Here is a 54,244-nt window from a genome sequence, read left to right as displayed (position 1 = left end):
GGGCGTGACGCCGCTGGAGCTGAGGGTGACGGTCAAGGGTTCGTGGGTAGTAATAGTCACTGTTGCTGCCTACTTCTCGTTCATGGGGATGCGGACGCCGCGTTCGTTGGCGACGTCGATGGCGCGGTCGTAGCCGGCGTCGACGTGGCGGATGACGCCCATACCGGGGTCGTTGGTCAGGAGCCGTTCCAGTTTCTGGGCTGCCAGTTCCGTGCCGTCAGCGACGGAAACCTGGCCAGTGTGGATGGACCGGCCAATACCAACCCCACCACCGTGGTGGATGGACACCCAGGTAGCGCCCGAGGATGCAGCAGTCAGTGCGTTCAGCAACGGCCAGTCCGCGACCGCGTCCGAGCCATCCTTCATCGACTCGGTTTCCCGGTAAGGGGACGCCACGGAACCCGAATCCAGGTGGTCACGGCCGATCACGATCGGAGCCTTGACCTTGCCCTCGGCGACGAGCTGGTTGAAGAGCAGACCAGCCTTATGGCGTTCACCGTACCCAAGCCAGCAAATACGGGCCGGCAGGCCTTCGAATTCAACCCGTTCGGCCGCAGCGTCAATCCACTTGTGGAGGTGCTTGTTCTCCGGGAACAACTCCTTGATGGCCTTGTCCGTCACCGCAATGTCTTCCGGATCGCCCGAGAGCGCAACCCAGCGGAACGGGCCCAAGCCCTCGCAGAACAACGGACGAATGTACGCCGGGACGAAGCCAGGGAATTCAAACGCACGGTCATACCCACCCTTGCGGGCCTCGTCACGGATCGAGTTGCCGTAATCAAAGACCTCAGCTCCGGCGTCCTGGAACTCCACCATCGCCTGGACCTGGCGGGCCATCGACGCCTGGGCCTTCTTGGTGAACCCTTCCGGATCAGCCTCAGCCTCGGTGTGCCACTCGGCCACCGTGATGCCCTCCGGCAGGTAGGACAACGGGTCATGAGCGGAGGTCTGGTCCGTGACCACATCGAACGTGACTTCGCCGGCCTTGTGGCGGCGCAGCAATTCGGGGAAGACTTCCGCGGCGTTGCCCACGTAACCGACGGACCAGCCGCGGCGCTCGTCCTTTGCGGTCTGGACTTTGGCGATCGCAGCATCCAAATCGGTTTCGACCTCGTCCAGGTACCGCTTACCCACACGCCGACGCAGGCGGGACTCGTCCACATCAACAATCAAGCACGCACCATCATTGAGCGTCACCGCCAACGGCTGCGCCCCGCCCATGCCACCACAACCACCAGTCAACGTCAGGGTCCCTGCCAGCGGCCCTTCCGTGGAACCTTCCGCCGCCGGTGCCGGGTGGCGGCCCTCCGCGGCGAGCTTATTTCCGACAGCAGCGAACGTTTCGTACGTGCCCTGCAGGATGCCCTGGGTGCCGATGTAAATCCATGACCCAGCAGTCATCTGCCCATACATCATCAAACCCTCAGCCTCGAGCCGGCGGAACTCAGGCCACGTCGCCCAATCCCCCACCAGGTTCGAGTTCGCCAACAACACCCGCGGCGCCCACTCATTCGTGCGGAAAACACCCACCGGCTTCCCCGACTGCACCAGCAGCGTCTCGTCCTTCTCCATGGTCTCCAGCGTCCGGGTAATCGCATCAAACGCAGCCCAGGAACGCGCTGCACGGCCCGTGCCACCGTAAACCACCAAATCATCAGGACGCTCAGCGACCTCAGGATCCAGATTGTTCATCAACATGCGCAGCGGCGCCTCGGTCTGCCAGGACTTGGCAGTCAACTCCGTACCCCGGGCAGCCTTGACCGGGCGGGCTCCAGTAGTGAAATCGGCGGGTGCCATGGTGGCTCCTTCGTCTTGGAAAGTGTGTGCTGGAAAGATCTTCTGCTTCTACTAAAGCCCCTTTATCAAGCGGCGGGAACGGCTTTTGAAGGGGTGCTGTCCGGGATTACAGACCGTTAACCCCCTCGCATTCCGGCGGCAATGAGCGCATGCTGGACCCATGGCAACGTTCCGCGTTTCGACCCTTGTCGCAGCACCACCCGAACGCGTTTTCGCGACGTGGACGGATCTTGACCGGTACCCTGAGTGGATTGGCGGAGTCACCCGGGCGGGCGATCTGGTTGGTTCGATCGATGTGCCCGGCAGCCGCTACACCCTGTGGTTCGGGCGGATGGCCAGCCCCACCGAAATCCTTGAGGTTGAGCGGCCTTGGCACATCCGCACCCGCTTCGGCAATGCCATCCTGAAGGGCGAGTCAGATGTAACGTTCACTGCCGAGGGCCACGGTACGCGCATCAACCAGGTGTTCGTCACCCGGGGATTTATCGCCGGAATCTTCGGGCGGCTGTTCGCTTTGGGCTCCTACCGCGGCAGCTTCCAGGGTGAACTGGATACTTTCCGAAAACTCGTCGAGCGCGATGCCATGGGGCCGGGCTAGCCCGCAGGGCGGCCGTGGATCCGGACCGACAGTTCGTCTGCCGCCTTCCGGATACGTGAAGCCAACACCGGCCATTGCTCAGCCGGCACTTTGTCCTCCAAGAAGGTAACGGCGACTGCCGCCGTCGGCCAGCCCACGTGGTCCGTCACTGCGGCGGCGATGGAGCCGAATCCCGGCGTAATTTCGCCGTTTTCCGTGGCGTAGCCACGCTGCCGCACTTGATCGAGGTGAGACGACAACGCGGAGTATTTCATGATGGGGAACTCCACCTCGTGCCGCGAAGTGAAGGCGGCGGCGTTTGGATACAGCGCGCGGACCTGCGACTTTGGCAGTGCGGCCAGGATGGCGCGGCCTGACGCAGTGAGGTGGCTGGGCAGGCGGACCCCGACGTCGGTCACCAGGCTGGGGCGGTTCTTGGCGCGTTCCTCCACGATGTAGAGGACGTCGCGGCCATGAAGCACCGCGAGGTGCGCGCTTTCGCCGATCACATCAACCAGTGACGCGAGCATGGGCCGGCCAAGCCGGGACAAAGGCTCCTGGCGTGAGTATGCCGAGCTGAGTTCGAAGGCGCTAATGCCGAGCCCGTATCGCTGCTCTTCGTGGAGGTGCAGGACGAAGCCGTTGGCCTCCATCACACCCAACAGGTGGTAGACACTGGATCGTGGCAAGCCCAGTGCCGTGGCGATGTTTGACGCCGCCATCGGGCCTCGTCGCGAGGCCAGCAGCTTCAGGATCCGCAGGGTATTCTCGGCGGCAGGGACTTTGGAAGTGGCCTTGCCTGGTGCCACTGGCGACGTTGTCATGGTTCCTCACTGCTCAGGGTTCGGGACCAGCGGAACATGCGACTGTCCGGTATCCCGTACTCAAGCGTGCACCCTGGGGGGCTAAGCAGCCAACCCGTCAGGCTTGCCCGGTGTCTGGAGTACCAGACAGTTCCTGCTAGCCCCAGCCATTGGCCGGGGCTAGGGCAGGACCCGGGCTACGGCTTCGGGGCCGGGGCAGTTGCCGTCGCCGGCACTGGACCTTTCCTGCGGAGCAGGAAGGTGATGGCACCGGCAGCAGCGAGGACCAGCGCCGCAATCAGGCCGATCGTCCAACCGCCCAGCCCGGCAGATGAAGCTGCCAAGGGAGCCGCCGCCTCTTGCGACAACGACTCCTCCGACGCCGACTCGCTGGGCCACGTCGCAGCCGGCGGAACATCGACATCTGTGATGTCCGGACGTTCAGCATCAACAGGCTCGCCGTCCGGCGCCTCGCCTGTGACGGGAAGCGCGACGGCGGGAACTGGCGCCTGCGGCCATGGCACCACGGTGGGAGCTGCTCCGAACAGTTCGGAAGAATCAGCCCTTGGTACGTTCAACGGAAGCTTCCCGCGCGCCTGCTCTGCCGCCGCGGCGGTCCTGGCTGCCTCAGCGGCCCTGGCTGCCTCTGCCGCACGGGCTGCTTCGGCGGCTTTCGCTGCCTCTGCTTGGCGAGCCGCTTCGGCGGCCTTCTCAGCGGCGGCCGCTGTACCGGCGTCGAGCGCTGCCCTATCCGCCAACCCGGCGAGTTCGGCAATCATGGCGTCGATCGAGGCAACGTGGGCGGCGGTGGCTTCGTCGCGCTTGGCAGCAGCAAACTGCCCGGCGGCGGCGAACGCCCGAAGGTCAGCCCGGTTGCCCTCCAGCGCCACAGTGGCAGCCGCCCGCCGTTCCGCCCCCTTGTCCAGGGTGGCGTAGGCAAGGATGCGGTTGTCCAGGTCTTGCGCAGCAGCGAAACCATACTCAAGGAAATAGCGGACATCTGCGTGGTTGGCAGAGCCCAAGGCAATATCCGCGGCTTTGTTGACGTGGCTGCCGCCCTGGGCCAGTAGTTGATAGACCCGCTGACGGTCCGCGCCGAACGCAGATACACCGCTTGAGTCCAACCTGACAGCCTCACCGTAGCCCGTGGTGACGAAGTCCTTGATGGCCGAATCCCCGCCCAACAAGGCAGTCGCGGCGGACTTCTTCACTTCAGGCGTGCCGACCAGTGCGAGATCCAGGGTGACCTGCCGGGCCTCCTTGATCAGTGCGTCAAGGTTGGCACCGGGAGCGGTGAGGGTCACCAGAAGTCCGGGCAATTCCTTGGCGGCTTTTGCAAAGGCTTCCTTGAACGGCTTCTCGGAAGCCACGCTTGCGCTGTCCAGGACATTTCGCGGAACAGCCTGGGCACTGAGGAGATCACGATCAACACTCAGACGTGTCGTGTCTGCTTTCCGTGCAGCCGCAGCGGCGCTCCTGGCCTGTTCGACGGCGGTCTTCGCTCGGTCAGCTACTGCTGCGGCCCCGACGGGGTTGGCCTTGATGTCGTCCTTGACCTGCTGGAGCAGCGCAGTCACGGCGGCCGCCTCAGCGTGATGGTCGCCTGCAACGAACTGCCCATAGCGCAGGAAATCAGCCACGATCTCAGAGTCGTCGGTTTCCAGCGCTGCCTTGGCAGCAACAGAAACGGCAGGATTCCCGGAAGCAATGAGGCCATATGCCGATTGGCGGTCTGCCATCTTTGCCTTGTCCCTCCACCCGGTCAGGACGAACTGCTCCACGGCTTTTGCGCCTTCGTCGAGGCTTTTGGACGCTTCCCGTTGAACGTGGACGTTGCCGTAGTGAAGGAAGTAGGTGGCCACGGTCCGGAGTTCACCCCGCCAAGTTCCGGCCCAGCCTTCTGCGAGGAAGGCATCGATCTTGCCCGGATCACCGGTAGCAAGGATCTTCTGAGCGACGGAGCGAACATGCCCGCTCCCCCGCTCCGTCAGCTCGGTGACCAACTGCTTGCGGTCCGCTGCCAGCGGGGCGTCCTGTCCGCCGTCGACGAATGCCTGGACCGCACCTGCGCCGCCCACCAGGGCCGACGCCGCTGCTGCCCGGGCGGCCGGGCCACCCGTCCTCCACAGCTCAAGGACGCCCGCCGTGTCAGTGGCCCGCTGGACATACGGCAAAGGAGCCTGCGATGCGCTGGGAACCTCAAAATCGGGATTGTCGTACGCCTGCGCTGGGGATGCAAAGAGCAAAGACGCGCCAGTCACAACGGCAACAACGGCAGCGGCCCAACGGCGTCGAGTGTGACGAAGTACAGAAATCAAGAGTCCCCCATAAGGATGCGGTGGCAGCGCTGAATTCAAGGGGGCGAGGCTGAAAGCGAGGGATGCCTGACCGTATTGATGAGCTGTCCGCGGTCATCATATCCGAACGGAGACTATGACTTTGACCACCCTCCCAAAACCGCCCCGTCAGTTAAAACCGCCCCGTCAGTTAAAGCAGCCCCGTCCGTTACAGCGGCCCTGTCCGCCAAAGCAGTGTCTGCGATCAAAGACACCAAACCCCCGTGAGTCCGATCACAAGAGGCCCAAAAGTGATCTGCTGGATAGCGATCCCCTCCCAAAGACGAGAAGGTTTTACTATGCAACAAACCAAGCTGGCCGCGGAGAACTCTGTCCTCCAGGCCGCGGGTACGGCGCTCAGCCGAGGCCTGAACGTCCGCCATATCCGCTTCATGGCCCTCGGATCCGCAATCGGCACGGGCCTCTTCTACGGCTCTGCTTCTGCGATTCAGAAAGCCGGCCCGGCCGTCCTGCTGGCCTACATCATTGGCGGCGCGGCCGTGTTCATGGTGATGCGCGCCCTCGGCGAAATGGCCGTCCGACACCCCGTGTCCGGGTCCTTCGGCCAGTACGCGTCGAAGTATCTGGGACCGTTCGCGGGATTCGTGACCGGGTGGACGTACGTGTTCGAGATGGCGATTGTGGCCATCGCCGACGTCACTGCCTTCAGCATCTATATGGGGTTCTGGTTCCCCCGGGTGGACAGATGGATCTGGGTGCTCGCGATCATTCTGTTCCTTGGCGCCATGAACCTGCTCAGCGTGAAGGTGTTCGGCGAACTTGAGTTCTGGTTCTCGCTCATCAAGGTGGTGGCGATCATCGCCATGATCGCCGGCGGTGCAGCGATTGTGGTGTTCGGCTTCCAAACGGGCGACGGCGGCGGTGTGGCACCGGGACTGGGGAACCTTGTGAACCACGGTGGTTTCTTCCCGAACGGCTTCGAGGGGCTCCTGGCCGCGTTCGCCGTGGTGATGTTTGCCTTTGGCGGGATCGAAACCATCGGCATTACCGCGGGCGAAGCCACCAACCCCAAGAAAGTCATCCCGCAGGCCGTTAATACCGTGCCGGTCCGCGTGCTGCTCTTCTACGTGCTGACGTTGGGTGTGCTGATGAGTATCTTCCCGTGGAACGAGATCGGCAGCAGCGGCAGCCCGTTCGTGCAGATTTTCGACGGCCTGGGCATCCCGGCCGCACCGCACATTCTCAACGCCGTAGTCATTACCGCCGCACTCTCCGCTATCAACAGCGACATCTTCGGAGCCGGCCGCATCCTGTTCGGCCTCGCTCAACAGGGTCACGCACCGAAGAGCTTCAGCAAGATCTCGCGGCACGGCGTTCCGTGGATGACCGTGGTGATGATGGGCTGCATCCTGCTGGTTGGCGTGGTGCTGAACGCCGTGATTCCTGAAGACGTCTTTGTGCTCATCGCATCGATCGCCACCTTTGCCACTGTGTGGGTCTGGGTGATGATCCTGGCGTCGCACGTGGCCATGAAGCGGGAAATCAAGCGCAAGGGGCTGCCGGCGTCGGAATTCGGTTCTCCGCTGTGGCCTGCTGCGTCCATCCTGACCATGGCCTTCATGGCGATGGTCATCATCATCCTCGGCGTTTTCGAGGACACCCGGGTAGCCCTGTATGTCGGCGGTACCTGGTTGGTCCTGCTGTTCGTGGCTTACAAACTGTGGGTCCGCGGTGGCGGCCTGCGCCGGGCAGAACTGGTGGACGAAACCGCCTGATTCACTGCGCCCAAACGACAGTTAATGCCAATGTTCGCGCGGAACATTGGCATTAACTGTCGCCCCGCGAGGGGGTCAAGCTCAGATGGCAGCAGCTGCGGAGCGCACGGCCTCGGACAAGGCAGTTGCCGGGCGCCCGATCAGTTTCCGGAGATCACCGGTGGTCACCAAAAGATCGCCACGGCCAATGCCCAGATCGGTATCCGCCAGGATCTGCGCGAAGCCTTCGGGTACCCCTGCGCCCGTCAGGAGATCGGCGTACTGGTCTGCCGGGAGGTCCCGGTATTCGATTGATTTGCCTGATGCAGCGCTGATTTCCGCGGCCAACTCGTCCAAGGTAAAGGCCTCGTCCCCGCCCAATTCGTAGATCTTCCCGGCTTGGTGCTCCGCGACCAGGACCGCGGCTGCGGCCTGCGCATAGTCTGCGCGGGAAGCACCGCTGACCTTGCCGTTTCCGGCGCTGCCGGCAAGCGCTCCCTGGGCAAGCGTTCCCGGCAACTGGTCGGTGTAGTTCTCGATGTACCAGCTGTTGCGAAGGAGGGCGAAGGGGACGCCTGATTCCTTCAGGATGGATTCCGTGGCCTGGTGCTCTGCGGCCAGCTTCATGCGGGTGGTGTCTGCGTTGGCAATGCTGGTGTAGGCCAGAAGTTCCACGCCCTCGGCCTTTGCTGCCTCGATGACCGTGCGGTGCTGCTCTACCCTTTGACCGACGGCGCTTCCCGAAATAAGAAGGACCTTGGTGGCTCCCTTAAGCGCTTGGGCCACCGAAGCGGGGTCGTCGTAGTCCATTGCAGCCGCGCGAACGCCGCGGGCAACAAAGCCGGACAGCTTTTCGATGGAGCGCCCTGTGGCAACAATGCTGTCAGCGGGGACATTGTGCTCAAGGAGGGCCTCTATGACGTGGCGGCCCAGCTGGCCTGTTGCTCCGGTAATGACGATGCTCATGACTGGTTCCTTTCAAGGAAGTTAATGGGTCGGTCATCGATCACAACCACCCCTCCCGCAGATAACTTCCCGAAAGAGAGTACGCACTTTAAGGTAAGGTACTGACATGAAAGTAGGTACCCTCTTGACTCCCCTCCCGGCCGGCGTCGCGGACGGTGTCTTCCCTGCCGGCTGCCCCAGCCGAACGGTGCTGGACCACATCACCAGCAAATGGGGAGTGCTGGTCCTGCTTTCGCTGTCCGAGGGAGATCAGCGATGGAGCGAACTGCGCCGACGCGCTGAAGGCATCAGCGAAAAAATGCTGGCCCAAACCCTGAAAACGCTCGAACGGGACGGACTTGTACGCCGCGATGCACAACCCGTCATCCCGCCGCGCGTGGATTACAGCCTGACTGAACGCGGCCGCGAGCTCACGGCACTGCTTATCCCCCTGGTGACCTGGGCATACGACAATGCCGAGGAAATCATCGGCGGCCAAAGTTAGCCCGGCTGACCAGCGGACGCGGCCTACCGGGCCGACCAGCCGCCGTCCATGGTGTAGCTCGCCCCGGTGACCATGCCGGCGTCGTCGGAGGCCATCCACGCGGCCAGCGACGCAACTTCTTCCACCTCCACCAGGCGCTTCACCGCGGACTCCGTCAGCATCACCTTTGCCAGGACTTCGGCCTCGGGGATGCCGTGGAGACGGGCCTGATCGGCGATCTGTTTCTCCACCAGCGGCGTTCGGACGTACCCGGGGTTGATGCAGTTGGACGTGACACCGCGCTCGCCACCCTCCAAAGCCGTGACCTTGCTGAGTCCCTCCAGGCCGTGCTTGGCGGAGACGTACGCACTCTTGTAGGCCGAGGCCCGGAGCCCATGGACCGACGAAATGTTGATGATCCGCCCGAACCCGTTGGCGTACATGTGCGGGAGTGCGGCCCTGATGAGGAGGAACGGAGCCTCCAGCATCAGGGCCAGGATCCGCCGGAACTCCGCGGGTTCGAACTCCTCGATCGGCGCAACTTTCTGGATTCCGGCGTTGTTGACCAAGATGTCGCAGTCCAGGCTCAAAGCGGCCAGCGCGTCGACGTCCAAGAGATCCACAGTCCAGGCTGTGCCGCCCAGCTCGTCGGCGAGCGCCGCAGCTCCGGAGGCATCGACGTCGGCCACTACTACTTTCGCACCGCGGGCGGCGAGCGCCCGGGCGCAGGCTGCCCCGATTCCGCTCGCGCCACCGGTCACCAGGGCTTTGCGTCCGTTCAAGGAGTTGTCCATCGAATCAGCCTTTCGAGGCGGTAGTGAGTCCGTGGCGGATGGCGTCGGCCTCGTCCACTTCCTGGAGCGCGATGCCCTTGGTCTCCTTCAGTGAAACAACGGCGACGACCGTTACGGCGCAGGCGACCACGAGGTAGATGGCTGTGGGAACCCAGGATCCGGTGTCCTTGAGCCACTGGGTTGCCAGCAGCGGCGCGAGTGAGCCGGCAAAAATCGAGGTGACCTGCGAGCCCAGGGATACACCCGAGTAGCGCATGCGGGTGGGGAAAAGCTCGGACATGATGGCAGGCTGCCCCGCGTACATGAAGGCGTGCAGGCAAAGGCCGATGGTCACGGCGAGGACAATGATCACGGCGTTTTTGGTATCGAACATGGGGAAGGCGAAGAACGGCCAGGTCGCGCCGGCGATCGCGCCCACCAGATACACGGGCTTGCGCCCCCACGAGTCCACCAGGCGTCCCACCTGCGGGATGACCAGGAAGTGGATGACGTGGGCGATCAGGAGTGCCAGCAGGAGCGAGGAAGTGTCGTACTTGTGGACGCTCTTGAGGTAGACGATCGCGAAGCTCACCACCAGGTAGTACATGATGTTCTCTGCGAAGCGGAGGCCCATGGCCTGAAGGATGCCCTTGGGGTACTTGCGGATGACTTCGCCAACACCGTAGCTGATGGCCTTGGACTCCTCCACCTGCGCCTTGGCTTCCAGGAAAATGGGGGCTTCGGTGACGTGGGTGCGGATGTAGTAGCCAACGAACACGATCACGGCGGAGAGCCAGAACGCTACGCGCCAGCCCCAGCCGAGGAAGGCTTCGCTGCTGAGGACCGTGGACATGGTGAACAGGACGGCCGTAGCCAGGAGGTTACCTACCGGGACTGCCGCCTGTGGCCACGATGACCAGAAACCACGCGACTTGTTGGGGCTGTGCTCAGCCACCAGGAGAACAGCACCGCCCCATTCGCCGCCGAGCGCGAAGCCCTGGATGAAGCGGAGTGCCACCAGCATGGCCGGTGCCCAGTAGCCGATTTCCATGAAGCCCGGGAGGCAGCCCATCAGGAACGTGGAGACGCCCACGATCACGATGGTCAGCTGCAGCGTGGGTTTGCGGCCGAGCTTGTCGCCGATCTGGCCGAACACGATGCCACCGAGAGGGCGGGCAACGAATCCGACTGCGTAGGTGATGAACGCCTGGATGATGCCGTCCAGTTCATTGCCGGTGCTCGGGAAGAAGTACTTGCCGAAGACCAGCGTGGCGGCCGTGGCGTACAGGAAGAACTCGTACCACTCCACCACCGTGCCCACCATTGAGGCCGCGACGATCTTCTTGAGTCCGGAGCCTTCGCCGGCGCCCTTCCCTGCTTTTGATGCGGAGCGCTGCTCTACGCTCATATCCATCTCCTCAGTGTCCTCTTTGACCCTTTTGAACGTGATGTGATCCACAACACGAAATGCTCCACTGAGTATTGCCGCAGATTTGTTGTGTCTCAATGACCAAAGCAGCACCATGTGTGTGCAAAATTGCAGATATGAAGCCGAACCCCGATGACCTGCTCATTTTCCTGACCGTCTCACGTTCAGGAAAATTTACGACGGCGGCCCAAGCCTTGGGGCTCAACCACACCACCGTTTCGCGCAGGATAGCGGCGTTGGAGAAAGCGCTGGGAGGCAGGATTCTGGCGCGTGCCGCGGGCGGTTGGGAAGTAACGGAGCTGGGCGCGGAAGCCGTGCTGGTCGCAGAACGGATTGAAGCTGCCGTGGGCGCGCTGGGACCCAGCGACCACGCACCCGACCCCATTACCGGCGTCGTACGCATGACCGCGACCGATGGCTTCAGCGCCTATATCGCAGCCCCTGCGGTCTCGCGCTTGCGGCGGGAGCACCCTGGGCTGAGCGTGGAGATCGTGACGGTGACGCGAAGGGCGTTGCAGCAGCGCTCCGGCCTGGATATCGAAGTGGTGGTGGGGACGCCGCAAGTGCACCGGGCCGAAGCCATCAGGCTGGGCGAATACCGGCTGGGGATGTACGCGTCGCGCGCCTACTTGGAGGACAACGGCACCCCTTCAAGTATTGAGGAGCTCACGCAGCACCAACTGGTCTACTTTGTGGATTCCATGCTCCAAGTCGATGATCTGGATGCTCCGCGCAGGTTGGTTCCGACCATGCGGGACGGCCTCAGTTCCACCAACGTGTTCGTCCATGTGGAGGCCACCCGGGCCGGAGCAGGCGTTGGTTTCCTGCCGTGTTTCATGGCCGACCGGCACACGGATTTGGTGCGTCTCCTGCCGGCGGACTTCGCCGAGCTGCTCCCCTACTGGATGGTCCTCCGCCCGGACTCCATGCGACGCCCCGCCGTAGCCGCCGTCGTGCAGGCTTTGCGCGAGGAGACTGAACGGCGGCGGGAAGAGTTGCTGGGGGCTGAATAGCCCGCCTAGGTGGCATCAGGACCCCAGCGGGATCACCAGCCGGGTTTGCTGGGCCAGGACCATGGCAACCCAGACGCGTTGCCGCTGCCCACCGGAGAGCTGCACCGCCACCCCTGCCGTCGCCTGTGGCACGATCTGTCCGGATTGCTGGCCTTCTTGAAATTAGGAGAGCCTTACTATGGTAATCATGCCCTCCAGTTCCGCCATTCCGCCCTGCCCACCCGGGCGTAACACGCCAGCACCGTGGACGGCTTCCCGTCTTTTCAAGTTCACCCTGATGGCCAATGGCCGCTGGAAGTTGCTGCTGGTGGGTTGCGCCGGCTTTATTCTGCATCAAGTCAGCGAGGCCCTGGTTCCGGCCACCATCGGCGCCGCCGTTGACAAGGCAATTGCACCGCACGACGCCGGCGCCCTCCTCTGGTGGCTTGGCGCCCTGGCCGTCGTCTTCGTGGTGCTCGCCCTTTCCTGGCGCATCGGCACCCTGGCCACCAACCGCTCCTTCCTCTACGGTTCGCATGACCTCCGGCAGTTGGCTGTGGAACGCACCCTTCACCCACGCGGCATGGCAGCCCGGCGTGCACCTGGCGAAATCGTGGCGATCGCTTCCTCGGACGCCGACAGGGTTGCCGGCCTGTCCTGGCTCATCGGTGGAGGCCTCGCTGCCGCGGCCGGTGTCGCGACCTCCGCAGTAACACTGCTGCTCATTTCGGTCCCCTTGGGTATCGCAGTCCTGGTGGCTACGCCCGTCATGCTGGTGGTGATGCAGCGCCTCACCAAGCCGTTGGAGGACCGCAGTGATGTGGAACAGTCCTCAGCGGCCCGCGCCGGCGCGCTGGCCACGGACTTCGTGACCGGATCACGCCCCCTCAAGGGTCTCGGCGCAGAGGAAGCAGCCGTCACCCGATACCAGGATGCCAGCCGGACATCACTGCTGGCCGGGCTGCGGGCTGTCCGGGCCAGGTCCGCCTATAACGGCGCCAGCACCGCCCTTTCCGCTGCGTTCCTGGCCGGGATCGCCTTCTTTGCAGCGTGGTTCGCCGTCCAAGGCAGCATCTCGATAGGCCAGCTGGTGGCGGTTGTCGGCGTGGCCCAGTATGTCCAGGGACCCATGGCCGCACTGGGCTTCCTCAGTGTGGAACTCGCCCGGAAACGGGCCTCAGCGGCACGCATCGCGGTACTGCTCGAGGAACCGGATGCAGTGCCCGCACCTGGTGACGGGGACCGCCTTGCCGCTGCAGAACGCACGACGGCGGCAGCCGGGTCAGCAGCACGGCCCACCCCTGCGCGGGAACCGGCACCGCTCCTCGAGCTACGCGACAGCCCGGACAACAGCGCCTTCCCGCCCTTCACGGCGTCCGCCGGGGAGATCGTGGGTGTGGTGCTGCCGGACGGCTCGCAAGCCAGGCGATTGGTGGACACGCTTGGTTTCCGCACCCCCGCTCCCCGCGGCGCAGTCTCCATCGACGGCCACGACGCCGCCGACCTGGACCCCGTGGATGTCCGGTCCAAAGTCTTCGCCGACAGTCATGAAGGCGTCCTTTTCCGCGGCACTGTCCGCGACAATGTGGCAGCAGCCGATGCCCCGCTGCAAGAACGGGCCCTGGCGGCTGCCGCCGTCGAGGACTTCATTTCCCAACTGCCGGAAGGCACCGAAACCGTTCTTACCGGGCAGGGCCAGAGCCTGTCCGGTGGGCAGCGGCAGCGGTTGGTTCTTGGCCGCTCGCTGCACCAGCACCAGCCGGTGCTGGTCCTGCACGACCCCACCACCGCCGTCGACACCGCTACCGAAGCTGTGATCGCGGAGGGACTCCGCAACTTCCCGGACAAGGCGTTGGTATTGGTCACCACCAGCCCCACGCTGTTGGCCGTCTGTCACCGGGTGGTGGTGGGAGGTGCCGATGGCGCATCGGAAACCGGGACCCACCGGGAACTCCTCGCGACGTCGGCCGGCTACCGCGAGGTGGTGGGTTCATGAGCACCGACATCCTGCCCATCGCCACACCCCGCGAGACCCGGCGGGCCATGTGGCGCCTGTTGGCACAGCGTCCCGGCCGGCTCGCCCTGACCGTGTTCGTTCTGCTGGCGGCGGCCGGCTGTGGACTGGCAGCGCCGGCGATCCTGGGCATCATGGTCAACATCGCGGCCGGCGGCGGAGACGTCATGAACCTGCTGTGGCTGGCCATCGGCTTGCTGGTTGCGGGCGGATGCGGCGCCCTGCTGGGCATCCTCGGCCAGAACCTGCTGGCCCGGATCTGCGAGGAAGCCCTCGCCGGACTCCGTGAGGAGGTCTTTGCGGCGGCTGTCCGGAAGCCCTTGGCACAGCTCGAAAAGGCGGGCATCGGCGATGTGGTGGCCCGCGTGTCCGGCGATGTCGAGGCTGTCAGCGAGGCCATTTCCGGAGTGCTGCCCGCGTTCACCAGCGCAGCCTTCACTATCGCCGTCACGTTGCTTGGCCTGGGGGTCATCGACTGGCGCTTTGCAGTGGCGGTCCTCATCGCCGCACCCCTGCAGGTCCTCACGCTGCGGTGGTTCCTCAAACGGACCGCACCCATCTACCGGACCGTCCGCATCACTGAGGCCAATCGGACCGAGCAGATCATCGAGACCGTCCATGGCTCGCCGTCGGTCCTGGCGTTGGGCCTCGGGTCGCGCCATGCGGAGCTGGTGGCAGCTGCTTCCCAGGAGAACATCGGCCACGCGCTCAAGGGAGTCAGCTACCTGACCCGGTTCTACAACCGCCTCAACCTTGCGGAACTCGTAGGCCTGTCCGCGGTGCTGGTGGTGGGCTTCTGGCTTCACGCCGAGGGCATCGTGACTATCGGCGCGGCGACCGCGGCGGCACTCTACTTCTACCGGCTGTTCGATCCGATCGGGCTGGTCCTGGGGCAGTTTGATGAACTCCAGAAAGCGGCTGCCGGCCTGGGGCGCATGTTCGGGCTGACCATGTCCACGGCCAAGACCCTCCCAACCGCCCTTTCCCGCGGCACTGATTCCAGCATCGTCCTGGACAACGTCACCTTCGCCTACCCGGGCCAGCGGCCCGCACTCCGCGGCGTCTCGCTCACAGTACGACCAGGCGAGCGGGTTGCGGTCGTTGGCACCTCAGGAGCCGGAAAAACCACCCTGGCCAAGGTCATCATGGGCCTGGAACACCCGGACAGCGGGACCGCCTGGGTGGGTGGGCTCAACTCAGCCGCCGCAGCCCCCGCGGACCTGCACTCGAGGATCGCGATGGTCAGCCAGGAAGTTCACGTCTTCTCTGGAACGCTGGCCGGAGACCTCAGGCTTGCCAAACCGGATGCTTCCCCCGCGGATCTCTCCCGCGTCCTCGCCGCCGTGGGGGCTACGTGGATGAAAACGCTCGACGACGGACTGGAAACATCCGTAGGCGCCGGCGGCCACCAACTCACCCCGGAGCAAGCACAGCAACTGGCGCTTGCCCGGCTCATGCTCAAGGATCCGCCCATCGCGGTCCTCGATGAAGCAACTGCTGAGGCGGGAACCGGCTCGGCCACCATGCTGGACCAGGCTGCCGAAGCCGTGTTGGCGGGCCGGACGTCCGTGGTGATCGCACACCGTTTATCACAAGCAGCGTCGGCGGACACCGTTGTGGTGATGGAGCAGGGACGGATTATCGAATCTGGCCCACATCAGGAACTGCTGGCCGGCGGGGGCCGTTACGCCACATTGTGGGAGGCGTGGAACAGCTCACTCAGCCGCAACTGAGGGTTCGTTCGCAGGCACCTCTGCAGGGTCATGCCGCACAGGGGTTCCCGCCGCGAAGGACCGCACTTTCGCATCATCCCAGATGTGCGCCGGGACGCCTCCGCCCAGGAGTTTGCGGGCCAGCGTGGGGTCATCTCCGAAGGGTGCGTGGCTGCCGGCCATGATCATGTTGCCGTATCGGCGCCCTTTGAGCATGGCCGGGTCCGCGATGATCATGGTGTGCTCGAACGTATTCGCGATGGTCGCAGCATCAGCCCGGGCATTCTTGAGGTCAGGAGCGTCCCCGGAGTTGACCACGTACAGGCCGTCGGGGGCCAGGACCGCATCGGCATGCGCCGTGAATTCGCGGGTGGTCAACGCCCGGGGCGTGAAGGCACCGGCGAAGACGTCCCGGATGATGAGGTCCCGGGTGTCCGGGGTGAGTGATTCAGTAACCGCCCGGGCTTCGCCAACCCGGAGCCTCAACAAGGGCGCCTTGGGAAGGTCGAACCAGCCGCGCACATAGTCGGCCAGCTTGCCGTCCAGTTCCACCACCACCTGCCGGGCTTCCGGGTAGGCGGCATGGAAATAACGAGCCATGGAGCAGGCTCCCCCACCGAGGTGCAGGGCCCGCAGCTTCGGTTTCTGCTCCGGCGGCCAACGCGATTCCACCAAGGCAGCGATCCAGCGCATGTACTCAAAATCCAGGAACAGAGGATCCGCGAGGTCAATGTGCGAGCTCATCACACCGTTGATCTTCAGCAGCCACCCATTGGAGTTGTCCTGGTCCGGGATGAGCTCGCAGTCGCCGGTATCGATGTAATAAACGCCCGCGACCGGACCATCAGGTCGGGTGCCGGAAGGCACCTCGACGACTCCCGTCGTCGACCTCTGGGACCTGTTTGGTTTACCGCGTTTCGTCACTACTTCAGCCCTGCTTGAGTCATGCTCCAAGCCTAGTGGAGCGCCACATTACTCCGAACGGTCACATCGAAGGTAAGGCTACTTACCTTTATGGCCTCCGGGGCCATATGATCTCTACATGGAACTCGGAGCATCGGTGTGGGCGGAGGTGTTGACCGTGGCCGTCGCGTGGTTGACGGTGGTCTGCCTGCTGCTGGCCCGCGTGCCCAAACCGCCGGGCCTCCTCGACTCGCCGCTGGACATGGATCCGCCCGACGATTCGGAACCGCGCTAGGCCCGGCAGTTGATGGCTGCGGTCCGCACGGTCAGTTTATGCGGATGGAAAGGGTTTCATAGACGATGACCGAGCCCCCCGCCGGCGCCCGGCAGGTCAGCTGCCTCTGCGGTGCGCGGCTGGCCCGCAATTCCACCTCGATTTTCGCCGGATGGGGCGGCCGGCCAGTAACCCGGATGCGCCAGTGCTCGCCCTCCCGCAAGGTCTCAGTGACCACAAAATCCTGCCGGCCGGCAGGACCGAACTGCCCCAGCACTGCCACCACCGCGGCTTGCTGGGGCGGCAAGAGATCCGTATAGCCGCGCAGATGCTCTGCGTGGATACGGGCGGCCAAGTGCTCCTCAACGGTGGCCACGGCGGACCCGGCGTCGAGTCCTCCGTAATATACGCCGTCCGGGGCGATGACCACGTTGGCCGCAAACCTGTCACCGCCAACATGGGAGCACTCCCACACCAACTCTGGCCAGCGCTCGCTGAGTGCACGTCCCACGGGGCGGCCCCATACAGCGCAGCAGGGGTCGTGCTGGCCGTGGGCGCAAACCATGATGACCGGCGGGAAACCGTGCTCTCCGGGAGATGCCAGGGCTGAGGCTATCCCCGCGAGGTCCTCATCCCGCTCCCACGTTCCCCAGTGCTGTCGATAGGCGCCGGAGCTTTCATGGCGAAGAACGGCCCATCTGCCCGGACCGGGGCGGCGGCGAGGGCCGGGCCGCCGCACCAGGAGAATCCGCGCATTCGCCGTCCGCGCCGCGGAGACGACGAGCGCCTTGGTCCCCGCCTCGAGATCCAGGGCGTCAAAGCCGTCGGGCGGCCACGCGCCCCGGTACTCCACGAGGACCCAGACGAGGCCGGGTGACGCAGTGCCTGCCATCGAGTCCCCGCGCGCCTGGGCAGTTTCCGCGCAGAAGAAGCGTCCCGTTGCGGCTGCCGGGGACGTCATTGTGCGACGGGGACAAGAACTCCTGCGCGCAACAACCTCTCGGCGAGTGCCAGGCCGATGTCCGCCGCGAGGTAATCCCCGCCCTCCAGCAGGCGCCGCACGGACGGCAGATCTTCCTCGGGGAAGTCGAGCCAACCGACGCGGGTGGTGAGGCGTGAGCCATCAAACCGTGCTTCCAGGGCCCCCCGAAGACGAACCAGCGACTCTGGCCTGAGGCCGTCAATGGCCGCGAGTTGGGCCACCGGACCAAGGGGAGCCGGGCGCCCTTGCCCCCGTCGGGCACGGTGGAAGAGGGACGTGGTATCGGCTTCAAGGACAGCGGCCGCGAGACGTTCACGGACTGCAGCCATCTCCTCTTCAGGTCCGTCGACGCCCAATGGCAAGGACCGGCGCATCCCTGGATCGTCACAGAGCGCGGCAAGTGCGGCCTGTGCCAGATGTTCGGCCAACGCATGGCGGGTCCAGGTGTGGATTCCCAAGGTCAGATGGATGGAGACTTTCCCCTGTGCCTGGGCGGCGTGCAGCCAGCCTCGTGGCAGGTACAGGACATCGCCCGGCTCGAGGACCGTGTCGATGTACGCTGCGCCTTGAGCGGCCTCTTCGACCGCGGAGCGGCGATCAGTCCAAGGCTGGCTTCGCAGCGGGTCCACGTGGACCGGCTTATGGATGATCCAGCGTTTGGTTCCCTCGATCTGCAGCACGAAGACGTCGTGGACGTCGTAGTGATCATCGAAGCCACGGTTCTGCGGCGGGGTGATGTAGGCGTTGGCCTGCACAGGATGTCCAAGTTCACTGCTCAACTGCGAGCTGAAACCCGACACAGGCTCCCACGTGCGGTGCAGCGCCTGCAGCACGAGGGTGGCACCATCAGCGAACTTACGCCACAGCGCGGTGTCATCAAGCTGGTCGGAGATGGTGGCGCCGACCCCTGCCGGAGAAGTGTAGGAGGACTCGGGAAGCGTGGAGCCGCCCTTGGCGACGCGCAGGAAAGGCGTCCGCAGCCCGCGGCGTGAAACCAGTTCGTCCACTGCGCCGGCTGAGAACACATCGGAGAAGTCGCTGACACCACGGGTCAGCAGGGCGGTTCGCCCCCAGACGTCACTGGCAAATTCCTCCTGGCCGATGTCGATCAGGCGTGTTTCCAGGACCCCGCCGCCTTTCACGGCGCCGGGGTCCTGGAAATCAGTGCTGGTAGAGCTCAAACCTAGCTGCCCTGTTGTCCGGCGCCACCGTCGGCACCACCGTCAGCACCGCCGTCGTGCGTGCCGGGGACGCCGTCCGCACCACCGTCAGCGGGGCCTTCCGCACCACCGTCCGCGCCGCCGTCGGCACCACCATCGGCACCACCGTCGTGCGTGCCGGGGACGCCGTCCGCACCACCGTCAGCGGGGCCTTCCGCACCACCGTCCGCGCCGCCGTCGGCACCACCATCGGCACCACCGTCGTGCATGCCGGGGACGCCGTCCGCACCACCGTCAGCGGGGCCTTCCTGCTGGCTTGGATCCTGCTCTGGAATAGACATGCTTCCTCCCGGGAATCGGACCGGGCGGTCTTCATCGATACCGCCCGTGATCACCATATCCACAGGAGTCTGCCGTGGGAACAGCTCGCGCGGTGGGAACTTAGTAGAGCCCCGGACGAACCATGCGATGTTCCGGCAGCGAATACCAGGAGGGATCGCACAGTTGCCGTTTGCCGTCCGGAACAAAGCCGTTTCGCCGATAGAAGGCCTGGGCGCGCGGGTTGTGGTCCAGGACCCAGAGGTACGCCGGGCCATCGCCAATCAAGGCATCCACCAATGCCTGGCCAACCCCCCGGCCATGAACGCGTTCCGAGGTGTAGAGCATAAAAAGCTCCCGCCCGCTGGGACTGTCCTCATCCCTGCCCGGGCCTGCGGCGCCGATGCCTACCAGGAGACCGTCGGGATCGTGGGCCAGCATCCTGGAATGACCCGCAGCGATGTAGTCCCGGTAGCGCTGGATGCGGTCGGGCAGCGCCGCTTCCTGTTTCTCGAAAAACACCGGGGGCAACAGGTGCCCGTAGCTTTCGCGCCACGACTGGACATGCATGAGGGCCATCGCTTCGGCGTCTTCCACCAGAGCGGGGCGAAGCGTGAAATCCACTAGCGCACCCGCGCTATCGCGAAACCGTCCCAGCCCTTGCTGCCCACCGTCTGGATGGCAGTGGCGTCCAGGCGCGGATCCTGGCCCATCATCTCCAGCATCCTGACGATGCCAGGCGCGTTGACCTCGTCCCTTTCCGGCTCAAGGATGGCACCGTCCCAGATGACGTTGTCCACCACGATGACCGTGCCCGGGCGCCCCAGCCGGATAGCCCAATCGAGGTAATGGGAGTCGTTTTCCTTGTCCGCATCGATGAAAACAAGATCGAACGATTCCTGCCCCGCCAGGGTGGGAAGGGTATCCAAAGCAGCACCCACCCGGATGTCCACTTTGTGCCCCACCCCGGCAGCATCAAGGTTGGCGCGTGCCACGTCCGCGTGCTTTTGGAGGAATTCGCACGTCACCAGCCGCCCGTCGTCGGGCAGTCCCTGTGCCATCCACATACTGCTGAAACCTGCCAAGGTTCCGATCTCAAGGACCCGCCTGGCCCCCGACATCTGAACCAGCATCCGGAGCAACTTGCCGGCGTTGGGGGCTACTTCAATCGCCGGCATGCCGGCTTCGACGGCGGACGCCAGGGCCCGCTGGTGGGCAGGATCAGGTCGCACGACGACGTCAGTCAGGTAACGCTCGACGTCGACCCAACCGGGTTCGGCCACATGTTCAATCATGGGCCCCAGTCTGGCACCGGTGGCCGAGCTGGGGAAGGATCTAGTCCGTGGCGGAGATCGCCTCTTCGAGTCGCTCCACCTTGCCGGTCAGTTCGCCGCTGTAACCGGGCCGGATGTCGGCCTTGATCACCAGGGAGACGCGGCTGCCGTAGCGGCCCACAGCTTCGGTGGCGCGCTTGACGACGTCGAAGACCTCGTCCCATTCGCCTTCGATGGTGGTGAACATGGAGTCCGTCTGGTTGGGCAGTCCGGATTCGCGGACGATCTTGACGGCGGCAGCGACAGCGTCGTGCACGGAAGCGTCGGGGTTGGGTCCGCCGTTGGCGGCGGATGCGGGCTGGCCCGAAGGGGCGACTGAGAAAGCAAGCAACATAAAATCCAGTGTTTCACGTACTGGTTTGTCATATAACGGGCTACTCCCGCGTAACAACGGGCCACGGGCGCTCCGTTGCTACCCTGACAAGCATGGAACAGCCCTCTGAACGCAAGCCCCTCAGGGCAGACGCCGCACGCAATGTCGACAAAATTATCACCGCCGCCCGGCAATGCTTCCGGGAACACGGGCCCGAAGTACCACTGCAGACCATTGCCGCCACCGCCGGAGTTGGCCCCGCAACACTGTTCCGCAACTTCTCGGACAAAGAGCAACTGGTCCTCGCCGCGTTATCACGCCAGCTGCGCCAGCACGTAGACCCCGTCGCCGCGTCGGCGCTGGACGGCATGGACGCCGCTGAGGGCCTCATCAACGTCATCGATGCCGTGATGCAGGTAGCCAGCGAAGACGCGAACCTCCTTGACGCTGTCGCAGGCCGGCGCGGACTCCTGATAGGCATTACCCGCGGCATCATCGGCTCCATGGCCACACTCCTTGAGCGGGGCCAAGGCCAGGGTTCCCTGCGGCGCGACATCACCATCGAGGACATGGTCCGGTTGGTGGCCATGCTGATTGGCGCCGTGGACACCATGGAACCGGGCTCTGCGGCGTGGAAGCGCCCGGTGGCCTTGATCGAAGACGCCATCCGGACCGAGCGCCCGTCCCGGCCGCTTCCGGAACAGTCCGGCATCCCAGGCGTGACCCTGACCGAGGCTCCCTAGCCGGGCTGTCAACGGCAACATACCGGCTTGATGGTGAGTCCTGCCCATCGCGGGACAGCCCGCGTGGCACTAGGCTCGGGCGTATGAATGTTCCCCTGAGCTCATACTCATCCAACGGTTCAGAATCCGCCGCGGCAGCCGGCCTGGTCATGCTGCTTATGGTCATTTACTTCGCAGTGGTCTTTGCGATCGTTGGTGTGCTCTACATGGGAATGTTCACCAAGGCAGGCCGCCCTGCGTGGGCAGCTTTCGTCCCGATCTACAACAGCATCAAGCTCATGGAGATCGCCGGGCGCCCCTGGTACTGGTTCTTGCTGACCTTGATCCCGTTCGCAGGAATCTACTTCAGCATCGTGGCCCTCCACGACCTCTCCAAGTCATTCGGCAAGGACGCCGGCTACACCGTTGGATTGGTCCTGTTGCCTGTGGTCTTCGTGCCGATGCTCTCCTACGGCTCCGCTCCCTACCTGGGTCCGGCGGCCGGGCGGCAATTCGTGGCCTACCCGCAGGGCTATGCCCCGCCGTTCCAGCAGGGCTATGCGCAGCCGCCGTTCCAGCAGGGTTATCCACAGCCGCCGGTCCAGCAGCCCAATGGCCAGCAGTACCGCTAGCCCCAGCCGAGCAGCCTGAGGAGTGCCGCGGCCGCGGCGCCCGAAATCACCACCACCAGGAACGGTGCGCGAAGCCACAGCGCGACGGCGGCGGCTGCCAGGGCGCCGATGCGGGCATCAAGGACCAGTCCCTGTCCGGAGGCAACGGCGTTGACCACCGTCAAGGAGGCCAGCAGGCCAATGGTCATGGTGCCGGCCACGTGCATGATGCGGGGGCTCTCCAGCAGCTTGGCCGGGACGAAGTAGCCCACCAGCTTGGTGAGGTAGGCCAGCGCACAGGCGATCAGGATCCATAGCCACAGGTTCACTGCGTGTCCCCGTTCGCAGGCTTCCCGTGCCGGTGTTTCTCCGCATAGGGATCCACGTCCGGCTCCAGTCCCTCGTCCAGTCGTGCGTGGCTGAACCAGCCGATGACACCTGCCACTACGGCCGCCACCAGGATGGGAACACCCGAGGGAACGAAGGGCACGGCCAGGATGGTCGCCAGTGCGCAGGCAGCAGCGATGGCCCAGGGCTCACGGCCTTTCAACCGCGGCCACAGGAGGGCCAGGAAAGCAGCGACCGCGGCCCCGTCCAAACCCCACTGTTTGGGGTCGCCCATTGCGTCCCCTGCCAAGGCGCCGATGGCCGTGAAGATATTCCAGAGTATGAATATACCGATTCCGGCAGTCCAGAACCCCCGGCGCTGCTCGTCGGGATCGGACTGGCCCGACGCCGTCGCCGTCGATTCGTCGATGGTGATGTGCGCCGAAGCATAACGTTTCCATCCGCCAGGACGGAGCATCGCGTTGATCTGCATGCCGTAGATGCCGTTGCGCAACCCCAACAGGGCGCTGGCCGTCATGGCCGCCACCCCGGAGCCTCCGCCTGCCACAACACCAATGAAGGCGAACTGCGATCCGCCGCTGAACAGTAAAAGGCTCAACACCATGGTCTGCCAGAAATCGAAACCCGACGCTACGGAGAGGGCTCCAAAGGACACTCCATAGAGGCCCGTGGCGATACTCAGGGACACAGCGACCTTGAAAGCCGGCGATTCCCTCAGCTTCACGGGAGCAGCACTGCCGCTCATTTCCGCAAGCTCCATGACCACAGGATCAGCGGAATCTGCAGGGGCAGGCGGACAGTATGGATGCGGCGCTCGGCTGCCGTGCCGTTGGGACCATAGGCTCGGCGAAGTGCATCTATATGCCCAGCAAGGAATGCAGCGAACATCGCCGTGGTGGCGTCCGCGGCAACCTTTCGCGTGGCTGGGATCAGAAGCCCGACGGCGGCAGCCGCCTCGATCAGTCCGGACGAGGCAACCCATTCCTCTCGGGACATGACTGCCAGCGGTCCATTCGGGCGGCCGGCCGGCTCGTCGTTGCGGCATAGGTAGTCCGGCACCACCGGGTAGTAGAACTTAGGCGTGCGGAAGTGCTTTGCGGCGCTGGCCAGGAGCAGTGCGCTCAAGGCTACTGCGGACGTGGTTCGGGTTGCTTGTGCTGACCAGCGAAATGACATGAGACCACTCAATCACAAGCGGGGTGGCCGCCAAAGTCAGCTGGTTACCATCAACTGCTTCAGGACCTGTGCCGGCTTGTTGGTGGTGATCTCGTGGATTCCAAGTCCCTGGCACAGTGCCACGTCCTTTTCCGAATCCACAGTCCACACTCGGAATATTCGTCCGGCGTCCAACCAGCGCTGCACGTTGCGCGCATGCTCCCTGATGTAGTCAATACCCGGTCCGGCAATAGATGCTTCGCCTGCGTCCAGGACACGTTCCGCTTCCAGCTGCGTGGCACGCATGACGTTGGCTACCGCACCGCCGGTCAGGAAGCCCAGCCCGAGTTCCTGCCGAAGCTCCTTCACTGTGAAGTCGTCCACCAGTTGGCACACGTGCTCTTTTGGCACGCTCTGCAGCAAACGCTGGACGGAATCGGTATCGAAGCTCATGAAGGAGATCCGGATGTTCTCCAGCCGGGATTCCTCCGGCGTCCAGCCTTCCTCTTCCAGCAAGGCCAACACCCTGTCCTCCAGCTTGAGGCGGTATGGACTGGGATGCTTGAGCTCAATCGCCAAACCGATCTCACGACCGGCTCCGCGCAGGATGTCCAGCAATTCCGGCAAGGTCAGGAACTGGTCTGCCACTCCCCCGTAAGCCTCGGGAATGCGTGCGCCCTTCCACGACGAGAAGTCCAGGGAGCGGAGCTCCTCCAAGGTGTGCTCCGCAACCGGACCCGTGCCGGTGGACGTCCGGTCCAGGTTGGCATCGTGCAGCAACACCACGTGCTGGTCCCGCGTCAGGTGGACATCGCACTCCACACCGTCGGCGCCGTCGGCGATTGCCTGCAGATAGGCTGCCCTGGTGTGCTCGGCGTAGGCTGCACTCGCGCCGCGATGGGCGTAGACCTTGGGCCGGCCTGGGGCGAAGTCGTCGCTAGTCATGCAGACACGGTAGCCCACCTCCGTGCATCTGCGGGGGCTACGCTGGGCTCATGCAGGTGAACTCTGAACAAATCCCAACTGAAGACGTCACCAACCCCAACCCGCTGCCCCATCAGCCGGGTTCCGCAGGTTCCGCAAGCGCAGGCTCCGCTCGCGCCGGTTCCGCTCGCGCACGGCGGGGCGCCGCCGTCGACCTTTCAGCAGGTGACATGGAAAAGGCCGCCGCGCTGCTCCGCATGAAACGGTTGGCGCTGGCGCTGCTGATCGCCATGGCGGTGATCTTCACGGTGGCCTTCGCATTCCAGAAGCAGTATCCGTGGCTGGAATACGTCCGGGCGGCAGCCGAAGGCGGCATGGTGGGCGCGTTGGCCGACTGGTTCGCGGTGACCGCGCTCTTCAAGTACCCCATGGGCCTGAAAATTCCCCACACGGCCATCATTCCGCGGCGCAAGGACCAGATCGGCGAATCACTCAGTGACTTCGTGGAGAGCAACTTCCTCTCCCAAGAGGTAGTGCAGGACAAGTTGGCCAGCATCGACATTGCCCGCAAGGCCGGCACCTGGTTGTCGGCGCCGGGAGGAGCCGAACGCGTGGCCAAGGAAGGCGGCGCGATCATCCGTGGCGCCTTCACAGTCCTGAACGACGACGACGTACAGGCAGTCATCGAGGGAATGGTCCGTAAGCACCTGCTCACCCCGCCGTGGGGGCCGCCCGTGGGCCGAATGGCTGAACGGATCTTTGCCGACGGCCATCACCACACCCTGGTTGACCTGTTGGTCGACCGCGCCGCCGACTGGGTGGATGCCAACCACGCCACGGTCAACCGGCTGGTATCGGATCGCTCGCCCCTCTGGGTGCCCACCTTCGTGGACGGCCTGGTGGGCGACAGGGTGTACGTGGAGCTCTCCAAATTTGTCCGCGCTGTTCAGTCGGACCAGAACCACCAGGTGCGCCAGTCGATCGATGCCTACCTGAAGGACCTGGCCCAGGACCTTCAGCATGATCCCGCCATGATCGAGCGCGCAGAGTCCATCAAAGCCCAGATCCTCGGCGACCCCGAGGTCCGCGAACTGGCGTCCCGCACATGGGGAACCGTAAAGACTGCATTGCTCAACGCCGTCGACGATCCGCACAGTGAACTGAGCCAGCGCTTCAAGGGCGCCGTCCGTGATTTCGGTACCCGGCTGGTCAACGACGCCGAACTGGCCGGCAAGGTCAACACCTGGATCGGAGACGCGGCGGGCTACTTGGTGAACACGTACCGCTCGGACATCGCAGGCGTCATCTCTGACACCGTGGCGCGTTGGGATGCCGAGGAAACGTCCCAGAAGATCGAACTGCAGGTGGGCAAGGACCTCCAGTACATCCGCATCAACGGCACCGTGGTGGGCGCCCTGGCCGGGCTCGCGATCTTTACGGTGGCGCACCTGCTGTTCGGCTAGTTGGCGACAGCCCTCTGGAGCTATCCCGTGGGCCTTGGTACCTTCAACGCATGCCGATCAAACTTGAAAACGTTGGTATCGCGGTCCGGGATCTTGAAGAAACCATCGCCTTTTTCACGGATCTCGGCCTCACAGTGTTGGGCCGTGACACGGTCAGCGGCGAGTGGGCCGATACGGCCGTAGGGCTGGACGGCAACCACGCCAAAATAGCGGTGCTCCAAACTCCGGATGGCAACGGCCAACTGGAGCTTTTTGAGTACCTCCACCCTGACGCGATCGAAACAAACCCCACCCTTCCCAACGAGATCGGCATGCACCGGGTTGCTTTCTCGGTGGACGACATCGATCATGCCCTGGAGATCGCTGCCAAGCACGGATGCCATCCTCTGCGCGGCGTTGCCACGTACGGTGACGCCTACAAGCTCACCTACCTCCGCGGGCCGAGCGGGATCCTGGTCATGCTGGCACAGAAGCTCTAGAGGGAGGCGCTTCCATGCTGAAGCACGTCGCCGAGGGCGTTTTGGTTCACGAGAGCGAATTCATCCAGAGCAACTGCACGGTGGTGCAGGGCCGGGACGGTGTCCTGCTGATCGATCCCGGCATTACGGTCAACGAAATGGCCGCCATCGCGGACGACCTCCGCGGGTTGGGCCAGCCTGTCGTGGCCGGCTTCTCCACACACCCCGACTGGGACCATGTGCTCTGGCATCCTGACTTCGGCAACCCGCCCCGCTACGGCACGGCACGCTGCGCGGCCTCCATCCAGTCGGTCCTGGCCGCTGCTGACTGGAAAGAACAGGTAGCCGAGGGGCTGCCTCCGGAGCATGCCGATGAGATCCCCATGGAACTGCTCGGCCTCATTTCCGGACTGCCTGCCGACACTGTCAAGGTCCCATGGGACGGACCCACCGTCCGCATTCTGGAGCATCAAGCCCACGCCCCTGGCCACGCAGCGCTCCTGATCGAGGGGGCCGGCGTCCTGGTAGGCGGCGACATGCTGTCCGACATCCTGATGCCGTTCCTCGACCTCGAGGCAGCGGATCCGCTCACTGACTACCTTGAAGCGCTGCGGCTCTTCGATTCCGTGGCCGGCGATGTTGTTGCCGTCGTCCCTGGCCACGGTTCGGTGGGCCTGGCCGGGCAGTTGCGGGAACGCATTGCCCTGGATCGCGCCTACGTGCAGGCGCTGCAAGATGACCGTGAGCCCGAGGATCCGAGGGTTGGCCCGTCCGCGCCTTTGGAGTGGCTGGCCGACGTGCATGGGTGGCAGGTGCAACGGCTCGCCGAAAAACGGCGGGGCAGAGATTTCTCATGAAATGCCGGTCTTGAGAAAATCGACACCACGTTTTCTCAGCCGAGCAAGTGCACCATCTGCCCTGGCCTTGCTTGGCCCACCAAGTCCAGGTCTTCGTCGCGAACCATAGCAATCACCGGCGATTTGGCCGCTGCCGGACGGCCGGCCAACGCAATGACTGGAAGGCCCGACGGCGGCAGCACCACTGCGCCCAAGGCCAACGGTTGAGGATGGGCTGCTTGGGTTTCGGCAGCTGGAGCCGTTTGCACAACCTCAAGGGGCCGACCCATCAATCGCGCACCCACGCGGTCCGATTTCGGCGAGAGAGTCCACGGTTCCGTGGTCAATCGAAGCCACGTGCCGGCGTCGATATTCGGAGCCTGCGGGTAATCCGGCCCCTCTGGCACACGCGAAACCCTGGCAACTACCGGTCGCTCGGGGTCCAGTGCCCGCCGGGCGGGGTGGTTGGCCTCAGGGAAACCCTGGCCGTGTGGCTTTCCGAACGTCACGTACTCACCGGCCGACAGCGCCTGGCTGGGCGCCGACACACCACCTTGGACCCCTACGTAATAACGGATCCCAAACAACGCCGGCCCGAAATCCAACACTGCTCCGGGAGCTACCCTGACAGCTTTGTTCAGCGGAAATTCTGAACCGTTGAGCGTCACCACACCCTCGGCGCCTGTGACTGCGACAGCCGATCCCGTCACGAACCTGAGCCTCAGTCCGCCCACCAGCACTTCGAGTCCGGCCTCATGTTCAGGATTTCCCAGCAAGGCGTTCGCCAGGTGCAGGGACCTCCGGTCAAGGGCTTGATCGGGCTTGAGGGCAAGCGTCAGCGTTCCGGGGACCACCACCACTGCACTCATCCGGCAGACTCCTCCTTCACGAACCAGCAGAACGTTGCCTACACAGCATCAGGCCTAAGCGAACGCCTCAATCGGAACACCGGCCTGCTCAAGACCTTCCCGGACAGCAGCGGCCATATTGACAGCCCCCGGTGTGTCTCCGTGAATGCACAAGGAATCAGCCACTACTGGGACAACAGTTCCGTCGATGGCGAGGATTTCCTTGCGCGTTGCCAGCCTTACGGCCTGAGCCACCACCGCAGCGGGGTCATGCAGCACTGCGCCGTCCTGGCTACGGGGTACAAGTGTGCCGTCCGGAAGATAGGCACGGTCCACGAACGCCTCGCGGAATACTGGATGACCGGATTCTTCTGCGAGCTTCAGCCATTCGGAGCCCGGCAAGCCAAGCACGGGCAGCCCGGGATCGTAAGCGTGGACGGCCGCGACCACGGCTTCGGCCTGCTCGGCATCACGGACAATCCGGTTGTAGAGCGCGCCATGCGGCTTCACGTAATCCACCGACGCTCCCACAGCGTGGGCCATTCCATCGAGGGCGCCGAGTTGATACAAAACGTCGCCGAAGAGTTCGTCGAAGGTCATGTCCAGGGAACGCCGGCCGAAGCCCGCCAAGTCCCGGTAGCCCACGTGCGCTCCTACTCGGACATCCAGTTCAAACGCCGCCCGGCAGCTGTCCAACATGGTGAGAGGATCACCGGCGTGGAAGCCACACGCCACGTTGGCACTGCTCACGATGCGGAACATCGAGGCATCATCACCCATGGTCCAGGAGCCGAAGGACTCCCCGAGGTCAGCGTTCAGGTCCACTGTTACCGCCTTCCAGCGTGAGGGTGTCTGCCGCTTCGGGAGCGACGCCATTCTTTGGTGCATTGGGAAGCAACTCACCCGGGATGGTATCCGGCAGGGGGCCGAAGGCTTCCTTGGCGGTGGAGACCACGGCGCGGCCCATCATGAGGTTGCCGGCACCACCCACCACAGCGCCCACGCCGAAAGGCAGGGCACGGCCCAGGAACGCGGTCCCCTGGCGCTTCACAAGGTTCTTGAGGAAGGCCCGCTGGATGGAGTCGCGGATGACGCCAAAGCCGCTTCCCGGAATCTTCTTGGTGAGGGTCCTGCCCCAAGCGTTGGTTACGCCCTTTCCGCGGCCGAGCGATTGGCCACTCAGTGCCCCGAGCATGGACGTGCCTTCCTCGCCCAGCATGATGGCCATGACCATGGTTTGCGCACGTACGGGATCAGTGAGCCGGATTCCGTGGAGCTCCGCCAAGGACGACGCATAGAGAGCGGTAGTCTCCAGGAAGCCCACGGTGGCGAGCGCGGAAAGTCCCAGGGACGCTGCAGTTCCGATGCCGGGAACGACGGCCGTTGCACCCACCGCTGCACCTCCACCGGAGATGGCGAGCAAGTAGTGGCGCTCCAGTTTCGCTGCGAGTTGGGCCGGGGTGTCATGGGGGTGTCTGCGCTGCAGTCTGCGCAGGTTGGCCAGCACCAAGGGGCGCTGGACCTCGACAGCCTTCAGCAGGACATTATGGACGCCGGGCTTGGTGTTGCCTTCCTGATCAAAGACTGCGTTATGGGCTGTCTCTTGGGCGATTTTCACCGCCGGGTTGGGTCGCTTGGGCATCTTCACCTCTCCTTGGCAGCTGGGTCGTCATACTGGGAACTGCTGGATTCAGCCTATGCCACGCCCCTGACCTGCGAGACCTCCACGGGGTGCTATGTGGATACTATTCCGCGCACAGCGGACGTCCCAGCAGAGCTCCCGCGGCGTAGACTGGGGGCACTCACGGAAGCAGTCCACCCAGGACAGGAAGTATCCGTTATGAACGCCTCGGAAAAGAACGAACACGTTATCCGACACCACACCGACGCCCCGGCGGAGGGTGAAACCGAAGGCTGGGTTTCGCACGATACCGGCATCCACAGCCAGGATCCGGCGGAAGGCCCGGATATCGACGACGACGTGCCGCCGTCGGGCGCTTCATAACCCGGGTTCCTACCGCACGCGCCATTGGCAGGCGCGCCTTCCACAGCGCCAACTCCCAGGTCTAGGCTTGTGAAATGGCTGCGTTAAGAGCGCTGCGTCCGTTTGCGCACCGGGAATTCCGTGTGCTGATTTCCGCGCTGTCCATTTCCATTTTTGGATCGGGCATGTGGGCAGTGGCGATGGTCTACGAGGTGATTCACCTCGGCGGCGGTCCGTTGGAACTGTCACTGGTGGCCACTGCTGCCAGCCTGGGCCTGGTGGGTTTCGTGCTGGCCGGAGGCATTGCGGCCGACAGGCTCCCTCAACGGCTCCTGATTATTGCGGTAGAAGGCGCCAACCTGGCAGTCATCGCGACCATCACGGCGCTGGCCATGCTTGACGTGCTTGAGCTGTGGCATCTGGCCATCGGCGCCTTTGTCCTGGGTGTGGGGCAGGCGTTCTTCTTTCCGGCGTACTCGGCGATCCTGCCGCGTATCCTGCCCGCCGACGATCTCTTGGCCGCCAATGGCTTGGAGGGCACCGTGCGGCCGGTCCTGCAACAGGCAGCGGGCCCGGCACTTGCCGGAATCCTGGTGGCAGCGCTGTCACCGGCACACGCTGTGGCGGGAGTTGCCGTGTGTCATTTGTTGGCGTTCGGAATCGTGAACTTCCTGAGCCGGCAAACTTTGGGAACGGACGCGGTTGGTACCGATGGGACACCAGCGAAGTCGTCCCTCTTCAAGGACCTCGCGGAAGGGTTCAGCTACACCATCCGCACCCCTTGGCTGCTGTGGACCCTGATCTGGGCCTGCCTGTCGGTGCTGTTCCTGATCGGACCCATCGAGGTCCTGCTGCCGTTCGTTGTCCAGGACCAATTGGGCGGCGACTCGAGGATGTTCGGGTTCCTGCTGGCCATCATGGGCGTAGGAAGCGCCATCGCCGCGCTGGCTACCGCATCCTTTCGTCTGCCCCGCCGCTACCTCACAGTGATGGTGCTGACGTGGGGCCTCGGCAGCCTGCCCGTGGCGGCCATTGGGTTCATGAACAGCTTTTGGATGCTCGGCGCTGCCATGCTGATCTTCGGAGTCACAGAGGGGATCGGCACCGTCATCTGGGGAACGTTGCTGCAGCGTCGCGTGCCACGGCATCTGCTGGGCCGGATTTCCAGCCTGGACTTCTTTGTTTCCCTGGCTCTGATGCCGGTTTCCATGGCCCTCGCCGGCCCCATGGCGGAAGTGGTTCCGATCTGGCTGATCTTCTTCGTCGGTGGTTTGGCGTGCCCCATCATGGCCTTTGTTGCCCTCTTCGTGGCACGCATGATGACGGATGAGATCCAGCATCCCTTGACGTCGGGTAGCTCCGATGCTGAGACTGCAGACACCCAGCCAGACGCTGTGTAGCGTGGGCACCACCTCGTTGCTCTACCGCCCTGCCGGGTAACACCGTCAGCAGGCGCCTGCTCCCAGCCCGTGCTACTTGCCGGCAGCCAGCGTGCCGATCTGATCCCCGCCTTGGCCGAAAACAGCCAGTTTTCCGTCTTCCTGGATCTTGGCGGTGGCAGCGTTCGAGAGCCATGTGTCAACGCCTTGGCAAGCCATCCGAGTAGACGAAAAACCTCCGAACGATACGGTTTTTCCGTCCTCTTTCCAGGAGCCGACAAGCCTGTTGCAACCATCCGTTCCGGCGGCACTTCCGTCTGACTTCATGTCAAGGGAGGGCTGCTTGGCGTCACTGGTATCACCCCAGACTCCGACGAACGGGCTGGTGCCGCTTCCCACGCAGCCCGCCAGGAAAGCAGCAGCCAAGAATGCCAGGGAAACAACGCGGACGATGCGGGGCTGGGTCTGCGCCATGCGGTCAGTCTAGGTTCACTGCAGGACCATGCACCATAGTCCTGACCCGCTGGCGGTGGGCTTCCGGTGGCGCTCACAATGCTGCTGACAACCGGATCGTGCGGCCGGTCGCGACTCAGACGACCGACCGCACTAGCCCGGTTTACGCAGCGACGGCGCCCCGGGCGGGCCCCAGAACCCGCCACACCCATCGCTGCCAACTCCGTCGGTGAACCGCAACGCAGCCGAAAAGGGCAACGGCGCAGTCCGCGGTTCAACGACATGGGCACTCAATATGTGCGTTGACCTGCGGAAACGTGACGCGGCGTTTGGAGAAATTCTTGACAAGGGCTGCCTCGCATTCAGCGCCAGCCCGAAGATCCTTACCACTGAACAACAACGCTTCCAGGAACGGCATCACATTTCCGTTGACCCGCCCACATATCAGTAGACAGAAAAACACCCAACGGATGCGCCCAGGAGCATGATGTGAAGTCACCCAACGGAATGGCCATGACGGCCTCCCCTGCGTTTACCGACGCACCGGATATCCACCTCTTGTTCATGGCGGGATTGGTGTTCCTGGCCGGTGTGGCCGGGGTTGGCGCGGTGACCCTCCTGCTCTTGTTGGCACCTTTCGCCGCGTTGCTGGTGGCCCGGCCCCGGACGAAAAAGATCCTCGAAAGTACCACTGCGCCTGCTGCGCCTGGCCCCATCCCCTTCCAAGACAAGACGCCCGACGGCGGGAGCGGGAGCAGATTGTGGATCTGCTGATGGGGTTGTACCGCTGGCTTCATTCACCTAACACGGTTCAGTCCTCGAACCGCAGGTGGTTTTCGGTGGTGCCACTCAAGTGGGCGATGATGTCCGATGCGACGGCATGCAGTTTCTGGTTCCTGTGGCTGGAAGCTTTGGTCAGGAACTCGAAGGCTTCGTCCTGGGTGCATCGGCTCTGGGCCATGATGACCCCACAGGCCAGGTCGATAACAGTCCTGGAAGACATTGCTGTCTTCAGGTCCGCGTTGAGTTGCTCCACGGTTTCGATCCTGATGGCCAGACGCAACGTACTGCCGGTAACCTCCGTAAAAGCGGCAGCTTCGTCGATCACAGCCTGCGTGAAAGTACCGGCGTTGGGAGCAAAGAAGTTAATGACCGCCTGGGATGTTTCGCCCAGGTCCATGGGTACGCCCAAGGCGGAGTGAATACCCTCAGCAGCCAAGGCCCGGCTGTACTCCGGCCAACTGGTGTCGGTGGCAACGTCTGCCAGCAGCACCGGACGGCCCGCGTCCAGCGCTTCCAGGCAGGGGCCCTGCCCCAGGGACTGTTCGATCTTGTCCAGATGCACCGCCCTCGCACTGCTGCCCGCAACGGTGGCGGTGCGCTTGCGGCGGCGCAGCGTGAGTGCGCAGTCGATATTTTCACCGGCAACTTTGCTCATCGCATCGGCCGCGAAGCCGGTCACACCGTTGAGGATCGCGTGGATGTCCGAGCTGCCAACCACCAACTCGTGCAAGCTTCGGATGTGTTCGGCACTCCCGTTGGGTTCCATAGGCCTAATCGTAGGAAGTGTTGGGCCTCCCGTCACGTGCTGTCCCGAGTGGCACGGTGTCCAAAGTGAAACGGTCGACGGCGGGTACCTCCGTCCGTCGAGCGCTTGCAGCAAAATCTTGCGCATCAGCCGGTATTCCCGGACAACGCAACCAGCTCGCAGGCGCTTTCGAACTACATTCAATTACCGCAGCCCTGCCGAGTGCGCCAAGGCAATTGCCTCCGCCCTGGAACGCACGTCGAGTTTCCGGAAGAGATTCCGGATGTGGAACTTCACTGTGTTTTCACTGATGTGGAGGGCACCGGCGATGCTCCTGTTCCGCTGCCCAGCGGTGAGCAACTGCAGGACCTCCAGCTCGCGTGGTGCCAGATCCCAGACGGCTACATCGCCGCCGGGGGCTGGCGGTGGATCCAGCGGCAGCACGACGGAAATGTCCGCGCCCCAGCCCTGCATCACTTCAAGGGACATCCGCCCGTCAACGGCCTGCACCCGCTGTTGCAGCCGGGCAATGCTGGGTGAATCCGGCGAGAGTGCGCCCAGGCCGTCGTCGCGGACGTTGATCAACAGGTTCCCGCCATCGCAATCCCACTGCGCGCGGACCCTCCGGACGTCCGGTTGCTCCGCAATGGCCAGGACCAGCCCGCGGACAACGGCACGCGCGGCATGGGCCACTTCGCCAGGGAGTGCACGACCGTTGGCGGGTGGCTCGATGAACTGGATGTCGATATTGCTGAAGTGCATCAGGGGCCGGAGGTCCTCGCGCAGCCGCTCGAAAGCCGTCGCTACCGGTTCTTCCACCAGGTCGCTGGTGCGGTCGCTGAGTGTGCGCAGATCCACCAGGGCTTTGACGGCGAGGTCAGTCACGGAGGCGCGCGCCGCGGCGTCGTTCATTGACGTCGACCGCAGGGCAGCGAGCAGGGTTTCGAGGGTGGTGGAGTGCTGGTCTACCAACTCGGCCGTCACTCGGATCCGCTCAGCGGATGCGGCCCGCGATTCCAAAAGGTACGACGGCGGCGCGTCGGTCACTTTTTCATGGATGCGTCGGGCGGTTAATCGCCATAGGTAGGTGAGAAGACGGAGAGCCTCCTCTTCCGCTTCCGAACCGTCCGACCCTTCCAGTCCGGCAGTCATGGAGGGGTCTGTCAGGACCAACAGCGCTTGGCTGGGCGCGTAGCCCAAGGCGAGAACCTCCCGCTCCCTACCCGCGATGACCGCAGAAGTGCGCCACGGATCCTCCCCCGGCATCGCTGCCCTCAGCCGGTCCAATTCTGTGATGGAAACACGGCTGACGATGCCCTCATCGCCCGCCTTTTTCTGGGGCCGGCCAGTGCAGTCCTCAGTGAAGATGACCAGGGCGCTGCCCGCCAGGAACGGGAGCGTGGCCCCGCGGAGGCTTTCGGCAATACGGTTCAGCGGCGCGGCAGCGAGGTCGCTGACGGCGTGAAGGAGGTCCCAGTTCTGCATCGGCCCAGCATACGTTCCAGTGAAGAGCGGGCACTACCCAAAGGGGTAGGAAAAGCTGTCACAAAACAGCGTTCCGCCCACCCATCAACTGCACCAAGCTGGAACGGAAGACATTCACGGCAACTGAAGGAGAAAGTGTGGACGCTGTCGCAGAAAAGCACGTCCTGAGCCAAACACCAGCCCAGGCCGCCCTCAACCTGTCCCTGATCCAGGGCGAGATAGTGAGCACCACCAACGCGATCGACGTTGGTCAGTTGGCAGTCCTCGCCGAAAGAATCCGCAGGGCGGAACGGGTCTTCCTCGCCGGGGCCGGACGCAGCGGGCTGGTGCTCCGCATGGCAGCCATGCGCCTCATGCATCTGGGCCTGACGGTCCACGTCGCTGGGGACACCACAACACCCGCCATCGCCGCCGGCGATCTCCTTGTGGTTGCCTCCGGCTCGGGGACCACCTCCGGAGTGGTCAAGGCAGCCGAAACAGCCATCGCCGCCGGTGCAAACGTCGCTGCCGTGACCACCAACCCGGGATCACCCTTGGCGGGATTGGCCGATGCGTTGGTGATTATTCCCGCCGCCCAGAAGACCGATCATGGCTCCAGCCTTTCCCGCCAGTACTCCGGCAGCCTGTTCGAGCAATCCCTTTTCCTCGCAACCGAGGCAGTGTTCCAAACCCTTTGGGAGAACACGGACGAGCCTGCCGAACAACTCTGGCTGCGCCACGCCAACCTCGAGTAGCCCGCCCCAAGCCTGCACCGCCCGTTCCAAAACAAACCCTCCGAAAGAAAGAAAAACCCATGAAACTTCAGGTAGCACTGGATCTCCTCACCGTCGAGGACGCCCTTGAACTGGCCGGCAAAGTGGCCGAGCACGTGGACATCATCGAACTCGGCACGCCGCTGATCAAGGCCGCCGGGCTCTCGGCTGTCACTGCCATCAAGGAAGCGCACCCCACCAAAATCGTCTTCGCCGACATGAAGACCATGGATGCCGGCGAGCTTGAAGCCGACATCGCGTTCAACGCCGGAGCGGACCTGGTTTCCGTCCTGGGCACGGCCGACGATTCCACCATTGCCGGCGCGGTAAAGGCTGCAAAGGCCCACAACAAAGGCATCGTTGTGGACCTGATTGGTGTGGCAGACAAGGCTTCCCGCGCCAAGGAAGCCCGCGCGCTGGGTGCCACGTTCGTCGAGTTCCACGCAGGCCTGGATGAGCAGGCACAGCCCGGATACAACCTGCGAAGCCTGCTCAACGCCGGCGAGGAAGCACGCGTCCCGTTCTCAGTTGCCGGCGGCGTGAACGCTGGAACCATCGCAGCAGTCCAGCTGGCAGGTGCCGACGTCGCCGTCGCAGGCAGCGCCATCTACAGCGCCGCGGATCCCGAGCTGGCAGCCAAGGAACTGAAGGCAGCCATCAACTAGTTCAGCCCTCTACCGCAAACGTCGACCTGCCCATCCGGGCAGGTCGACGTTTGTGCTGGCGCCGCACCGCCGTCGTACGGCAGTGAAGTACGACGGCGGCAGGCGGCTTTCGCTGGATACGGGACCTCTAGAGGTTCTCCACCAGGGAGACGTCGCGGACGGCGCCCTTGTCCGCGGACAGTGCCATGGCGGCATAAGCGCGCAGCGCAGGTGAGACGTGCCGTTCGCGGTCCTTCGGCTTGTAGCCCCCGTTCACTTCAAGCTTTTCCCGGCGTTCGGCCAGGATCTCGTCGGAGACCTGCAACTGGAGGGAGCGCTGCGTGATGTCGATGCTGATGATGTCGCCATCCTCCACCAGGGCGATGGCGCCACCGGAGGCAGCCTCCGGTGAGATGTGGCCGATCGACAGGCCGGAGGTGCCACCGGAGAAGCGGCCGTCCGTGATGAGGGCGCACTTTTTGCCCAGGCCGCGGCCCTTGAGGAACGAGGTTGGGTAGAGCATTTCCTGCATGCCCGGGCCGCCCCTGGGGCCTTCGTAGCGGATGACCACCACGTCGCCTTCCTTGATGGTCTTGTTCAGGATTTTCTCCACGGCTTCGTCCTGTGACTCGCACACAACTGCGGGGCCTTCGAAGATCCAGATGGACTCGTCCACGCCTGCGGTCTTCACCACAGCGCCGTCCACTGCAACGTTGCCGCGCAGCACAGCCAGGCCACCGTCCTTGGAGAACGCGTGCTCGACGGATCGGATGCAACCACCCTCAGCGTCGGTATCCAGGGAGGTCCACTGGTTCGACTGCGAGAAAGCGGTGGAGGAACGGACGCCACCGGGGGCTGCGTGCCACAGCGCCTGCGCTTCCTCGGTGGCCTTGCCGCCGCGGATGTCCCAGTCGTCCAGCCAGCCATCCAGATCATTGGAGTGCACCGAGTGGACATTCTTGTGCAGGAGGCCGCCGCGGTTCAGCTCACCCAGCAGGGCCGGGATGCCGCCGGCGCGGTGGACATCTTCCATGTAATACGTCTTGTCCCCAGCGACGTTCGGCGCCACCTTGGCCAGGCACGGCACTTGGCGGGACTTGGCGTCCATTTCGGCCAGGCCGTACTCCACGCCCGCTTCCTGGGCTGCAGCCAGCAGGTGCAGGATGGTGTTGGTGGAACCGCCCATGGAGATGTCCAGGGCCATGGCGTTATCGAAGGCCTCGGCGGTAGCGATGGAACGCGGCAGCACCGAGTCGTCGTCGCCGTCGTAATAGCGCTTGACGAGCTCGACGACGGTGGCGCCGGCTTTCTCGTACAGCGCCTTGCGCGCGGTGTGGGTCGCCAGTACGGAGCCGTTGCCCGGCAGGGCCAGGCCGATCGCCTCGGCGAGGCAGTTCATGGAGTTGGCGGTGAACATGCCGGAGCACGAACCACAGGTGGGGCAGGCGTTCTCTTCGATGAGGTTGATGTCTTCATCGGAGATGGATTCGTCCACGGCGTCGGCAATCGCGTTCACCAGGTCCAGGGAGCGCACGGAACCGTCGGTCAGCGTAACCCGGCCGGCTTCCATCGGGCCGCCGGAGACGAACACTACGGGGATGTTCAAACGCAGGGCGGCCATGAGCATGCCCGGGGTGATCTTGTCGCAGTTGGAGATGCAGACCAGGGCATCGGCGCAGTGGGCGTTGACCATGTACTCCACGGAGTCGGCGATCAGGTCGCGGGACGGCAGGGAGTACAGCATGCCGGAGTGGCCCATGGCGATGCCGTCATCCACGGCGATGGTGTTGAATTCGCGCGGCACAGCGCCCGCGGCGAGGATCGCATCGGAGACGATCCGGCCCACGGGGGCAAGGTGGGTGTGGCCGGGGACGAATTCGGTGAAGGAGTTGGCCACGGCGATGATCGGCTTGCCGATGTCGGTGTTGGCGACGCCGGAAGCGCGCAGCAGTGCGCGGGCGCCGGCCATGTTGCGGCCGTGGGTAACTGTTCTTGAGCGTAGTGCAGGCATGAAACCATCCTGCTGTTGTTCTACAGCGGGTGGAAGACGGTGTTGCTACTAGTAGTGAAAGTACCAGAGTAATAGTGTTGGGTCCGTGAAAGATGAGAGACGCAAGGAACTGGGGCTGTTCCTCCGGACGCGGCGCAACCAAGCCCTTCGTTCCGACTACGGCCTGCCGCCTGTGGGACGTTCCCGCGAGCGCGGGCTGCGCCGGGAAGAGATCGCTTTCCTCTCCGGAGTCAGCGTCACTTGGTACACCTGGCTGGAGCAAGGGCGGGACATCAGCCCCTCGCGCCAGGTGCTGGAATCCATTGCACGGGCGCTGCATCTCTCCGACACCGGGCTGGGCTATGTACTGTCGCTGGGTGGATATTCATCCACTCCACCGAAGGGCCCGGTGGCCGCCGATGCTCCCGCACATGTGCAGCGCCTGCTGGATGCCCTGGACCCCAACCCTTCTTACGCTTTGTCCCCGGACTGGGGAATCGCCGGATGGAATCGCGCGTACGAAGCGCTCTACCCCAACATCGGGACGTTCGATGCCTCGGACCGGAACCTCCTGTGGCTCGTCTTCACCGATCCCTACATCCGCGACCTGTTGCCCGACTGGGACGTGACCAGCAAGCGCTTTTTGGCCGAGTTCAGGGCGGAAACCGGCCAACGGCTGGGTGACCCCGATGTGGAGTACCAGGTAGGCCGACTCAAGGAAGCCAGCCCAGAGTTCCAGGAAAGCTGGGACCGGTACGACATCCTGGGCTTCGAATCCCGTGAGCGCCAGTTCCACCACCCTGCTGTTGGCGTGTTGCATCTGGAACACCACCAGGTCTCGCCGTCGGACCGGCCGGACCTGCACATCGTGGTCTACACGCCCGCGCCCGGGAGCGACGCCGGGGAGCAGATGCAGCGGTTGATGGGGATCTGAAGCACGGTGCCGGGCACCCGGTTCAGCTGAGCTCCTGCTTGTCCAGGACGAAGTGCGCAGGCGTCGACGCGACGCCGTTTGCCTGGACCACAACGTAGTGCTGCCCCGGGTAATAGGAACGGGTTGTTATGGGGCGGAACGAGTGCGTTTTCGTGACAGTGACAGTCTCGCCGGGAGGAATGCGGCGGGACGTGAGCTTGAAGGTCTTGGCGCTGACCGTGCCGTTGGCCCGTTGGAACCCGATGGAATAGTCAATGGCTGCGTTGGCGGGTTGGGGGCCTTGGTTGACTACCTCGGCTGAAAATTCCACAGTTCCATCCCAGGCGACTGCCGTGTGGCTGAGCTGGGGCTCCCTGACGACGAGCTGGCCGCCGGTGTAGCCCAGGAGGGCGAGCGCCTCCGGATTGCCTCGCTTAACCAAGGTCCTGAGTCCATGCCGTATCACCTTGGGTGTGGTGTCATCAGGTTTGCCTGACCAACGGAGCGCGGTAGCCAGCACCAGCTGGGGATCGATCCGGCTCAGGTCGTTGAGATGGTTCGCTGCGGAGCGTCGGACATAGTCGGTGGGATCCAGATAGGTGGCATCAAGGATTCCCTGCGTCGCGGCGGGATTGGCCACCAGCCAAGGCACCCGCCTAGCCCATGGCAGGTAGGCGCGGGAGCCCTCCGTTGCGAGGCGGCGGACGTGTTCGTCGTGGTGATTCGTCCAGGTTTGCATCGTCGCCAGGGCACGTTCCGGCCGGGCAGCGATGAGGTCGCGGATAGCGAACTCTGCCGTGAGCCTCCCAGTAAGGCGGGACAGGACCGTGAGCGCAGCGTCAAAGTCGGTCAGCGACCCCGATTGAAGCGCCCTGGCGGCCACGACTTCGGTGGCCGGCCAGACCATCCATCCCGTAAACCGGGGGTCATCGAGAGCATCGAGCATGATCCTCTGAACATCGGAGGATCCCGCCGGTAAGTCCTGAAGGAGGGCATCCCTCACAACATCCACCCGCTGCCGGAGCCGTTGCCCGTCGAGGGCGCCATGTGAGCGCTCCAGCGTTGGCAGCTCAATGCCGGGACCGGCGCTCATGAGGAGGGACCGCAGCTCGTTCACCACCTTGGAATTGATCAGCTCATCCATGGTGCCCATTCATTTCCTCCTTCGCCGGTGTTGTCATCGTAGGCGACGGGAGAGACATCGAAAGCGGGCATGCACAAGCGCCAAGCGTCAGGCTGGCAGCTGGCTGGCAACCCGTGGCGCCTCCGGTGCCGGCAAGCCTTCACCGGTTTGACCGTAGAGCCAGTCGTTGTACTGGAAATCGTTGTCCCTGCGGCTCTTGAAGAGCAGGTTTCGCAGCGTCCGGGCCAGTCCGGCGACGTGCCAGGATTCGCCCCACACACGGGCGGTGCGCTGGACGCGGGCAGTGCGGGCTGCTCGGACAGTGTTGAACGCGGCAATTGCCTCATCCCACGCATCCGGATTGACGCCGTCAGCTGTGAAGACCGTGCCGGCGCTTACGTCCTGCAGCACGGCGGCGTCCTCGAGTGCCTGGCAGGCGCCTTGGGCGAGGTACTGCAGCATGGGGTGGGCGGCGTCGCCCATCAGGACCATGCGGCCGGCAATCCAGTTTTCGATCGGATCGCGATCGTACATGGGCCAGCGAATGCCCGTGCCGAGGTTCGCGAGGGCTGCCTGCACGGCGGGAACACAATCCTTGTAGGCGGCCTGGAGCTCGTCCACTCCCCCATACTGCTCTTCACCGCGCTCAAATGACGGCGATTTGAAGACGGCCACGGTGTTCAGCAGTTCGCCCTTGCGCAGGGGGTACTGCACCAAGTGGCAGTCGGGGCCGAGGTAGACCACCACATCCTCGAGGTCGGCTGCCGGGGTCTCAGGGGTAATGGGGACGGTGCCGCGGTACGCAACGTAGGCGGAGGAGACAGGCTCATCGGATGCCACCAGTGGCCGCAACGTGGACTTCAGCCCGTCGGCGCCGATCACCACATCTGCTTCATAGTCCACACCGGCTGCTGTGTGCACCACGCCGCGGCCGTTCACGGTTTCCACGCTGTCCACCATGACGTCGTTGACCAGTTTCACGCCCGCCGCTTCGCATCCTTCCAGGAGCACACGGTGCAGGTCGCTGCGGTGGATCACCACGTACGGGGCGCCATAGCGTTCCTCAAACTCGCCGCGCAGCGACTGGCGCGTGAGCTCTTCACCGGTGGTCGCGTCGCGGAATACCAGGTGCTTGGGCTGCACGCCGACCTCAAGCGCCTTCTCCAGCAGGCCCCAGCGTTTCAGGACCCGCGAGGCGTTCGGCGCCATCTGCAGGCCGGCTCCCACCTCGCCGAATTCGGGTGCGCGTTCCACCAGCGTGACGTTCGCACCGTTTTCGCGGAGGGCCAATGCGCCGGCCAGCCCGGCCATTCCCCCTCCCACAACCAGGACATCAGTGGACGTGGTGTACTCAGACATTGTTTGCTCCTTGGGAGATCTTTGTTTTGATGTTGAGTCCGACGGCGGCCAGAAGGACCGCTGCGAGGGCGGCGGCGCCGGCGAACGCGAGGAAGTTGGAATTGACGCCCAGCCCGGCTGCCAGCAGGAGCCCACCCACCTGGGGTGCGATGACGGCGCCAATGCGGCCGGTGCCCAGCGCCCAGCCAAGTGCGGTTCCGCGCAGATGATCGGGATAGTGGCTGGCCACCGCGGCGATGATCAGGCACTGCGTGCCGTGCGTTCCGACGCCGGCCAGCACCAGGGCGAGGTACACCACGGCCACTGAAGGCCCGGTCAAGAGAACCAGAAGCCCGACGGCGGCCACAGCGGCTGCCGCTATCGCCGTCGGAATCGGGCCGAAGCGCGTGCCGGCCCACGCGGTAATCACCGATCCGGCAACGGCTCCGAGATTCAGGGCCAGTGCGAACGTCAGCGCCGAGCCGAGGTTGTAGCCGGCCAGTTGCATGAGGTTGGGCAGCCAGGTTCCCAAGCCGTACCAGGCGAAAAGGGTGGCGATGGTGGCCAAGGCGAACAGTACGCTGACGCCGAGGTAAGGCGCGCGCAGGAGGGATCCAAAGCCGGGTTTGGGGCCCTGGAACTGGGGGGTCCCCGAGGCCTTGCCCGGCGGTAGTGTCTCAGGGATGTACTTCATGCCCAGTGGCACGACGATCACCAGCGCCAGGACGGCCACCAGGAACATTGCCTGCCACCCGAAGGCTGGAATCATGGGAATCCCCACCAGCGCAGCAATGGACCCGCCGATCGGCACCCCGGACATCATTAACGTTGCAATGGTGGAACGCCACTTTGCAGGGACCAGTTCGGCAACCAGTGCATTGGCTGAGGGCACCAGACCACCCAGGCCAATTCCGGCCAGGAGCCGGAGGGCACCGAAGATCGCGGCGTTGGGTGCAAATGCACAGAGGACAGTGAAGACAGAGAACAGAACCGCGCATCCGAGGATGGTTTTGCGCCTGCCCCAGGAATCAGCCATGCGGCCGGCGAAGATGGCGCCGATCATCATGCCGAGGAACGCCATGGAACCGATGGTGCCCGCCGTTGCTTTGGTGAGCCCCCACCCGGTGTCGGAGATCAGGGACGATTGCACGGTGCCGTAGACAATCAGGTCATAGCCGTCGAAGACCACCAGCAGCCAGCAGACCAGGACGGCCAGGGCCGACCCTTTGGAAAAGCGCGGGGTGTGGCCCTCAATACCGGCGGTGAGCCGTTGCGACGCTGCAGCGGGAAGTGTGTGATTCATCCCACCACTGTCCTGTCCATCGGCAATAGAGCACCATAGAATTCTGTTGTGCAGAATAATCCGACTTCCACATCCAGCCGTAAGCCGGTACAGAAACGGCCTACCTACTCCATTGAGGCCGTGGATAACGCCCTCCAACTCCTGCAGTTGCTACGGGATGGCGGCGCACTCCGGCTCAAGGACGCCGCCGCGGAGTTGGGCGTCGCCCCGTCAACGGCCCACCGCCTTTTGGCAATGCTGGTTTACCGTGGATTCGCCGTTCAGGACGAGAACCGCCGCTACGTTCCGGGCCCTGCGATGGGTGTCGGCCCCGCTGGCCTGAGCTGGACGCGGCTGCTCCGCGACCTTGCCCAGCCGCACATGGAACTTCTTTCCGGTCACCTCAACGAGACCGTCAACCTGATGGTCCGCGTGGGTACCAAGGTCCGTTTCCTGTCCACCGTGGAGGGCAGCAACGTGCTGCGCGTGGGTGACCGCCAAGGCACCGTCATGCCCGCAAACAGGACCTCCGGCGGAAAAGCGATGCTTGCAGAACTGGAGCCCGTGATGATCGAGCAACTGTTCCGAAGCCATAACGCGGAGATCGGCGGAGACACCATCCCGGACAAAGAATTCCCGGCCTTCCTCCGCGAACTGGAAACCACCAGGAGCAACGGGTTTGCTGCCAATTTTGAGGGAACCGAGGAGGGTGTCAGCGCCTTGGGCATGGCCCTGCACAACGGGCATGGCTCGGTGGTGGGGGCGCTCAGCGTCGCCACTCCTGCCACACGGTTCCGTAAGGTGTTCGACGCCGGCCTGGTCACCGCGATGCGCGAGACCTGCCGGCAGTTGGAGGTAGACATAGCGGCGAACCCCACCGACTGAGCAGCGCATCAGGTCAAGCAGCCTCCACCCACGCCTTGCGAGGCCCGCTCTGCGCGAAAAGAATCCCGCGAAGGGTGCAGAGTAGGCCTCACAAGGCAGGAGCTAATTCTGTACAGCAGAATATTCTCGGACTGATGCTCAAGCATCCCTAGGGTCGAACTACGCCAACGAACTGTTCGGACCCTATCCAGGAGGCCTACGTGTCCATCAGCGCCGAGAACACGACTCATGAATCTGTGGCCGCCAGCCACGCCTTGCCGGAGCCCACTCCGGAGGAAGCTGCCCAGTTGGAGCAGTTGTATAAGGACTTCGCTGCCGGGAACATGATTCCTTTGTGGACTGAGATCGGTGATTTGATGCCGATGGTCCCCGCCCCTAAGGCTGTCCCGCATGTGTGGCGCTGGAATGATTTGTATCCTCTGGCTGCCCGCGCCGGCGATCTGGTTCCGGTGGGCCGGGGTGGCGAGCGGCGGGCCATAGCCCTGGCGAACCCCGGCCTTGCTGGCACCCCTTACGCGACCCCAACATTGTGGGCAGCGATCCAGTACCTGGGCCCGCACGAGGTAGCTCCGGAGCACCGGCATTCGCAGAACGCGTTCCGTTTCGTCGTCGAGGGCGAAGGCGTCTGGACCGTCGTGAACGGGGACCCCGTAGCGATGCGCCGCGGCGATTTCCTGCTCACCCCGGGCTGGAACTTCCACGGCCACCACAATGACACCGACCAGCCGATGGCGTGGATCGACGGGCTGGACATCCCGTTCGTGCATTATGCCGATGCCGGGTTCTTCGAGTTCGGCACCGAACGTGTCACCGACGAAGCCACCCCGGACATTTCCCGTTCCGAACGGCTATGGGCCCACCCGGGCCTGCGACCCCTGTCCGGTCTCGATGACACCACCAACTCCCCCATCGCCGCGTACCGCTGGGAACACACCGACGCAGCCCTGCGGGAGCAGTTGTTGCTGGAGGACGAGGGCCACCCTGCAACCGTCTCGCAGGGCCATGCCGCCATCCGGTACTCTAACCCGACCACCGGTGGGGACGTTATGCCCACCATCCGGGCCGAGTTCCACCGCCTGCGCGCCGGCGCCACCACCGAGCCGCTTCGTGAGGTGGGCTCCAGTGTGTGGCAGGTCTTCGAGGGCACCGGCAACGTGGTGTTGAACGGCGAAACCAAGGCCCTGGCCAAGGGCGACCTGTTCGTGGTCCCGTCCTGGCAGGAATGGTCATTGCAGTCCGAGACAGAGTTTGATCTTTTCCGTTTCAGCGACGCCCCCATCTTTGAACGACTGAACTTCAACCGCAGCTACACCGAAGGACGCAAGTAAATGAGACTCCTGACCCTCCGCACCGAAAACGCCGCCGGCAAAGGCACCGTGGCCGTCCGCCAGGACGGCGACACCCTCACGGAGATCCCCGGCTTCGCCGATGTCGGCGCGCTGCTCGCGGACCCCGCCTGGGAGGAAAAGGCGAAGGCGGCCAACGGCGCAACGCACGCGCTCGACGGCGCCGACCTCGCCGCCGTCGTGCCCGCACCCGGGAAGATCATCTGCGTGGGCCACAACTATCGCAACCACATCAAGGAAATGGGCCGGGAAATCCCCGAGCACCCCACCCTGTTCGCGAAGTACCAGGAATCGCTGATCGGCCCGAACGATGACCTCGCCCTGCCCCAGGAATCGGACACCGTGGACTGGGAAGCCGAACTCGCCGTGATCATCGGCAAGAAGGGCCGCCGCATCGCCGAGGCCGACGCCGCGGACCACATCGCCGGATACGCGGTCCTGAACGACATCAGCATGCGCGACTACCAGTTCCGCACCATCCAGTGGCTCCAAGGCAAAACGTGGGAGAACTCCACCCCGTTCGGCCCGGCCCTGGTCACCCAGGACGAATTCACCGCCGGCCCGCTCATGACCTCCGCCGTGGACGGCGAAGTCCAGCAGTCCACCCCCACCGGCGACCTCGTCTTCACCCCGGAATTCCTGGTCTCCTACATCTCCACCATCATCACCCTGAACCCGGGCGACGTGATCGCGACCGGCACCCCGGGCGGTGTGGGCCACGCCCAGGACCCCAAGCGGTACCTGCAGGAAGGCCAGCTCCTGGTCACCACCATCGAGGGCCTGGGCCAGCTGAACAACCGCGTGGTCAAGGAAGCCTGATGGTTGCCCGCCACGACCTCGCCACCGATCCGGGCCTGCAGGAAGACCTCCTGCAGGCCCGGCGGGGCACCGCGTTCTTCGCCCGCAAACTGAACGAACTCTCCGATGCAGAGCTCGACGGCGGCACCCTCCTTCCGGACTGGACGCGCCGCCATGTGGTGGCGCATGTGGGATACAACGCCCGTGCGATCGCACGCCTGCTCGAATGGGCTGCCACCGGGGTGGAGACGCCCATGTATTCCTCTCCCGAGGCACGGAACCACGAGATCAGCTTCGGCGCGACCCTGTCCCCGATCGCGTTGCGGAACCTGTTCGACCATTCCGCCGTGCACCTGTCCGTCGAATGGCGAGACCTCCCGGATGAGAACTGGACCCACGAAGTCCGCACCGCCCAAGGCAGGACCGTCCCGGCGTCCGAGACCGTGTGGATGCGCACCCGCGAAGTCTGGGTCCACGCCGTGGACCTGGACAACGGAGCCACGTTCAACGACATCCCGGCCCCCGTCCTCGAACGTCTGCTCAAAGACATCACCGGCGCTTGGAAAACCCGCGGCACAGACACCGGTCTCCTCATCAACGTCAACGACACCACCGGAAACGGCGCCGCACTCACCTTCGGCGACACCAGTGCCACCAACCCAACGATCATCACCGGTCCCCTGCCCGCCGTCGTCGAATGGGCCACGGGCCGCGGCACCTCCGGTGTCACGGCCACCGGACCCAGTGCCGAAAGTGCCGTTCTGGCCGCACCGAAGTGGATTTAGCCAGCCCACCCATGGCGATGCGCGCCCAGTAAGCGCACTATGGGGAGATGAACGCCTCCAGCGCCGATGATTGGGTGCAGGGAGGTTCCGGTAGCTTCGGGCCTGGCCTGCACCCGTGGAGCCGTTATGTGGCGTTGGGCGACTCGTTCACCGAAGGGTTGGGCGACCCCGAGCCGCGAAGCCCCGGAGGCCTGCGCGGCTGGGCGGACAGGGTGGCGGAAGAACTGAGCACCGGCCACGAGGATTTCGCCTACGCCAACCTGGCCATCAGTGGACGCTTGCTGCACGAGATCATGGCGGAGCAGGTTGGCCCGGCACTGGACCTCAAACCAGATCTGATCACCCTCAACGCCGGCGGCAACGACCTTCTCTTCCATAGGAGCGATCCTGACAAACTCGCCATGGAGCTGGATGCAGGAGTGGCAGCGTTGGCCTCCACCGGCGCCACCATCCTGCTGTTTACTGGTCCGGACTGGGGCGCCACCCCAGTGTTGGGCCTGGCCCGCGGCAAGGTGGCCATCTACAACGAGAACATTCGGGTAGTGGCTGCCCGCCACGATGCCGTCGTGGCCGATCTATGGGCGTTGCGCGAGCTGACCGACCCCAGAATGTGGGATCCGGACCGACTCCACTTCTCGCCGCTTGGCCAGCACACCATCGCCATCATGGTGCTCAATACCCTCAACGTTCCCCACTCCCTGGAGCCGTTGACACCCAAACCATTGCCGGAGCGCAACTGGCGCGAGGCCCGGGCCGGAGACATCGTCTGGGCCCGCGAGCACCTCTTCCCTTGGGTCGTGCGTCGCCTGAAGCAGCGGAACGCCGACGACGGCCGGCACCCCAAGCGACCTGAACCCGGCCCGGTGTTCGGCGCCGGGATGCCCCCCGGTACATTCGTCGGCAACGACCCCCGGAACATCACCGACTGACTCACGGAGCCGAAGGATCGCTCCCGTCAGAGATCTCAAACTCGCCAATGACCGACTTCCCGTCAGCTTCATAGACCGGCACGTGGAAGGTTTGACCTTTTCGCTTCTCCTGCCAGGCCAATGCCTCCTCAGGGCTCTTGAAGCTCATGGCGGCTGTATGACCGTTCGCTTCGTTCAAATCCGCCGTGTAGGCGTATCCACGTTTCCCGTTCGTGGCCATGACGGCGATCATGTCGGGTGAGCCATTCTCGTTCTCCATGCCGTAAGTGGTGCCATCGCCGTTAGTTGCCCACTCGGTCAACTGCGTGCTCACGTATCGTGCCGTCAGCCGCCAGCGGCTCTCCGGGGCCGTGGTGTAGGTGACGCTGTGTTGACCCGGAGCCAGCTTGGCCAAGTAGCCGCTCCAGCCGTGGGGTGTCCCGGCGTCGTCAGCTGAGCAGGCGATGCTGGACCCGTCCTGATACTGGAAGTGCCCCTCAGTCAGACACCAGAAGTCAATCTGGATGCCCGTTGTTCCCGCAGGTGGCTCTCCAAGGTCCACCGTGGCAGTCCCTTGATACGAGTCAGCTACCGGCGTGGACAGCTGCGTAACCACTTCCGCCCCGGGCACCACGAACAGTCCTGCGGCCGTGGCGCCGACGCCACCCAGAAGTCCCACGCCGGCAAACACCCCGGCGCCGATCCAGAGCCTGGCGCGTTTACGGGTCCGCCCGGCCGTGGTTTGTTCCACCCTCGACACCAGTTCCCCACGCAAAGCCCGGCTGAAGTTAGGGTCGACACGGAGCTCGTTCATCGCTGGTCTCCTTCGAAAGCGGGAGCAAGCTTTGGTGTCCCCGCGAGTGCTGTTTTCATGCGCTCCCTGGCTCGGTGCATGCGTGACTTGGCAGCTGCCGGAGAGAGGTTGAGTACGGTGGCCGCCGCGGCGATGGTGTAATCCTCGAAGACCACCAGGCTGACGAGCTGCTGATCCACAGCGTTGAGCGTGGCGAGTGCTCGAGCTGTGTCCGTGTCCAATTCGCCCTGCAGGAAAAGGTCTTCATTGGCGCAGGCAAGGTCTTGGGTCCGGGGAAGGGAAGCAAGCAGCTTTCGGTAGCGAAAGGCGGCCCGCCTGTTGTTGCGGGCCACGTTGGTGGTGGTCACCAGCAGCCAGGGAAGAATGGAGCCATCCACCAGCCGCACCTTGGCCCGGCATCGCCACAGTTCCAAGAACGCGGCAGACATGATGTCTTCGGCGTCGTGCCGTTCGGGTGAGAGCCGATACGCATGCCGGTAAACCCTGCCGTGGTGCCGGTCGTACAGCAGCCCGAAAGCCTCTCCCTCGCCGTCGAGGCTCCTCGCCCACAGTCCGCCGTCGTCGGTTTCGCTGTTCCCCATGCCCTGTATTGTCCGCGAGCGGACGAAAGGTTTCACGAAGCGGGACTTTTCTTTAAAGCCGTCGTTGTTGTGAAGACTGTCAGCCGGCCGGCTGGGATTCTGTTTGTGCCCGGATGCTCCACGCCGACCAGTCCAGCGGGTGAACCGAGGGGCGTCCCAAGAGATATCCCTGGGCTGCGGTGATGTTGAGCGCCGTCACTTCCTCGAGTTCTGCGGCCGTCTCGATGCCTACAGCAATGACTTCCGCCCCGAGCTCCCTGGCGAGCTCAACGATCGCCTTGGCCCGGATCCTTTGGCCTTCGCTGCTTTCGATGCCTTCAATCAGGTGGCGGTCCAGCTTGATGATGTCCGGACGCAGTTGCTCCACCCGCTCCAATGCGACCAACGCTGCTCCGGAGGCGCTGACGGCCAGGCGCAAACCCAAGGCGCGCAGCGGCCCGAGTCCGTCGCGGCCGGTTTGGCCTCCGACGTCGGCCAGGCTGCCGGTGAGCTCGACAATGATCCGGTCCGGCGCGAGTGCCGCAGCGGCCAGCAGGTTCCGGACCCTGGGGTCGCTGGAGGTAGCGGGCGTGAGATTAAGGGCCACGGACATGGTTTCCGGGACGTCGTGCGCCGCGGTGAGGGCGCAGTGGAGGGCAGCGATCTCCAACTCGGTTCCCAGCCCCGCGGCAGCAGCCTCGCTGAACCAGACATCGGCGCCGGCGCCGTCTTCACCGACGAACCGGGTGAGTGCTTCAACACCCACTACGTCGCCGTTGGGGAGTGCATGGACAGGCTGGAAGGCGGTCAGCAGAAGCTTGTCCGCCAGGACCGCCTGGATTCCTTCCCGGACTTCGTGGCTGACGGGAACCGACACGGTCCGCGCTGCGTCAACAGACTCAAGGTGCACGCTGGCGGATTCGAGGTGAACCGGCACCGTAGCTGCCGGCGCGGCCTCTTTGCGGGTTTCCAGCAGATGCTCCAACAAGGCACGCTGAGGGTCTTCGGGATGTGCCTCCAACAACGCACCCAGCCTGATTCTGGCGGCTTCGCTGCGCGGTTCGGTATCGGCAAGGATGGATTCGATGATGTCGTTCACCTGCTCGCGCATGGTCGCCTTAGCAGGCGGCGACGTTTCGGCAGGCGGTGACGCGTTGGCGGCATCCTGTGAAAGAGAGCCCTCTTCTTGAGCCATCAGCTATTCCTTTATGTGTATCCCCCGCTGGCAGAGCCAGACAAACTACCTGACCGGCCCATCTGTGGGCCCTGTCACGAATAATACAGAAGAACACTTCGCCGTTGTGCCGGTGCGCTTTTCCAGTCGCGCAAAACAGTGTCGCGCGGCTGCAGGCCTGAGATGCTTAGGGGGTGACGTCCCTTTCAACGGAAGCACCCCGCACCGCGCTCAGCTGGAAACTATTACCGGCGGCGCTGCTTTCGCTGTCCGGCATTCCCCTCTTTGCGATGGGAAATGAACTGCTCGGCTACGGCTTGCTGCTGGCCAGTGTTGTCACCGCCGCCTTCGTTGACAGCCGGCTGATGCGGCACCTCGCGCTGATCGCGGCCGGCATGACCATCTTCAGCCTGGTGCCTCTCAATGCCGACCTCAGTACGGAGCACATGGCCCTGATGGGCGGAGCGCTCGCGCTGGCAGTGCTGGTGCCGTGGCTGGTGTCCCGCTTTGTGTATCGGGAAGACATCATCAAATTCCCCATCAACACCGGCAGGAAATGGCCCTTGGCAGCAAAGCTGTACTTGATGGGCGTCGTTGCCTTGGGCTATTTCATCCTGCCCGTCTACCTGATCAGCACCGGCGTGTACCAAAACTGGCCCGACGCCTCCGATCCCGACATCTTCTGGCGGCTCTTCCTGGGCGTTAACGCCGTAGGAATCTGGGACGAACTGTTCTTCATCTGCACCACGTTCACCCTGCTGCGACAACACTTCCCGGACTGGCTGGCGAACCTCCTGCAAGCTGTGGTTTTCTCCTCATTCCTGTGGGAAATCGGATATCAGTCCTGGGGTCCCTTGCTGACGTTCCCGTTCGCGTTGCTGCAGGGGTACACCTTCAAGCTGACCAAGTCGTTCACCTACGTGGTGTCAGTGCACCTGCTGTTCGACTTCGTGTTGTTCCTGGCACTGGTCCACGCCCACAACCGGGATTGGCTGCCGATCTTCCTGTACTAGAGATGGTCCGCTACCGGGGAGCCCGCAGCACCTGCCCACGCCTCTTCGGAAACCTCGATTTCCTGTGCCATGTCATCCAGGAAGCGCATCACGATCATCCGTTCTTCCGGAGCGAGACGGGCAGCCGCCAGAAAACGCTTGGCTTGCTGCCGTCCCACCGTCCGCATCGCAGCCTCGTGCGTTTCGGGGGTGATGGCTATGGCGAGGGCCCTCCGATCGGAGGGGTGGGCCCGTCGGGTGACATGTCCCGCGCGTTCCAACCGGTCGAGCAACTTGGTGGTTGACGCCGTCGAGATGCTGAGGCGGGAGGCTATTGCGCCGGGGGTGGCAATCACGCCATGGTTCGCGCAGACAATCAAATAGTGCAGTGCACGCATGTCTGATTGGTTGAGCTTCATGTACCTCAGGGAGGCGTCGGACAGCCGCTGTTCTGCCTCCCGCAGCCGCCCCAGGGCAGCCATGAGGTCACTGATCTGCTGGACATCCTCGTCGGAGAGACCGGATCGGTCCACTAATTCCGCGTGAGGATCGTTGGCGTCCAGATGATAAACGCCGGAGGAAACCGGGGTCCCGGCTTCTTCAGGAATCTCTTCAGGACTGGACATGATGAGTATGTTACACCCAACTTCCTACATGGTAGCCTTTCTTCTAGCTTGTCTAGCAATATTCAAGTCTCTCTAAGGCACCGGGTGTAGGAGGTAGGCGCAGGATGAATGCGACAGAGATGGTGGTCCTCCTGGACGACGCCGGAACACCCATCGGGGAGGCCGCAAAAGCGGGGGTGCACACACTGGACACACCCCTTCATTTAGCCTTCTCCTGCTACCTGCTCAACGATGCCGGCGAGGTCCTCCTGACCCGCCGCTCACCTGAAAAGAAGACCTGGCCGGGCGTTTGGACCAACAGTTTCTGCGGCCACCCGGCACCAGGCGAGGAATTCGAGGACGCTGTAATGCGGCGTGCGCAGTTTGAACTCGGAGTGGACGCCAAGAGGATCGAACTGGTCCTCCCGGATTTCCGCTACAGAGCCGTTGACCCCACTGGAATCGTCGAAAATGAGGTCTGCCCGGTGTTCATGGCCCGGATCAGCGGCCCCCTGCAGCCGAATCCAGCCGAGGTTGCTGACTGGGCGTGGATATCCCCGGCCCTGCTCGAGGATGCCCTGGCACACACGCCGTCCGCTTTCAGCCCGTGGCTTGCTCTGCAGTTCCCCCAGCTTCTGGAGGCGCGGGCATTGCCTTCACACGAGGGAGTCAAAGCATGACCGTCACCTCCGGATCCCTCCGAAGCCGCACCGACCTCTGCGGCGCGATCGAAAACGAGCTGACCGGACTGATCGGCAAGAGGGCCAGCGCCGCAACCGCCTACGGCCCCAACTTCGCCAGGCTGTGGGGCCTGGCCGGCCAGAACGTGCTGGGGGGCAAGTTCGTCCGCCCCTTGCTGCTCATGGAAACGTACGACTCCCTCTTGCAGCGCGGCTCATCACGGCCCGAACAAGAAGGCCGCGGCCAACGCGAAACCGCCATCAGCATCGCCGCCGCCATCGAACTCCTCCACTACGCCTTCCTCCTGCATGATGACGTGATCGACGGAGACCTCGTCCGCCGCGGACACCCCAACCTCATCGGGTCCCTCCTCGCAGAAACCGGCGAGCTCCCCCGTCCCGATGGCGGCCTTCACTGGGCCCAGACAGGCGGAATCCTGATGGGCGACATGCTGCTCGCCGCAACCCACCAAGCCTTCGCCCGCGCGGATCTCCCCCACGAATTACGGCTCCGCCTCCTGGATCTCCTGGAACACACCATCAACGAGACCGTAGCCGGCGAGCAACTTGACGTGGGCCTGGGCGACGGCGTCATTGCCCCGGACCTCGAGACCATCCTGGTGATGTGTGGATACAAAACCGCCACGTACACCTTCGAACTGCCGTTGCGTGCCGCCGCCGCGCTGGCCGGTGCGGACTTCGCCGTCGAGACTGCGCTTGCAACCGCCGGCCGGCATCTTGGCTTGGCCTTCCAGCTCCAGGACGACCTCCTGTCCACCTTCGGGGATCCGCGCCGCCATGGCAAGGATCCCTTTTCGGACCTGCGGGAAGGCAAGGAAACGGCCATCATCGCCCATGCGCGGACCACCAGCACGTGGCCGCACATCGCGCCCCTCTTCGGCAGGCCCGGACTCAACGGCGAGGAAGGCGAGCACGTCCGCCGCCACCTCACCGATTGCGGAGCAGAAGCATTTGTCCAGGGCCTCATCGAGGAACAAATGGCAGCGTTTAATCATCAGCTCACAAGCACCATTCCGCAGGACGCACGGAATGTCCTGCTTGACCTTGCGGGGCAGTTGGAAGGACGGCAATCATGAGCGTCGCCACCGATACCTCTTTCACCCATTTCACCCGGACGGCCGAGCGGGCCGCCAACCAGGTCATCGCCGCCTATTCCACGTCCTTCGGCCTGGCATGCAGGTTGCTGGGGCCCCGGCACCGCCAGCACGTCCGCAACATCTACGCCCTGGTGCGGGTGGCGGACGAGCTCGTGGACGGCGTCACCGCGGAAGCCGGGCTCAGCTACCAGGAACAGTGCGACGCCTTGGCCCACTTCATCGATGAGACCCACCGCGCGGTCAAGCTTGGCTACAGCAGCGATCTCATCATCCACGCCTTTGCCCAGACCGCCCGGACGGCGGGCATAGATGAGACCCTCATCGATCCCTTCTTCGCTTCCATGCGAACGGACCTCGGCGAGCGCACGTCAGCGGGCACTTCTGCGCAACAGCCGGCACCACTCCGTTTCGACGCCGATGCCCATGATGGCTACGTGCACGGCTCCGCTGAGGTTGTGGGGCTGATGTGCCTGCGTGTCTTC

General features: G+C 64.1%; 60 protein-coding genes (2 of these 60 running past the window's edge). 28 read left to right on the top strand and 32 right to left on the bottom strand.

What is annotated here, in order from left to right:
• Positions 1–60, bottom strand: the beginning of a protein-coding gene (gene hutH / locus ABQM86_RS02780) for a histidine ammonia-lyase (RefSeq protein ID WP_369745880.1). It extends 1,533 nt beyond the left edge of the window; 60 of the gene's 1,593 nt are visible here — the first part of the coding sequence; its start codon is at positions 58–60; its stop codon lies beyond the left edge, outside the window.
• A gap of 9 nt (positions 61–69) precedes the next feature.
• Positions 70–1,797 (bottom strand): urocanate hydratase, encoded by a 1,728-nt coding sequence (locus ABQM86_RS02775; RefSeq protein WP_369745879.1) that lies wholly within the window; start codon positions 1,795–1,797, stop codon positions 70–72.
• 160 nt (positions 1,798–1,957) lie between these two features.
• Here ABQM86_RS02775 and ABQM86_RS02770 point away from each other — a divergent pair, with 160 nt between their 5' ends.
• Positions 1,958–2,395: an SRPBCC domain-containing protein gene (locus tag ABQM86_RS02770; RefSeq protein ID WP_207596002.1), complete on the top strand. Its 438-nt coding sequence runs from the start codon at positions 1,958–1,960 to the stop codon at positions 2,393–2,395.
• On the opposite strand, the gene ABQM86_RS02765 is transcribed toward ABQM86_RS02770, so the two are convergent.
• Positions 2,392–3,198, bottom strand: coding sequence for an IclR family transcriptional regulator (locus ABQM86_RS02765; protein ID WP_207596001.1), 807 nt, complete (start codon positions 3,196–3,198; stop codon positions 2,392–2,394). The genes ABQM86_RS02770 and ABQM86_RS02765 overlap by 4 nt on opposite strands.
• Positions 3,199–3,374: 176 nt before the next feature.
• Complete coding sequence (locus tag ABQM86_RS02760; RefSeq protein WP_369745878.1) at positions 3,375–5,495, bottom strand: ALF repeat-containing protein; 2,121 nt, start codon at positions 5,493–5,495, stop codon at positions 3,375–3,377.
• Between the two features lie 317 nt (positions 5,496–5,812).
• Between ABQM86_RS02760 and ABQM86_RS02755 the strand changes: the two genes are divergently transcribed.
• Positions 5,813–7,249 (top strand): amino acid permease, encoded by a 1,437-nt coding sequence (locus ABQM86_RS02755; RefSeq protein WP_369745877.1) that lies wholly within the window; start codon positions 5,813–5,815, stop codon positions 7,247–7,249.
• An 81-nt stretch (positions 7,250–7,330) separates the two neighbouring features.
• On the opposite strand, the gene ABQM86_RS02750 is transcribed toward ABQM86_RS02755, so the two are convergent.
• Positions 7,331–8,194 (bottom strand): SDR family oxidoreductase, encoded by an 864-nt coding sequence (locus tag ABQM86_RS02750; protein ID WP_369745876.1) that lies wholly within the window; start codon positions 8,192–8,194, stop codon positions 7,331–7,333.
• 106 nt (positions 8,195–8,300) lie between these two features.
• Between ABQM86_RS02750 and ABQM86_RS02745 the strand changes: the two genes are divergently transcribed.
• A complete protein-coding gene (locus tag ABQM86_RS02745) occupies positions 8,301–8,678 on the top strand; it encodes a winged helix-turn-helix transcriptional regulator (protein WP_369745875.1) in 378 nt (125 codons plus the stop codon).
• A gap of 23 nt (positions 8,679–8,701) precedes the next feature.
• Here the strand turns inward: ABQM86_RS02745 and ABQM86_RS02740 are convergent, their stop codons facing one another.
• Both ABQM86_RS02740 and ABQM86_RS02735 read right to left on the bottom strand, forming a co-directional pair.
• Entirely contained in the window at positions 8,702–9,451 is a 750-nt protein-coding gene (locus tag ABQM86_RS02740) for a 3-hydroxybutyrate dehydrogenase (RefSeq protein ID WP_017200737.1), read from the bottom strand.
• 4 nt (positions 9,452–9,455) lie between these two features.
• Complete coding sequence (locus ABQM86_RS02735; protein WP_207595996.1) at positions 9,456–10,838, bottom strand: MFS transporter; 1,383 nt, start codon at positions 10,836–10,838, stop codon at positions 9,456–9,458.
• A gap of 137 nt (positions 10,839–10,975) precedes the next feature.
• On the opposite strand from ABQM86_RS02735, the gene ABQM86_RS02730 reads away from it, so the two are divergent.
• The 3 genes from ABQM86_RS02730 (at position 10,976) to ABQM86_RS02720 (ending at position 15,598) form a co-directional block, all read left to right on the top strand.
• Positions 10,976–11,872 (top strand): LysR family transcriptional regulator, encoded by an 897-nt coding sequence (locus tag ABQM86_RS02730; RefSeq protein WP_207595995.1) that lies wholly within the window; start codon positions 10,976–10,978, stop codon positions 11,870–11,872.
• A gap of 187 nt (positions 11,873–12,059) precedes the next feature.
• Positions 12,060–13,847: an ABC transporter ATP-binding protein gene (locus ABQM86_RS02725; protein WP_369745874.1), complete on the top strand. Its 1,788-nt coding sequence runs from the start codon at positions 12,060–12,062 to the stop codon at positions 13,845–13,847.
• Positions 13,844–15,598: an ABC transporter ATP-binding protein gene (locus ABQM86_RS02720; RefSeq protein WP_369745873.1), complete on the top strand. Its 1,755-nt coding sequence runs from the start codon at positions 13,844–13,846 to the stop codon at positions 15,596–15,598. Before ABQM86_RS02725 ends, ABQM86_RS02720 begins: the two co-directional genes overlap by 4 nt.
• Here the strand turns inward: ABQM86_RS02720 and ABQM86_RS02715 are convergent.
• Complete coding sequence (locus ABQM86_RS02715) at positions 15,581–16,501, bottom strand: spermidine synthase (protein WP_369745872.1); 921 nt, start codon at positions 16,499–16,501, stop codon at positions 15,581–15,583. The two genes, ABQM86_RS02720 and ABQM86_RS02715, sit on opposite strands and share 18 nt — an antisense overlap.
• Before the next feature lie 118 nt (positions 16,502–16,619).
• Here ABQM86_RS02715 and ABQM86_RS02710 point away from each other — a divergent pair, with 118 nt between their 5' ends.
• Entirely contained in the window at positions 16,620–16,775 is a 156-nt protein-coding gene (locus tag ABQM86_RS02710) for a hypothetical protein (protein WP_207595988.1), read from the top strand.
• A gap of 31 nt (positions 16,776–16,806) precedes the next feature.
• Here ABQM86_RS02710 and ABQM86_RS02705 read toward each other — a convergent pair whose 3' ends face one another.
• The 6 genes from ABQM86_RS02705 to ABQM86_RS02680 form a co-directional block, all read right to left on the bottom strand.
• A complete protein-coding gene (locus tag ABQM86_RS02705; RefSeq protein ID WP_348537382.1) occupies positions 16,807–17,715 on the bottom strand; it encodes a sucrase ferredoxin in 909 nt (302 codons plus the stop codon).
• A complete protein-coding gene (locus ABQM86_RS02700; RefSeq protein WP_369745871.1) occupies positions 17,712–18,917 on the bottom strand; it encodes a cupin domain-containing protein in 1,206 nt (401 codons plus the stop codon). The genes ABQM86_RS02705 and ABQM86_RS02700 overlap by 4 nt, the downstream gene beginning before the upstream one ends.
• A 2-nt stretch (positions 18,918–18,919) precedes the next feature.
• Complete coding sequence (locus ABQM86_RS02695) at positions 18,920–19,237, bottom strand: BatC protein (protein WP_369745870.1); 318 nt, start codon at positions 19,235–19,237, stop codon at positions 18,920–18,922.
• Between the two features lie 100 nt (positions 19,238–19,337).
• Complete coding sequence (locus tag ABQM86_RS02690) at positions 19,338–19,838, bottom strand: N-acetyltransferase family protein (protein WP_369745869.1); 501 nt, start codon at positions 19,836–19,838, stop codon at positions 19,338–19,340.
• Entirely contained in the window at positions 19,838–20,509 is a 672-nt protein-coding gene (locus tag ABQM86_RS02685; protein ID WP_369745868.1) for an O-methyltransferase, read from the bottom strand. The genes ABQM86_RS02690 and ABQM86_RS02685 overlap by 1 nt, the downstream gene beginning before the upstream one ends.
• Positions 20,510–20,549: 40 nt before the next feature.
• On the bottom strand, positions 20,550–20,882 hold the full coding sequence (locus ABQM86_RS02680; RefSeq protein ID WP_280626234.1) for a thiamine-binding protein: 333 nt from the start codon (positions 20,880–20,882) through the stop codon (positions 20,550–20,552).
• A gap of 92 nt (positions 20,883–20,974) precedes the next feature.
• Between ABQM86_RS02680 and ABQM86_RS02675 the strand changes: the two genes are divergently transcribed.
• Positions 20,975–21,604, top strand: a complete 630-nt coding sequence (locus tag ABQM86_RS02675) for a TetR/AcrR family transcriptional regulator (RefSeq protein WP_369745867.1) — start codon at positions 20,975–20,977, stop codon at positions 21,602–21,604.
• A gap of 83 nt (positions 21,605–21,687) precedes the next feature.
• Complete coding sequence (locus ABQM86_RS02670; RefSeq protein WP_369745866.1) at positions 21,688–22,215, top strand: DUF5684 domain-containing protein; 528 nt, start codon at positions 21,688–21,690, stop codon at positions 22,213–22,215.
• On the opposite strand, the gene ABQM86_RS02665 is transcribed toward ABQM86_RS02670, so the two are convergent.
• Genes ABQM86_RS02665 through ABQM86_RS02650 form a run of 4 tightly spaced genes read right to left on the bottom strand, consistent with a single transcriptional unit; the run spans position 22,212 to position 24,642 of the window.
• Positions 22,212–22,523, bottom strand: coding sequence for an AzlD domain-containing protein (locus tag ABQM86_RS02665; RefSeq protein WP_089593385.1), 312 nt, complete (start codon positions 22,521–22,523; stop codon positions 22,212–22,214). The two genes, ABQM86_RS02670 and ABQM86_RS02665, sit on opposite strands and share 4 nt — an antisense overlap.
• Complete coding sequence (locus tag ABQM86_RS02660) at positions 22,520–23,287, bottom strand: AzlC family ABC transporter permease (protein WP_207595981.1); 768 nt, start codon at positions 23,285–23,287, stop codon at positions 22,520–22,522. Before ABQM86_RS02660 ends, ABQM86_RS02665 begins: the two co-directional genes overlap by 4 nt.
• Entirely contained in the window at positions 23,284–23,718 is a 435-nt protein-coding gene (locus tag ABQM86_RS02655) for a hypothetical protein (RefSeq protein WP_280626224.1), read from the bottom strand. Before ABQM86_RS02655 ends, ABQM86_RS02660 begins: the two co-directional genes overlap by 4 nt.
• A gap of 36 nt (positions 23,719–23,754) precedes the next feature.
• Entirely contained in the window at positions 23,755–24,642 is an 888-nt protein-coding gene (locus tag ABQM86_RS02650) for a glycerophosphodiester phosphodiesterase family protein (protein WP_280626222.1), read from the bottom strand.
• Between the two features lie 50 nt (positions 24,643–24,692).
• Here ABQM86_RS02650 and ABQM86_RS02645 point away from each other — a divergent pair, with 50 nt between their 5' ends.
• Genes ABQM86_RS02645 through ABQM86_RS02635 form a run of 3 tightly spaced genes read left to right on the top strand, consistent with a single transcriptional unit; the run spans position 24,693 to position 27,399 of the window.
• Positions 24,693–26,084 carry a DUF445 domain-containing protein gene (locus ABQM86_RS02645; RefSeq protein WP_207595978.1) on the top strand — a complete coding sequence of 464 codons (1,392 nt, stop codon included), beginning with the start codon at positions 24,693–24,695 and terminating at the stop codon, positions 26,082–26,084.
• Positions 26,085–26,134: 50 nt separating this feature from the next.
• The gene (locus ABQM86_RS02640) at positions 26,135–26,563 is read left to right on the top strand and encodes a VOC family protein (RefSeq protein WP_207595977.1); all 429 of its coding nucleotides are present in this window, start codon (positions 26,135–26,137) and stop codon (positions 26,561–26,563) included.
• 14 nt (positions 26,564–26,577) lie between these two features.
• Positions 26,578–27,399, top strand: a complete 822-nt coding sequence (locus ABQM86_RS02635) for an MBL fold metallo-hydrolase (RefSeq protein ID WP_369745865.1) — start codon at positions 26,578–26,580, stop codon at positions 27,397–27,399.
• 35 nt (positions 27,400–27,434) lie between these two features.
• Here the strand turns inward: ABQM86_RS02635 and ABQM86_RS02630 are convergent, their stop codons facing one another.
• Genes ABQM86_RS02630 through ABQM86_RS02620 form a run of 3 tightly spaced genes read right to left on the bottom strand, consistent with a single transcriptional unit; the run spans position 27,435 to position 29,868 of the window.
• The gene (locus ABQM86_RS02630) at positions 27,435–28,247 is read right to left on the bottom strand and encodes a biotin-dependent carboxyltransferase family protein (protein WP_280626213.1); all 813 of its coding nucleotides are present in this window, start codon (positions 28,245–28,247) and stop codon (positions 27,435–27,437) included.
• Between the two features lie 54 nt (positions 28,248–28,301).
• Complete coding sequence (locus ABQM86_RS02625) at positions 28,302–29,051, bottom strand: 5-oxoprolinase subunit PxpA (protein WP_280626210.1); 750 nt, start codon at positions 29,049–29,051, stop codon at positions 28,302–28,304.
• A complete protein-coding gene (locus tag ABQM86_RS02620) occupies positions 29,035–29,868 on the bottom strand; it encodes a hypothetical protein (RefSeq protein ID WP_280626209.1) in 834 nt (277 codons plus the stop codon). Before ABQM86_RS02620 ends, ABQM86_RS02625 begins: the two co-directional genes overlap by 17 nt.
• Before the next feature lie 198 nt (positions 29,869–30,066).
• Here ABQM86_RS02620 and ABQM86_RS02615 point away from each other — a divergent pair, with 198 nt between their 5' ends.
• Positions 30,067–30,231 (top strand): hypothetical protein, encoded by a 165-nt coding sequence (locus tag ABQM86_RS02615; RefSeq protein ID WP_207595972.1) that lies wholly within the window; start codon positions 30,067–30,069, stop codon positions 30,229–30,231.
• 74 nt (positions 30,232–30,305) lie between these two features.
• A complete protein-coding gene (locus tag ABQM86_RS02610) occupies positions 30,306–31,610 on the top strand; it encodes an MFS transporter (protein WP_207595971.1) in 1,305 nt (434 codons plus the stop codon).
• Between the two features lie 72 nt (positions 31,611–31,682).
• On the opposite strand, the gene ABQM86_RS02605 is transcribed toward ABQM86_RS02610, so the two are convergent.
• Entirely contained in the window at positions 31,683–32,063 is a 381-nt protein-coding gene (locus tag ABQM86_RS02605) for an META domain-containing protein (protein ID WP_369745864.1), read from the bottom strand.
• A gap of 208 nt (positions 32,064–32,271) precedes the next feature.
• On the opposite strand from ABQM86_RS02605, the gene ABQM86_RS02600 reads away from it, so the two are divergent.
• Positions 32,272–32,493 (top strand): hypothetical protein, encoded by a 222-nt coding sequence (locus ABQM86_RS02600; RefSeq protein ID WP_280626202.1) that lies wholly within the window; start codon positions 32,272–32,274, stop codon positions 32,491–32,493.
• A gap of 38 nt (positions 32,494–32,531) precedes the next feature.
• A complete protein-coding gene (locus tag ABQM86_RS02595; RefSeq protein ID WP_207595969.1) occupies positions 32,532–32,816 on the top strand; it encodes a hypothetical protein in 285 nt (94 codons plus the stop codon).
• A 37-nt stretch (positions 32,817–32,853) separates the two neighbouring features.
• Here the strand turns inward: ABQM86_RS02595 and ABQM86_RS02590 are convergent, their stop codons facing one another.
• Both ABQM86_RS02590 and ABQM86_RS02585 read right to left on the bottom strand, forming a co-directional pair.
• Positions 32,854–33,591 (bottom strand): GAF and ANTAR domain-containing protein, encoded by a 738-nt coding sequence (locus tag ABQM86_RS02590; protein WP_207595968.1) that lies wholly within the window; start codon positions 33,589–33,591, stop codon positions 32,854–32,856.
• Positions 33,592–33,774: 183 nt separating this feature from the next.
• A complete protein-coding gene (locus ABQM86_RS02585; protein WP_280626196.1) occupies positions 33,775–35,055 on the bottom strand; it encodes a response regulator transcription factor family protein in 1,281 nt (426 codons plus the stop codon).
• A 137-nt stretch (positions 35,056–35,192) separates the two neighbouring features.
• Between ABQM86_RS02585 and hxlB the strand changes: the two genes are divergently transcribed.
• Together hxlB and hxlA are read left to right on the top strand one after the other, a co-directional pair.
• A complete protein-coding gene (gene hxlB, locus ABQM86_RS02580) occupies positions 35,193–35,789 on the top strand; it encodes a 6-phospho-3-hexuloisomerase (RefSeq protein ID WP_337340759.1) in 597 nt (198 codons plus the stop codon).
• Between the two features lie 59 nt (positions 35,790–35,848).
• Entirely contained in the window at positions 35,849–36,472 is a 624-nt protein-coding gene (gene hxlA, locus ABQM86_RS02575) for a 3-hexulose-6-phosphate synthase (protein ID WP_207595966.1), read from the top strand.
• 127 nt (positions 36,473–36,599) lie between these two features.
• Here the strand turns inward: hxlA and ilvD are convergent, their stop codons facing one another.
• Positions 36,600–38,462 carry a dihydroxy-acid dehydratase gene (gene ilvD, locus ABQM86_RS02570; protein ID WP_207595965.1) on the bottom strand — a complete coding sequence of 621 codons (1,863 nt, stop codon included), beginning with the start codon at positions 38,460–38,462 and terminating at the stop codon, positions 36,600–36,602.
• A gap of 85 nt (positions 38,463–38,547) precedes the next feature.
• Between ilvD and ABQM86_RS02565 the strand changes: the two genes are divergently transcribed.
• On the top strand, positions 38,548–39,375 hold the full coding sequence (locus tag ABQM86_RS02565) for a helix-turn-helix transcriptional regulator (RefSeq protein WP_337340758.1): 828 nt from the start codon (positions 38,548–38,550) through the stop codon (positions 39,373–39,375).
• Positions 39,376–39,397: 22 nt separating this feature from the next.
• On the opposite strand, the gene ABQM86_RS02560 is transcribed toward ABQM86_RS02565, so the two are convergent.
• From ABQM86_RS02560 to ABQM86_RS02550, 3 genes are all read right to left on the bottom strand, one after another.
• Positions 39,398–40,507, bottom strand: a complete 1,110-nt coding sequence (locus tag ABQM86_RS02560) for a DNA alkylation repair protein (RefSeq protein ID WP_369745863.1) — start codon at positions 40,505–40,507, stop codon at positions 39,398–39,400.
• 78 nt (positions 40,508–40,585) lie between these two features.
• Positions 40,586–41,836 (bottom strand): FAD-dependent oxidoreductase, encoded by a 1,251-nt coding sequence (locus ABQM86_RS02555; RefSeq protein WP_369745862.1) that lies wholly within the window; start codon positions 41,834–41,836, stop codon positions 40,586–40,588.
• Positions 41,829–43,118, bottom strand: coding sequence for an MFS transporter (locus tag ABQM86_RS02550; protein WP_369745861.1), 1,290 nt, complete (start codon positions 43,116–43,118; stop codon positions 41,829–41,831). The genes ABQM86_RS02555 and ABQM86_RS02550 overlap by 8 nt, the downstream gene beginning before the upstream one ends.
• A gap of 48 nt (positions 43,119–43,166) precedes the next feature.
• Here ABQM86_RS02550 and ABQM86_RS02545 point away from each other — a divergent pair, with 48 nt between their 5' ends.
• The 5 genes from ABQM86_RS02545 (at position 43,167) to ABQM86_RS02525 (ending at position 47,840) form a co-directional block, all read left to right on the top strand.
• Positions 43,167–43,982 (top strand): IclR family transcriptional regulator, encoded by an 816-nt coding sequence (locus ABQM86_RS02545; RefSeq protein ID WP_369745860.1) that lies wholly within the window; start codon positions 43,167–43,169, stop codon positions 43,980–43,982.
• Positions 43,983–44,182: 200 nt separating this feature from the next.
• The gene (locus tag ABQM86_RS02540) at positions 44,183–45,310 is read left to right on the top strand and encodes a cupin domain-containing protein (RefSeq protein WP_280626183.1); all 1,128 of its coding nucleotides are present in this window, start codon (positions 44,183–44,185) and stop codon (positions 45,308–45,310) included.
• Positions 45,311–46,147 (top strand): fumarylacetoacetate hydrolase family protein, encoded by an 837-nt coding sequence (locus ABQM86_RS02535; protein ID WP_369745859.1) that lies wholly within the window; start codon positions 45,311–45,313, stop codon positions 46,145–46,147.
• On the top strand, positions 46,147–46,911 hold the full coding sequence (locus ABQM86_RS02530; RefSeq protein ID WP_369745858.1) for a maleylpyruvate isomerase family mycothiol-dependent enzyme: 765 nt from the start codon (positions 46,147–46,149) through the stop codon (positions 46,909–46,911). Before ABQM86_RS02535 ends, ABQM86_RS02530 begins: the two co-directional genes overlap by 1 nt.
• 47 nt (positions 46,912–46,958) lie before the next feature.
• A complete protein-coding gene (locus ABQM86_RS02525) occupies positions 46,959–47,840 on the top strand; it encodes an SGNH/GDSL hydrolase family protein (RefSeq protein WP_207595958.1) in 882 nt (293 codons plus the stop codon).
• A gap of 1 nt (position 47,841) precedes the next feature.
• On the opposite strand, the gene ABQM86_RS02520 is transcribed toward ABQM86_RS02525, so the two are convergent.
• From ABQM86_RS02520 to ABQM86_RS02510, 3 genes are all read right to left on the bottom strand, one after another.
• Positions 47,842–48,633 carry a peptidase M56 family protein gene (locus tag ABQM86_RS02520; RefSeq protein ID WP_337340750.1) on the bottom strand — a complete coding sequence of 264 codons (792 nt, stop codon included), beginning with the start codon at positions 48,631–48,633 and terminating at the stop codon, positions 47,842–47,844.
• Positions 48,630–49,214 carry an RNA polymerase sigma factor gene (locus ABQM86_RS02515; RefSeq protein WP_369745857.1) on the bottom strand — a complete coding sequence of 195 codons (585 nt, stop codon included), beginning with the start codon at positions 49,212–49,214 and terminating at the stop codon, positions 48,630–48,632. Before ABQM86_RS02515 ends, ABQM86_RS02520 begins: the two co-directional genes overlap by 4 nt.
• A gap of 79 nt (positions 49,215–49,293) precedes the next feature.
• Positions 49,294–50,388, bottom strand: coding sequence for an EAL domain-containing protein (locus ABQM86_RS02510; RefSeq protein WP_369745856.1), 1,095 nt, complete (start codon positions 50,386–50,388; stop codon positions 49,294–49,296).
• Positions 50,389–50,561: 173 nt separating this feature from the next.
• Between ABQM86_RS02510 and ABQM86_RS02505 the strand changes: the two genes are divergently transcribed.
• Positions 50,562–51,380, top strand: a complete 819-nt coding sequence (locus ABQM86_RS02505) for a CPBP family intramembrane glutamic endopeptidase (RefSeq protein ID WP_337340748.1) — start codon at positions 50,562–50,564, stop codon at positions 51,378–51,380.
• On the opposite strand, the gene ABQM86_RS02500 is transcribed toward ABQM86_RS02505, so the two are convergent.
• The gene (locus ABQM86_RS02500; protein ID WP_207595953.1) at positions 51,377–51,985 is read right to left on the bottom strand and encodes a MarR family winged helix-turn-helix transcriptional regulator; all 609 of its coding nucleotides are present in this window, start codon (positions 51,983–51,985) and stop codon (positions 51,377–51,379) included. The two genes, ABQM86_RS02505 and ABQM86_RS02500, sit on opposite strands and share 4 nt — an antisense overlap.
• Positions 51,986–52,089: 104 nt before the next feature.
• Here ABQM86_RS02500 and idi point away from each other — a divergent pair, with 104 nt between their 5' ends.
• The 3 genes in view from idi to ABQM86_RS02485 are tightly spaced (each overlapping or abutting the next) and all read left to right on the top strand, a layout consistent with a single transcriptional unit that may run on beyond the window.
• Positions 52,090–52,644, top strand: a complete 555-nt coding sequence (gene idi / locus ABQM86_RS02495) for an isopentenyl-diphosphate Delta-isomerase (protein WP_369745855.1) — start codon at positions 52,090–52,092, stop codon at positions 52,642–52,644.
• Positions 52,641–53,741 carry a polyprenyl synthetase family protein gene (locus ABQM86_RS02490; protein WP_280626139.1) on the top strand — a complete coding sequence of 367 codons (1,101 nt, stop codon included), beginning with the start codon at positions 52,641–52,643 and terminating at the stop codon, positions 53,739–53,741. The genes idi and ABQM86_RS02490 overlap by 4 nt, the downstream gene beginning before the upstream one ends.
• Positions 53,738–54,244: the 5' portion of a squalene/phytoene synthase family protein gene (locus ABQM86_RS02485; RefSeq protein WP_207595950.1), read on the top strand. Its footprint extends 414 nt past the window's final position; only the first 507 of its 921 coding nucleotides appear in the window; its start codon is at positions 53,738–53,740; its stop codon lies beyond the right edge, outside the window. Before ABQM86_RS02490 ends, ABQM86_RS02485 begins: the two co-directional genes overlap by 4 nt.

The sequence above is a fragment of the Paenarthrobacter sp. AMU7 genome, assembly GCF_041200195.1.
GTDB lineage: Bacteria > Actinomycetota > Actinomycetes > Actinomycetales > Micrococcaceae > Arthrobacter.
The sequence above is the reverse complement of the archived record's forward strand: the minus strand, read 5'-3'. Positions and strand labels throughout refer to the sequence as shown.

What these genes read in the sequence shown, in the direction of transcription:
- ABQM86_RS02645 (WP_207595978.1), top strand. Translation starts at nt 24,693, where the DNA reads ATGCAGGTGAACTCTGAACAAATCCCAACTGAAGACGTCACCAACCCC.
- ABQM86_RS02500 (WP_207595953.1), bottom strand. Translation starts at nt 51,985, where the DNA reads ATGTCCAGTCCTGAAGAGATTCCTGAAGAAGCCGGGACCCCGGTTTCC.
- ABQM86_RS02725 (WP_369745874.1), top strand. Translation starts at nt 12,060, where the DNA reads ATGCCCTCCAGTTCCGCCATTCCGCCCTGCCCACCCGGGCGTAACACG.
- idi (WP_369745855.1), top strand. Translation starts at nt 52,090, where the DNA reads ATGAATGCGACAGAGATGGTGGTCCTCCTGGACGACGCCGGAACACCC.
- ABQM86_RS02670 (WP_369745866.1), top strand. Translation starts at nt 21,688, where the DNA reads ATGAATGTTCCCCTGAGCTCATACTCATCCAACGGTTCAGAATCCGCC.
- ABQM86_RS02735 (WP_207595996.1), bottom strand. Translation starts at nt 10,838, where the DNA reads ATGAGCGTAGAGCAGCGCTCCGCATCAAAAGCAGGGAAGGGCGCCGGC.
- hxlA (WP_207595966.1), top strand. Translation starts at nt 35,849, where the DNA reads ATGAAACTTCAGGTAGCACTGGATCTCCTCACCGTCGAGGACGCCCTT.
- ABQM86_RS02490 (WP_280626139.1), top strand. Translation starts at nt 52,641, where the DNA reads ATGACCGTCACCTCCGGATCCCTCCGAAGCCGCACCGACCTCTGCGGC.
- ABQM86_RS02510 (WP_369745856.1), bottom strand. Translation starts at nt 50,388, where the DNA reads ATGGCTCAAGAAGAGGGCTCTCTTTCACAGGATGCCGCCAACGCGTCA.
- ABQM86_RS02555 (WP_369745862.1), bottom strand. Translation starts at nt 41,836, where the DNA reads ATGTCTGAGTACACCACGTCCACTGATGTCCTGGTTGTGGGAGGGGGA.
- ABQM86_RS02675 (WP_369745867.1), top strand. Translation starts at nt 20,975, where the DNA reads ATGGAACAGCCCTCTGAACGCAAGCCCCTCAGGGCAGACGCCGCACGC.
- ABQM86_RS02650 (WP_280626222.1), bottom strand. Translation starts at nt 24,642, where the DNA reads ATGACTAGCGACGACTTCGCCCCAGGCCGGCCCAAGGTCTACGCCCAT.
- ABQM86_RS02765 (WP_207596001.1), bottom strand. Translation starts at nt 3,198, where the DNA reads ATGACAACGTCGCCAGTGGCACCAGGCAAGGCCACTTCCAAAGTCCCT.
- ABQM86_RS02710 (WP_207595988.1), top strand. Translation starts at nt 16,620, where the DNA reads ATGGAACTCGGAGCATCGGTGTGGGCGGAGGTGTTGACCGTGGCCGTC.
- ABQM86_RS02770 (WP_207596002.1), top strand. Translation starts at nt 1,958, where the DNA reads ATGGCAACGTTCCGCGTTTCGACCCTTGTCGCAGCACCACCCGAACGC.
- ABQM86_RS02530 (WP_369745858.1), top strand. Translation starts at nt 46,147, where the DNA reads ATGGTTGCCCGCCACGACCTCGCCACCGATCCGGGCCTGCAGGAAGAC.
- ABQM86_RS02640 (WP_207595977.1), top strand. Translation starts at nt 26,135, where the DNA reads ATGCCGATCAAACTTGAAAACGTTGGTATCGCGGTCCGGGATCTTGAA.
- ABQM86_RS02750 (WP_369745876.1), bottom strand. Translation starts at nt 8,194, where the DNA reads ATGAGCATCGTCATTACCGGAGCAACAGGCCAGCTGGGCCGCCACGTC.
- ABQM86_RS02615 (WP_207595972.1), top strand. Translation starts at nt 30,067, where the DNA reads ATGAACGCCTCGGAAAAGAACGAACACGTTATCCGACACCACACCGAC.
- ABQM86_RS02740 (WP_017200737.1), bottom strand. Translation starts at nt 9,451, where the DNA reads ATGGACAACTCCTTGAACGGACGCAAAGCCCTGGTGACCGGTGGCGCG.
- ABQM86_RS02535 (WP_369745859.1), top strand. Translation starts at nt 45,311, where the DNA reads ATGAGACTCCTGACCCTCCGCACCGAAAACGCCGCCGGCAAAGGCACC.
- ilvD (WP_207595965.1), bottom strand. Translation starts at nt 38,462, where the DNA reads ATGCCTGCACTACGCTCAAGAACAGTTACCCACGGCCGCAACATGGCC.
- ABQM86_RS02610 (WP_207595971.1), top strand. Translation starts at nt 30,306, where the DNA reads ATGGCTGCGTTAAGAGCGCTGCGTCCGTTTGCGCACCGGGAATTCCGT.
- ABQM86_RS02590 (WP_207595968.1), bottom strand. Translation starts at nt 33,591, where the DNA reads ATGGAACCCAACGGGAGTGCCGAACACATCCGAAGCTTGCACGAGTTG.
- ABQM86_RS02755 (WP_369745877.1), top strand. Translation starts at nt 5,813, where the DNA reads ATGCAACAAACCAAGCTGGCCGCGGAGAACTCTGTCCTCCAGGCCGCG.
- ABQM86_RS02525 (WP_207595958.1), top strand. Translation starts at nt 46,959, where the DNA reads ATGAACGCCTCCAGCGCCGATGATTGGGTGCAGGGAGGTTCCGGTAGC.
- ABQM86_RS02660 (WP_207595981.1), bottom strand. Translation starts at nt 23,287, where the DNA reads ATGAGCGGCAGTGCTGCTCCCGTGAAGCTGAGGGAATCGCCGGCTTTC.
- ABQM86_RS02745 (WP_369745875.1), top strand. Translation starts at nt 8,301, where the DNA reads ATGAAAGTAGGTACCCTCTTGACTCCCCTCCCGGCCGGCGTCGCGGAC.
- ABQM86_RS02680 (WP_280626234.1), bottom strand. Translation starts at nt 20,882, where the DNA reads ATGTTGCTTGCTTTCTCAGTCGCCCCTTCGGGCCAGCCCGCATCCGCC.
- ABQM86_RS02685 (WP_369745868.1), bottom strand. Translation starts at nt 20,509, where the DNA reads ATGATTGAACATGTGGCCGAACCCGGTTGGGTCGACGTCGAGCGTTAC.
- ABQM86_RS02775 (WP_369745879.1), bottom strand. Translation starts at nt 1,797, where the DNA reads ATGGCACCCGCCGATTTCACTACTGGAGCCCGCCCGGTCAAGGCTGCC.
- ABQM86_RS02695 (WP_369745870.1), bottom strand. Translation starts at nt 19,237, where the DNA reads ATGTCTATTCCAGAGCAGGATCCAAGCCAGCAGGAAGGCCCCGCTGAC.
- ABQM86_RS02705 (WP_348537382.1), bottom strand. Translation starts at nt 17,715, where the DNA reads ATGACGTCCCCGGCAGCCGCAACGGGACGCTTCTTCTGCGCGGAAACT.
- ABQM86_RS02605 (WP_369745864.1), bottom strand. Translation starts at nt 32,063, where the DNA reads ATGGCGCAGACCCAGCCCCGCATCGTCCGCGTTGTTTCCCTGGCATTC.
- ABQM86_RS02730 (WP_207595995.1), top strand. Translation starts at nt 10,976, where the DNA reads ATGAAGCCGAACCCCGATGACCTGCTCATTTTCCTGACCGTCTCACGT.
- ABQM86_RS02635 (WP_369745865.1), top strand. Translation starts at nt 26,578, where the DNA reads ATGCTGAAGCACGTCGCCGAGGGCGTTTTGGTTCACGAGAGCGAATTC.
- ABQM86_RS02520 (WP_337340750.1), bottom strand. Translation starts at nt 48,633, where the DNA reads ATGAACGAGCTCCGTGTCGACCCTAACTTCAGCCGGGCTTTGCGTGGG.
- ABQM86_RS02620 (WP_280626209.1), bottom strand. Translation starts at nt 29,868, where the DNA reads ATGCCCAAGCGACCCAACCCGGCGGTGAAAATCGCCCAAGAGACAGCC.
- ABQM86_RS02630 (WP_280626213.1), bottom strand. Translation starts at nt 28,247, where the DNA reads ATGAGTGCAGTGGTGGTGGTCCCCGGAACGCTGACGCTTGCCCTCAAG.
- ABQM86_RS02720 (WP_369745873.1), top strand. Translation starts at nt 13,844, where the DNA reads ATGAGCACCGACATCCTGCCCATCGCCACACCCCGCGAGACCCGGCGG.
- ABQM86_RS02585 (WP_280626196.1), bottom strand. Translation starts at nt 35,055, where the DNA reads ATGCAGAACTGGGACCTCCTTCACGCCGTCAGCGACCTCGCTGCCGCG.
- ABQM86_RS02515 (WP_369745857.1), bottom strand. Translation starts at nt 49,214, where the DNA reads ATGGGGAACAGCGAAACCGACGACGGCGGACTGTGGGCGAGGAGCCTC.
- ABQM86_RS02655 (WP_280626224.1), bottom strand. Translation starts at nt 23,718, where the DNA reads ATGTCATTTCGCTGGTCAGCACAAGCAACCCGAACCACGTCCGCAGTA.
- ABQM86_RS02550 (WP_369745861.1), bottom strand. Translation starts at nt 43,118, where the DNA reads ATGAATCACACACTTCCCGCTGCAGCGTCGCAACGGCTCACCGCCGGT.
- ABQM86_RS02560 (WP_369745863.1), bottom strand. Translation starts at nt 40,507, where the DNA reads ATGGGCACCATGGATGAGCTGATCAATTCCAAGGTGGTGAACGAGCTG.